Here is a 56534-nt window from a genome sequence, read left to right on the forward strand (position 1 = left end):
ACAGTATCGTTGCCTGCATAGGCGTTCACCAGAAAATCGCCATCGCCCTCATAGAGGGCATCGTCACCGGTCGTTAGATTGATCGTGGGCATTCTGCCTACCTCTTAAAAAAGAAAAGGACTCTCTCTATGCCGCCAATCTCGGGATTTTCAATGAACAAAAAATTAAACGGGTATTTCGTAATTAATGTTCTATCTTAAAATCAGGTCTGATCGCCCTGAGGGAGAATATTTATTACAAGAAATCTATTTATGGATGAAAAATAGATAGGCTTTAACGCCTCCTGCAATCGTATGTATGCGTGAAAAGGCAGGCGGCAACTTAGTCTCAAATCCTGCCGCCTTCCCCCTTGCATCCGCAGTTCGAACCCGCTAAAAGGCGGCCACTTCACACGCGGGCGAGGGAGCCAGGCTCTCCTTGCCGGTGCCAATTTCATTGGTCACTGCCCGCGGCGGATCAACCGGACTAAGGATCTCTAGAATGAGCAATGTTCCGACCTTTACCATGCGTCAGCTTCTCGAAGCGGGCGTTCACTTCGGCCATAACACGCGCCGCTGGAACCCGAAGATGGCGCCGTACCTCTTCGGTGTGCGCAATGGCGTGCATGTGATCGATCTCGAACAGACCGTGCCGATGCTGTACCGCGCCCTGCAGGTGGTGCGCGATACGGTTGCCGCCGGGGGGCGCGTTCTTTTCGTCGGCACCAAGCGCCAAGCGGCGGAACGGGTTGCCGAAGCCGCCCGTCGTTGCGGTCAATATTATGTGAACCATCGTTGGCTCGGCGGTATGCTGACCAACTTCAAGACCATCTCGCTGTCGATTAAGCGGCTGCGCGAATTGGAAGAAATGTTCGCCTCGGGGGCCGTGCTCGGTTACACGAAGAAGGAACAGCTGACCCTGACGCGCGAACGCGAAAAGCTGGAACGCGCCCTGGGCGGGATTAAGGAAATGGGCGGCCTGCCGGACCTCATTTTCATCATCGATACCAATAAGGAAGCGATTGCTGTTCAGGAAGCCAACCGCCTGAACATTCCGGTCATCGCCATCCTCGATAGCAATTCCGACCCGGAAGGCATTGCCTACCCGGTTCCGGGCAACGACGATGCGCTGCGCGCCATCGACACCTACTGCGAACTTTTCTCGGCCTCGGTGCTGGCCGGTCTGACGCAGGAAGCCGTGTCGGCGGGCATCGATATCGGCGCGGCGGAAGATGTTGTCGAAGACGCGCTGCCGGAAGCCGAGGCTGCTTCGGCCTAACCCGCCGCGCGCCGAACACGGATACGGAAGGCGGCGCTCTGCGCCGCCTTTTCACTAGAATCATCGGCTGACGCCGATTTGTCATATAGAGGGGTCTCCCATGGTCGAAATCACTGCCACCCTGGTCAAGGAACTGCGCGAAAAGACCGGCGCAGGCATGATGGACTGCAAGAAGGCGCTGGGCGAAACGGCGGGCGACATCGAACAGGCCGTCGATTGGCTGCGCAAGAAGGGCCTTGCCGCCGCCGCCAAGAAGGCGGGCCGCGTTGCCGCCGAAGGTCTCGTTGGGTCGGCCTCCTCGGGCACCGTCGGCGCCCTGCTGGAAGTGAATGCCGAAACCGACTTCGTTGGCCGCAACGATAAGTTCCAGGCTTTCGTGACCGATGCCGCCGGTCTGGTGCTGACCAGCGGGGAAGATATGGACGCGCTGAAGGCCGCGACCTATCCGGGCAAGGGCCATGCGGTGCAGGAAGAGCTGACCCAGCTCATCGCCACCATCGGCGAAAACATGTCCATCCGTCGCGGCGCCCGCCTGTCGGTGACCGATGGCGTCGTTGCCACCTATATCCATTCGGCGACTGCGCCAGGCCTTGGGAAGATCGGCGTGCTCGTCGCGCTCGAATCGACCGGCGATAAGGCGGCCTTGGCCACCCTCGGCAAGCAGATCGCCATGCATATCGCCGCGACCAATCCGCTGTCGCTGTCGGTCGATAACCTCGACCAGAAAGCCGTTCAGCGCGAACGCGACGTGCTGACCGAACAGGCCCGCGCGTCGGGTAAGCCGGATGCCGTCATCGAAAAGATGATCGAAGGCCGCATTCGTAAGTTCTACGAAGAAGTGGTGCTGCTGGAACAGGTTTACGTCATCGATGGCGAAAGCCGCGTGAAGGACATCGTGGCGAAGGCCGCGAAGGATCTCGGCACGCCCGTCGCGCTGACCGGCTTCGTGCGTTACGCCCTGGGCGAAGGCATCGAAAAGCAGGAAACGGACTTCGCGGCGGAGGTTGCGGCGCAGGCGGGCGTCCGCTAAACCGTTTAAGACCCTTGCGTTAAAGGGCGGCCGGATCGTAAGGGTTCGGTCGCCTTTTCTTTAGGCTCGCCGTTCCAGAGGATAAAACGATGGCCATTCAAGATGTTATTGCGGATGTTAAGCGCCGGATGGCGGCTGCGGTTGACGCTCTGAAGAAGGATCTCAACGGTCTGCGGACGGGCCGCGCGTCGGTTAACTTGCTCGAACCGGTGATGGTCGAGTCGTATGGCCAGATGATGCCGCTCAATCAAGTCGGGACCGTTAGCAATCCTGAACCGCGTCTGCTGACCGTCAGCGTTTGGGATAAGGGCGCCGTGAAGGCCGTCGAAAAGGCGATCCGCGAGGCCGGTCTGGGGCTCAATCCGTCGTCCGATGGTCAGACCGTGCGTGTGCCGCTGCCGGAATTGAACCAAGAGCGTCGTCAGGAACTGGTCAAGGTTGCCGGGAAATACGCCGAACAGGCCCGCGTTGCCGTGCGCAACGTGCGCCGTGACGGGATGGAAGCGCTGAAGAAGGCCGAAAAGGCTAAGGAAATCAGCGAAGACGAACATGGCAAGCTCTCGGACGATATCCAGGGCCTGACCGATACGCATATAAAGCAGATCGATCAGACCCTTGCCGGTAAAGAAAAGGAAATCATGCAGGTCTGAGACTGCGCAGGATTGTGCGGATCATGACGGGAATCCCGTCCGAGGTGGCCGAACCGGCTGTCGAAAGGTTGCGGGCGGCGGGATTGGATCCTGCCGCCTTACCCCGTCATCTGGCCGTCATCATGGACGGCAATGGCCGCTGGGCGCGCGCGCGCGGGCTACCGCGGATCGCCGGGCACCGCAAAGGCGCCGACGCGGTCCGCGATCTCGTGACCCATTGCGCCGAGTTTGGCCTGCAATATCTGACACTCTATAGTTTTTCGTCGGAAAACTGGAAGCGCCCGCTGGCCGAGGTCGAGGGCTTGATGGGCCTGCTGCGGCGCTATCTTCAGTCGGAAATCGATACGCTCGACCGCCAGAATATCCGCTTCCGCGTCATCGGCGCGCGCGGGCGGCTGTCGGCGGATATCCAAACTCTCATCGCGAAAGCCGAAGCGCAGACGGCGCGCAACAGCGGGCTGACGCTCGTGCTCGCCCTTAGCTATGGCGCGCGGGAGGAGATCACGCTGGCCGTGCAAACCCTCGCGACGGCGGTGCGGGACGGGCGGCTTGCGGTCGATCAGATCGACGAGGCCGCGATTGCCGCCGCCCTGTCTACCCCCGATATTCCCGACCCGGATGTCGTGCTGCGCACCAGCGGCGAACAGCGCCTAAGTAACTTCATGCTGTGGCAGGCGGCGTATGCCGAGTTTATTTTTACCGATACGCTCTGGCCGGATTTCGATAAGGCGGCGTTGATCGCGGCGCTCCGCACCTATGCCCAGCGCGACCGGCGCTTCGGGGGGGTCGATGGCTGATAGCGGCAGCGCTTCCCCCCGCCTGCGTCTGCGCTTGCGGCGCCCGACCAAGGCGCTGATGCTGCGCCTGATGTCGGCGGCGGTGCTCTTACCGCCCATGATTTTTGCCATTTGGGCCGGGTCACCATGGTTTGATCTGGTGCTCATCATTGCTGCAGGCGCGATGGGCTGGGAATGGGCGCGGATGACGTTGGGCGCCGAAGCGCGACCGCTTGGCACCTGGGCGCTGGCAGGGGCCTGTGCTGGCCTGGTAGCCGCCGTGGCGCTTGACGCGGATTTTCGAACCCTCTGCCTGCTGCTGATTGCCGGAAGTCTGACGGCGCCGCTGGTGAGCGGGTTTAGCCGGGGTAAAATGCCTTGGCTCTATACGCTGGGCTTCCCGGCGATTGCCGTCAGTTGCGCCTGCTGGCTCTGGCTTCGGGTCATGCCGGAGGGGCGGGAGACGGTACTCTGGCTCATGGGCGTCGTTTGGGCGACCGATACCGGGGCTTATTTCGCCGGCCGGGCCATCGGTGGGCCGCGGTTGGCGCCCAAGATTTCGCCGAATAAGACCTGGGCCGGGTTGATCGGCGGGATGCTGTCGGCGGCCGGGATTGCGGCGCTGATCGCCGCTTTCGTCCACGGCCCCAGTCTGGCACTGGCGCTGCTGGGGGCCACGCTGGCGGTAGTGGCGCAAACAGGCGATTTGGCCGAATCGGCGTTGAAGCGCCATGCCGGGGTAAAGGATTCGGGGCGGTTGATCCCGGGGCATGGCGGAATTCTCGACCGGGTGGATGGGTTGATGCCCGTCGCGGCGGTCTTGGTGCTGCTAACGGTGGTATTCGGGTGGAGTTTGACGCCATGAGCGGCGGGGTAAAGCGGGTTACGGTTCAAGGCTGCACCGGGTCGGTCGGCCAGAGCACGCTGGACGTGATCCGCCACCATCGGGGCCGGTTTGCCGTCGAAGCGTTGGTGGCGGGGCAGAAAGTCGACGCCTTGATCCGCGATGCGCTGGAGTTCCGCCCGCGCCTTGCCGTGATCGCCGATCCTGCAGGCTATGGCGCGTTGCAGGAGGGGCTGGCAGGCACCGGGATCGAGGTTGCCGCAGGACCGCAGGCGGTTATCGAGGCGGCATTGCGCCCGGTCGATGTGCTGATGGCGGCGATTGTCGGCGCGGCGGGCTTGCCGCCGACCCTGGCGGCGCTGGAGCAGGGTACGACGGTGGCTTTTGCCAATAAGGAAGTGCTGGTCTCGGCAGGCGATCTTGTGATGGCTACGGCGGCGCGCACGGGGGCGCGGCTGCTGCCGGTGGACAGCGAGCATAATGCCATTTTCCAGGTCTTTGAGACGGAGGCACGCGGGGCCATCGACAAGATCCTGCTGACCGCGTCCGGCGGCCCCTTCCGCACCTGGAGCGCGGCGGCAATGGCGGCGGCGACCCCGGCGCAGGCCGTCGCCCACCCTAATTGGTCGATGGGGGCAAAAATCTCCGTCGATAGCGCGACGATGATGAATAAGGGGCTGGAACTCATCGAGGCTCATTATCTTTTCGAGATGTCGGAAAACCGCATCGAGGTGCTCATCCATCCGCAATCGGTGATCCATAGCGCTGTCGTCTATTGCGACGGATCGGTGCTGGCGCAACTGGGATCGCCCGATATGCGCACCCCCATTGCTTATGCTCTGGGCTGGCCGCAGCGGTTAGCGGTGCCGGTCCCGACGCTCGATCTGATCGCGTTAGCGAAATTAACCTTCGAAGCGCCGGACGATAGTCGGTTTCCGGCCCTGCGGTTGGCCCGGCAGGTCTTGCGCGACGGGCAGGGCGCGCCAACCTTGTTGAATGCGGCGAACGAAGTGGCGGTCGCGGCGTTTTTGGCGCATCGTCTTCCCTTCGATGGGATTGCCGAAACCGTCGTGCGGGTTTTGGAGCGGGTACCCGGGCGGGCGCCCGATAGTCTCGAAACCGTTCTGGCGCTCGATGCCGCCGCGCGGGCCGCTGCCGCTGAGATTACCGCCGCTTTGGCTTGCTAAGCGGCCTCTTGTTTGGTGAGACGATGCAACTGCTGACCGACTATCTTCTACCGTTTTTGGTCATTCTGACCGTGCTGGTTTTTGTGCACGAATGGGGCCATTACTGGATCGCCAAGCGGGCCGGGGTGAAGGTGGAGGTTTTTTCCATCGGGTTCGGGCCGGAACTCTTTGGCTGGACGGCGAAGGATGGCACGCGCTGGAAATTCTGCGCGCTGCCACTCGGCGGTTATGTGAAAATGTTCGGTGATATGAACCCGGCCAGCGTTGGGGTTGATGACCGGCCAATGACGCCGGAAGAACGCAAAGGGGCCTTTCAATATAAGTCGCTGCCGTGGCGGGCGGCGATTGTTGCGGGTGGCCCGGCGGCCAACTTCCTGTTCGCGATCCTTATCTTGACGGGGCTGTTTACCTTCGTCGGTCAGCCGGTAACCCCGGCGGTGATCGGGGCGGTCATCGACGGCGCCCCGGCGGCGAGCGCGGGGCTGACGGTCGGCGATAAAGTTCTGTCGGTCGATGGCGAACGGGTGGAGCGGTTCGAGGATATTCAGCGCATCGTCCAGACCCAGCCCGGCGTGACCCTGCCGATGACGGTGGAGCGCGGTGGTCAGCAGGTATCCCTATCGGTCACGACCGGTGTGCGCACGGTCGAAGACCGGTTTGGCGGCACCCAGCGCCTGGGGTATCTTGGCATTGGGGCCGGGCAGGGGCAGATGGTGAAGCATGATCCGCTCACAGCGGGGGTGCAGGCCGTCAAGGAAACCTGGACCGTCACGACCGGCACGTTGCACGCCATCGGCCAAATGATCCGGGGCGAGCGCGACACGAAAGAAGTCGGCGGCGTACTGCGCATTGCGCAAATGTCGGGGGAAGTGGCACGGACCAGCGTGGTAAGCGTCATTTGGTTTCTGGCGCTGTTATCGATTAATCTCGGATTGATCAATTTGATGCCGGTTCCCGTGCTCGATGGCGGGCATCTGATGTATTACGGTGCCGAGGCGGTATTGCGCCGTCCTTTAGGCAAGCGCGTCCAGGAAGTTGGTGCGGCAATTGGCTTGACCGCCATTCTGGGGTTGATGATTTTTGCGACCTGGAACGATCTTGTGCAGTTGCGAATCTTTGCGTGGGTGGCTTCCTTGGTGTAGGAGTCGGACTTCACTAGGATTTGGGGCGCAGACGGAGTAAGAAGACGATGACGGCTCGACGCCCCACCGACCGGTGCCCTTCGCAAGAGGGCGCTTATGCTAATCGCGCGCAACGGCAGATGATGACACGGACTAAGAATCGAACCGCCCTGCTTCTCGCCGGGGTTGCTTGCACCGCCAGCCTGCTTGCGCCGGCCGCCGCTTTTGCCCAAACCCAAGGTCCGGCAGCACCGACCGGCCAGACCCAGGCTCGCCCGGCGCCTAGCGCCGCGCCGCAGGTGGTGATCCAATCGATCCGCGTTGAAGGCACGCAGCGTATCGAACCCGATACCGTGCGCAACTATCTCAACATCCGTCTCGGCGAGCCGGTGACGGCGGATGTGGTCGATAAATCGCTGAAAACTTTGTTCGCGACGGGCCTCTTCGCTGATGTGTCGGTCGGGATTGATCGCGGCGATATCCTGGTTGTGCGCGTCGTTGAAAACCCCATCGTCAACCGTATCGCGTTCGAAGGGCTGGATAAGCTCGAAGAAAAAGATTTGTTGGCGGAAATGCAGTTGCGCCCGCGCGTTGTCTACACGCGCAGCAAGCTCCAGGCCGACGTGCAGCGGTTGCTGGATGTGTACCGCCGCAACAGCCGTTTTGCCGCGTCTATCGAACCTAAGATCATTCAGCTCGATCAAAACCGCGTCGATGTCGTCTTCGAAGTGAAAGAAGGCGATCCGACAACGGTCAGTAAAATCACCTTCGTTGGCAATAAGCAGTATAGCGACTCGACGCTGCGCTCCGAACTCATGTCGTCGGAATACCGGTGGTACCGTTTTTGGGCCAGCGATGATTCCTATGATCCTGACCGCGTGGCCTTTGATCGCGAAAAACTGCGCCGCTTTTATTTAAAGAATGGCTATGCCGATTTCCGCATCCAGTCGGCGGTCGCCGAATTGGCGCCGGACCGCAAGAGCTTCTATCTGACCTTCACGGTCGAAGAAGGTCAGCGCTATAAGTTCGGCAAGATCAATATTTCCTCGCAACTCAAGAACCTCGATCCGTCCAAACTGGGCGAGGGGATTACGACCGTAAGCGGCGAGTGGTATAATAACGAGCAGATCGAAGCGACCATCGAAAAACTGACCCAGCGCGTCGGTGATCTTGGCTATGCCTTTGTCGATGTGCAGCCGGTGACCAATCGCGATCCGCAGGGCAAGGTTATCGACGTTAGCTTCGAGGTCCGCGAAGGCCCGAAGGCCTATGTCGAGCGGATCGATATTTCCGGTAATGTTCGTACCCAGGATCGGGTGCTGCGCCGTGAATTCCGCTTGGTCGAAGGCGACGCCTTTAACGCCTCGCGCCTGCGCCGGTCCGAGCAGCGGATTAAGGATCTCGGCTTCTTCAAGTCGGTGGAAGTGACGCGCGAACAGGGCAGCCAGCCCGATCAGATCGTGCTGAAAGCAAAGGTTGAAGAACAATCGACGGGCGATCTGACGGTCGGTGGCGGTTTCTCGACGTCCGATGGTCCCTTGGGGGAAATCGGTATCCGCGAGCGCAATCTTTTGGGGCGCGGGCAAGATCTGAAGGTCACGACCCTTCTGGCATCGAAGCGCTCGAAGGTCGATATCAGTTTCGTCGAACCCTATTTTCTGGATCGCCAGCTTGCTTTGACCGTCGATGCGTTCCACACGACGCGCGATTTGCAGAAGTATAGCTCTTACGACTGGCGCTCCACGGGGGGCGCGGTTGGCTTCGGTTGGCAGTTGAATGAAGACTGGAGCGAAAGCCTTAAGTATACGCTGCGTTCCGACAGTATTAGCGATATCGAAGATGATGCCTCGCGGTATGTCAAAGAAAGTGCCGGGACAACGCTGTCATCCTTTATCACCCATACGATTGCTTACGATAAGCGCGATAGCCGCCGGAATCCGACGGATGGCTATGTGATCTCGCTCGAGAATGATATTGCCGGCCTTGGTGGGGATACTCGTTATCTCCGCACGACCTTGCGCGGTGAATATTACTACCCCGTTATGCCGGAAGTGGTCGCATCGCTTCGCGCGAATATCGGCAATATTGTCGGTTTCGGCGAAGATGTCCGCATTAATGACCGCTTCTATCTGGGCGGTGAAGAGTTTCGCGGCTTCCGTACTGGCGGGGTCGGGACACGCGATAAAGGGTCAGGGGATGCGTTGGGGGCGCAGAATTACTACGTGCTGACGCAGGAAGTCTCCTTCCCGCTGGGGCTGCCGAAGGAATTGGGCTTAACTGCTCGTCTATTCCACGACATCGGGTCGGCTTGGGGCGCGGATGTTTCGGGAAGCGGCGTAAACGATAGCACGTCGATCCGTGCCTCGGTCGGTATCGGCTTTACCTGGGTATCGCCCTTTGGTCCGATCCGGGTTGATTTCGGGATTCCTTATCTGAAACAGAAATATGACCGCACGCAAAACTTCACTTTCGGTTTTGCGACGCGCTACTAATGCCGGACGCCCGGTAACACTGCCGAACACGATAGAAGCGAAAGATCGGTAACGATGCTGACCAAGTTCATGAGCCTTCGGGATACTGCTGCTGCGACGGTATTGGCGTTGACGGTCGCCGCCGCGCCAGGCCTGGTTCTGGCGCAGGCGCCTTCGGGAACGCTCCCGGCCCCGGCGCCGCGCCCCAGTGGTACGGCTCCCGCTCAGGCTCCGGCATCCACCCCGGCTGCGCCTGCCCAGCAAGTCATTCCAACGGCGCCCACCGCCACCCCGACCCCGGCGGCACGTCCGGCGGCGCCCCAGGCAGCGGGCAGCCGTCTGCCGGCGTCGGTGATCGGGGTGATCGACATGGCGATCATTCTGCGCGATGGGGCGCCTTATAAGTCGTTGCGCGCCCAGATCGATAGCCAGACCAAGGCTTGGGACGCTGAGCTGAAGAAAAAGGGCGATGATCTGCGCAAGCTGGAAGATGATTTCCGCAAGCAAGCGGCGTCCTTGACGCAGGATCAGGTTGCCGAAAAGCGCAAGCAGTTCGAAACCCAGATGGCGGATTTCCAGCGCCAGCTTAACGGCCGCCGTCGCCAGCTTGCCGAAGGCGAAGCCCAGAGCATCCAGCCGATTGAGCAAGCCCTGTCGGAAATTTTGCAGCAGATCGCGATTGAGCGCGGCATCAATGTCGTCATGTATCGCACGGCGACGGTTCTCTTCGCCAGCGAGCTTGATATTACCGCCGATGCTTTGCAGCGGTTGAATGCCAAACTGCCGCGCGTAACGCTCAAGCTGCCGCCCCTGCAAGCCGCAGCCCCGGCGGCGGCAGCCCCGGCTGGCGGAACCCCGCCGAAGAGTAACTAAGACCGCGATGCCCGACGCGCGTTTTTATACCGCCGCAGGCCCCTTAACCCTGGCGGCGGTTGCTGAACGGGCCGGGGCGCGCCTCCATGATCCAGCGCGCGGTGACGAGTGCATTGCCACGGTTGCCCCGCTTGATCAGCCAGACGCGGGCGCGCTGAGTTTTTGCGATCATCGCCGTCATCTCAACGCTTTGGCCCACTGGCCGAAGGCGTCTGCGGTGATCGTGTCGGCTGAGGTCGCGGAGCAGGCGGAGACTGCGGCGGCGCTGATCGTCGCGCCGATGCCGACCGTCTCCTTCGCCCGCATCGCCCGCCAGCTTTTCCCCGAACCCGGCCCGGCTGCGGGCATTGCGGTCAGCGCAGCGGTCGATCCATCGGCGGATATTGATCCAACAGCGGTCATTGGGGTGCAGGTGAGCATCGGTGCCGGGGCGAAGATCGGCGCGGGTACGGTGATCCGGCCCGGTGCTGTGATCGGCGATGGCGTTGTCATCGGTGCAAACTGCGATATCGGCGCCAATGCCAGCATTCAATGCGCCCTTCTGGGCCAGCGGGTGCGTATTCTTGCCGGGGCGCGGATTGGCGAGCCGGGTTTTGGTTTCGTGCCGACCCCGGCGGGCGTTGTGAAAGTGCCGCAGCTTGGCATTGTCGAGATTGGCGATGATGTCGAAATCGGCGCCAATAGCTGCATCGACCGAGCAACCCTGACCCGTACCGTGATTGGCGCGGGTACGATGATCGATAACCTCGTTCACATCGCGCATAATGTGCAGATCGGCAAGGGCTGCATTATCGTCGCTCAGGTAGGGATTTCCGGCAGTACTGTGCTGGAAGATTATGTCGTGCTGGGTGGACAGGTCGGGATTGCCGATCATATCCATATCGGCAAAGGGGCGCGGGTGGCGTCGCGCGCGGCCCTGTTCCGCGATGCGCCTGCTGGGGCCGTGTTGGGCGGTTTTCCCGCAGTGCCCGTCCGCGAATGGCACCGTCAATCGGCTTTTCTGCTGAAAGTCGGACAGAAAAAAGGATCGAGTGAATGACCGACACCGTGACCGTGGAAGGAACCGAAGCAACCGGCCGCACGCCGGTGGCCGATATCGACGTTAACCGGATCATGCAAATGATCCCGCATCGTTATCCGATGCTAATGATCGACCGGGTGATTGATATTCTGCCCGACGAAAGCTGCACGGGCGTAAAGAACGTCACGATCAACGAGCCGTTCTTTACCGGGCATTTCCCGTCGCGTCCCGTCATGCCGGGGGTGTTGATCGTCGAAGCGATGGCGCAGACGGCGGCGGTGCTGGTGGTCCAGACCCTCGGGCCGGACGCCGAAGGCAAGCTGGTTTACTTCATGAGCATCGACGAAGCCCGCTTCCGCAAACCGGTAACGCCGGGCGATCAGCTTCACATTCACGTGAAGAAGGTCGCGCAGCGTAAGTCGGTGTGGAAATTTTCGGCGGAAGCCAAGGTCAACGGCGTGCTGTGCGCCGAAGCCACTTACGCCGCCATGATCTTGGACGAAAAATGACCCTGAGCATCCACCCCACCGCGATCATCGAAGAGGGCGCGCGCCTGGGCGCCGATATTGCCATCGGCCCCTATTGCCACATCGGCCCGAACGTCGTTTTGGGCGATGGGGTGGAGTTGAAGAGCCATGTGGTGATCGGCGGCCATACCAGCATCGGGGCGGGCACGGTCTTGTTCCCCTTCGCCACGATCGGCATGCCGCCCCAGCACGCGCGCTATAAGGGTGAAGAAGTTCATCTCCATATCGGCGCCAATTGCGTCATCCGCGAGCATGTGACCATGCACCCCGGCACGCCCTTCGGCAGTGGCGAAACCCGCGTGGGCGATAATGGGTTGTTTATGGTCGGTGTGCATATCGCCCACGATTGCCGGGTTGGCAATAATGTGGTGATGGCCAATCAGGCTACTCTCGGCGGTCATGTCGAAATCGGCGATTTCGTGAATATCGGCGGCATGAGCGCGGTGCATCAGTTCGTGCGCATCGGCAAACACGCGATGGTCGGCGGCATGTCGGGCGTTGAGGGCGACGTTATCCCCTATGGGATGGTGATGGGCGACCGGGCGCGGCTGTCGGGCCTCAATATCGTTGGTCTGAAGCGCCGGGGCTTCGAGCGCGAGGAAGTGCATGCCCTGCGCGCCGCCTATCGCCTGCTGTTCGCCGCCGAAGGGACGATGGCGGAGCGGCTGGAGGATGTTTCCGGTATTATGAAGGATAATGCGGCGATCACGGATATCGTCGAATTCATCCGCGCCGACAGTACCCGCGCGATCTGCCATCCGCGCTAATCCGATGACCGGTTCGGCGCGCCTAGGGATTATAGCCGGGGGCGGTGCCCTGCCGCGCGAGATTATTGCCGCCTGCCGCACCCGCGGTCAGGCGGTTTATCTTTTGGCGCTCGACGGTCAGACCGACCCAGAAACCACCACTCTCGCGCCCCATTCCTGGCACCGGCTGGGGGGCGCGGGCGAGATTTTTGATCGGTTGCGGGCTGAAGGCGTGCGCGAGGTGGTGTTTGCCGGAAAGGTCAAACGCCCGTCGCTGCTGTCCCTAACCCCCGACGCGCGCGGCGCGGCCTTTTTGGCGCGCATCGGCTTTCGGGCTTTGGGCGACGATGGCTTGCTGCGCGCCGTGGCAGAAGAGTTTGAGCGCGAAGGGTTTGTGCTACGGGCCGTGCCGGAAGTGCTGGCGGCGCCGGGCATTCCCCTCGGGCCGCTCGGCATCCATAGACCCGATACGACGGCGGAGGCGGATATTGCGCGGGGTATCGCCGTTCTGCGGGCGCTCGATCCGGTCGATGTCGGCCAGGCGGTTGTCGTTCAGCAGGGGATGGTGCTGGCGGTCGAAGCGATCGAAGGGACCGACGCAATGATTGCGCGCGCCGGGCAGCTTAAACGCCCGGGCGGCGGCGGGGTGTTGGTCAAATTGGCAAAAACCGGGCAGGACAAGCGCCTTGATCTGCCGGGCCTTGGCCCCGAGACGGTTGCGGCGGTTGCCGCAGCGGGGCTAGTCGGGCTGGCCTTCGACGCCCAGCACACGACGCTGATCGACCGGGCCGAAACCGTCGCCCGCGCCGATGCCGCGGGTCTGTTCTTGGTCGGGATGCCGACGCCATGACGACGCCGCTGATTTATCTGCTGGCCGGGGAAGTCTCCGGCGATTTGCTCGGGGGGCGGCTGATGGCGGCCTTGCGGGAGCAGACGGGCGATAACATCCGCTTTGCTGGGGTTGGTGGGACGCTGATGCAGGCCCAAGGGCTGCATAGCCTATTTCCGATGGAAGAATTATCGCTGATGGGGATCGCCGAAGTGCTGCCCCATTTACCGAACCTGTTGCGCCGCCTGAAGGAAACCGAAGCCGATCTGCGGGCGCAGGCCCCGGCGGCGCTGGTCACCATCGACGCGCCCAGCTTCACCCTGCGCATCAGCCAGCGGGTTGCCGACCTCGGGATGCCGCGTCTCCATTACGTCGCGCCGCAGGTTTGGGCGTGGCGGGAGGGGCGGGCGCGCACGCTGGCGCGTAAGACCGACCGGCTGTTGACCCTGCTGCCTTTCGAACCGCCCTATTTTACCCGCTACGGTCTGCCCGCCGATTACGTCGGCCATCCGGTTATCGAGGGCGGGGCGGGGCAGGGGGATGGGGCGGGGTTTCGCGCACGGCACGGGATTGCTGCCGATGCCCCCGTGCTGATCGTTCTGCCGGGCAGCCGCCGCGGGGAAGTCGGGCGCCTCGCGGCGGTATTTGGGGCGACCGTTGCGGCGCTGGTACGTCGCTTCCCAAGCTTGCGGATTGTCGTGCCGACGGTTGCCCCAGTGGCAAGCCTCGTGCAGCAAGCGGTTGGTGTTTGGCCCGGTCAACCGATCTTGGTGACAGGGGGGGCGGAGAAATTTGATGCTTTTGCCGCAGGCACGGCGGCGCTAGCGGCCTCGGGCACGGTGGCGCTCGAACTCGCGCTCGCCGATCTGCCGATGGTGATCGCCTATCGCTTGAACGGTCTCACCTGGCAGCTCGCCCGCCGTCTAGTGAAAGTACCGTATGCGTCGCTGGTGAATTTGATTTTGGACCGGCCTTGTGTGCCGGAACTGTTGCAGGAAGCCTGCACCCCTGACCGCCTTGCCCAAACGCTGGGCGGGCTCCTAATGCCGAGCAGCGAGGCGGCGGCAGAGCAGCGCGACGGGTTTATACAGTTGCGCGAAAAACTGGGCGTTGGGCGGGAATTACCCTCCGCACGGGCAGCGCAGATCATCCTTGAGACGATCCGCTAATCCCGAGTGTTACCAAAGCTTTGGTAGCCCGACGACCCACGAAGCAATCGCCCCCGCGACGAGCACAAACAGACCGATCTGCGCCACACGCCGCGCCCAAGGGGCAGGGTTATCGTTGGCTGCGGATTGCCGTGGGACGGACAAAAGAATAACCGGGACGCGGGAGAGGCGCGGTTGCGCCCCTCCCTTATCCGTGCCGGGACGGCCCCGGAGATGATGAATATCAGCCACGCTTCGCCAGCGGGACGAACGGACGTTCGACCGGACCGGTGTAGAGCTGACGCGGGCGACCGATCTTCTGCGCGGGATCTTCGATCATTTCCTTCCACTGGCTGATCCAGCCAACGGTGCGGGCAACGGCGAAGAGCACGGTGAACATCGAGGTCGGGAAGCCCATCGCGCGCAGGATGATGCCCGAATAGAAATCGACGTTCGGGTACAGCTTGCGATCGACGAAATATTCGTCTTCCAACGCAATGCGTTCGAGTTCCATCGCCAGATCGAGCAGCGGATCTTTGATGCCGAGCGTGCCAAGAACTTCGCGGCAGGTATCCTGCATCACTTTGGCGCGCGGATCATAGTTCTTATAGACCCGGTGGCCGAAGCCCATCAGGCGGAAGCTGTCGTTCTTGTCCTTCGCGCGCTTCACGAATTCGGGAATATTATTCTTATGCCCGATCTGCTGCAGCATGGTCAGCACGGCTTCGTTGGCACCGCCGTGGGCTGGCCCCCACAGCGAGGCGATCCCGGCGGCGATACAGGCGAACGGATTGGCGCCCGACGAACCCGACAGACGAACCGTGGAGGTCGAGGCATTCTGTTCGTGGTCGGCGTGCAGGATCAGAATACGATCCATCGCGCGGCTCAGAACGGGATTATCTTTCCACGTTTCGCACGGTACGGCGAACAGCATGCGCAGGAAGTTTTGCGCGTAGGACAGGTCGTTGCTCGGATAAACGGTCGGCTGGCCGACCGAATATTTATAAGCCATCGCCGCCAGCGTCGGCATCTTCGCGATCAGGCGATGGGCCGCGATCATCCGCTGCTGCGGGTCGTGAATATCGGTCGAATCGTGATAGAAGGCCGACATAGCGCCGACAAGGCCGCACATGACCGCCATCGGGTGGGCATCCCGGCGGAAACCGCGCAGGAAGAACTGCATCTGCTCATGCACCATCGTGTGATAGGTGATGGCGTGATCGAATTCCTGCTTTTGACCAGCGTTGGGCAGCTCGCCGTTCAGCAGCAGATAGCAAACTTCCAGGAAGTCGCTCTGTTCGGCGAGATCAGCGATCTTATAGCCGCGATGCAGCAGCACGCCTTCGTCGCCGTCGATATAAGTGATCGAGCTTTCGCACGAGCCGGTAGCCATAAAGCCCGGGTCAAACGTGAAATAGCCGAGTTGGGGGTGGAGAGCACGGATATCAATAACTTCCGGCCCAATCGAGCCAGCGAGAACCGGGAATTCGGCAGATTTGCCGGTAGCATTATCGGTAATGGTCACCGTTTTCTTAGGTGTATTACTCATCTCTCTCTTCCCCTTATTTATATTGGACCTTTTCTACCGTAAACGATCGAAGCGGTACCCTTTCGTCGGTGACCCTCCCCCAGGGTCATGGGTATTAGCCGTTGCTGGCTGCGGGCGCAGCCAAGGCATCGGCGATACGGCCGCAGGCTTCCGACTGTCCCAGCAGTTCCAGAACATCGAAGATCGGCGGCGAAACACTGGTCCCGGACAGGGCGGCCCGCAACGGTTGGGCAAGATCGCCCAATTTCGCCGACGCCTGCTCGGCAAGCGCCCGGATTGTGGCTTCCAACGCCGGGGCCGTCCAGTCGGATTGTGCCTGAAGGGCGGTCAGCGCCTGCGACACGAGGTCTCTATGCTTCTCCATCAACCCAGTGGCCTTGGCGTCGAGCGCCAACGGGCGGGTCTTGAAGTAAAACAGGGCACCCTCGGCCAACTCCACCAGGGTTTTTGCGCGCGGTTGCAGTCCTGGGAGCGCTTTGAGCAGCAGGGCTTCCTCCGCCGCAATCAAGGCCCGGCCCAGCTTATCGGCGAGGATGGGCACCACGGCGGGCAGCAGCCGCTCCGGCGTCGCTTCCTTCAAATAATGGCCATTGACGTTGGCGAGTTTGACGAAATCGAAGCGCGACGGGGCGCGGCCCACATCGGCAATATCAAACAGGCTGATCGCCCGCGCGGTATCGATGATTTCCTCATCGCCATGCCCCCAGCCCAGGCGCAGCAGATAGTTGCGCATGGCTTCCGGCAGATAACCCATCGCCTCATAGGCTTCGACGCCCAAAGCGCCGTGGCGCTTCGACAATTTCGCGCCATCCGGCCCGTGGATCAGCGGAATATGGGCGAAGGTCGGTACATCCCAGCCCATTGCTTTATAAAGCTGAACCTGGCGGAAAGTGTTGGTCAGATGATCGTCGCCCCGGATCACATGGGTAATATCCATATCGTGATCATCGACGACGACCGACAGCATATAAGTCGGCGTGCCATCGGCGCGCAGCATGACCATATCGTCAAGCTGGGCATTGGCGACGGTCACCGACCCTTGAACCTGATCGACGACTGTGGTTTCGCCTTCCTGCGGCGCCTTCAGGCGCACGACGAAGGGGGCGCCCGCCGGGGCCTCGCTCGGGTCGCGGTCACGCCAGCGGCCATCGTAGCGCACCGGCTGACCGGCGGCGCGCTGGGCTTCGCGCATCGCGTCCAACTCTTCCGGGGTGGCATAGCAGCGATAGGCGCGGCCCTGGGCCAGCAGCTCATTCGCGACCTCGGCATGGCGGGCGGCGCGGGCGAATTGATAGACCACCTCGCCATCCCAATCGAGGCCGAGCCACTTTAGGCCTTTCAGGATCGCGTCCACAGCTTCCGGGGTAGACCGCTGGCGGTCGGTATCTTCGATGCGCAGCAAAAATTTACCGCCCAAATGCCGGGCATACAGCCAATTGAACAACGCCGTGCGACCGCCGCCGATATGCAGAAAACCCGTGGGCGAGGGCGCAAAGCGCGTGACGATGCTCATGCAGAATCCATAACCAGAAGGAATAATTGGCAACGGTCTAGCATGTTGCGCGGCACAACGAAACCTGAATATGCCGCCAGAAACGGCTGGACAGGATTGCTGAAAACGGTGCTTTCCCGCAAAATGCGTCAGGATCTTGAAATATTTCGTCTTTATGGCAGCACCGCTGATCGGAGGCCGGACATACCATGCGGAGCGCGTCCCTCCAGATCGTCTGGGGCCAATGGCTGGCCCGCTGGATTGGGATTCGCGCCGCCCTCGCCGCGACGTGGGAACAACAGGCGGATCGGGTCGGATTGTGGAGCCCTGTGCTAGTGGCAGCGGGGATCGGTCTGTTCTTTTGGCTTCCCCGCGACCCGCCAAGCTGGATGCTGTCGATGCCCGTCGCTGTCGCTGGGGTGGCATTCTTGGTGCGTCGCCAGGGGTTAGGTCTGGTTCTAATGGGCCGGGCGGGATTGTTGCTAACGATCGGCTTTGCCGCAGCGCAGGCGCATAGCCTCCTGACCGCCCCAGTCGCTCTGCGCTTTCCACTCCCCGCCGCTTGGTACGCGGCGCAGGTGGCAGCGGTTGGACGGACCGAGGCGGGCTATCGGTTGACGCTGAGCCACCTTCAGCGCGATGGCGTGCCGGTCGCTGAGGTTGGCGGCGGGAAGGTGCGCTTAAGCCTCAGGTCGGGCCCCGTACCCCCGGTCGGCAGCCGCGTTACCGTTCGGGCGGTTTTGACGCCTGTGCCGCCGCCCTTGGTCGTCGGGGGTTTCGATACGCGGCTGGCGCAGTTCTTCCAGGGCATTACCGCCCACGGGGCCGTCTATGACCTGCGCGTGATCGACCCAGGGGAGGCGCCGCCCTGGACCCGGTGGCGGGATGGGCTCGCCGCGACGGTTCGCAGCACGGTCGCGGGTCCGGCGGGGGATATTGCCGTAGCGCTGGCAGTCGGAGATCAGACCGGGATCGCCGAACCGGTCCGCCAAGCGATGCGCGACAGCGGCCTCACGCACATTCTGTCAATCAGCGGCCTGCACATCGGTCTGGTCGCTGCGCTGGTGATGCTGACCGTGCGCCGGGGCCTGGCCGTTGTCCCGGCGCTCGCCCTCCGATTAGACACAAAGAAGCTTGCCGTCTGGCCGACGGCGGCGCTTGTGCTGCTCTATGGAATTTTGGCGGGATGGGATGTCCCCGTGCAGCGCTCGGTTCTCATGACCGGGGTCGTGTTGCTGGCCATCCTGATCGACCGCACGCCCCTGACACTGCGGACGGTTGCCGTTGCCGCTTTCCTTGTGCTGTTGGGTAGCCCGGAAGCACTGCTGAACCCGGGATTTCAAATGTCGTTTGCGGCAGTGATAGCGCTGATCGCCGCCTATGAACGGATTGGCCCGTGGGTTTCCGGGCTGCGTGCGGCCTATGGCGGGATTTTAACCCCGTTGATCGTGCTCGCGTCCTCGGTCCTGACCTCGCTGGTGGCCACATTGGCGACGGCCCCCTTCACGGCCTATCATTTCCATAGCATCGCTCTCTATGGAATTGTGGCCAATCTGCTGGCTATTCCCCTAACCGGCTTCATTATTATGCCGGGAATTGTATTGGGATTTTTGCTCCTGCCATTCGGCCTCGACGCTTGGGGGTGGCAGATCGCCGGGTGGGGGATTAACGGGCTGATTGCCCTGGCGGCAGCGGTTGCGGCTTTTCCCGGCGCATCGATCCCGGTTGCACAGTTTTCCGGCTTTGCGCTGCTTCTGATCGTGCTGGCGGGGCTATGGGCCTGCCTTTGGCACGGAAACCTGCGCTGGTTTGCTCTCATACCCTTGGCTGGGGCTATGGGGGTGATTATTTCAACGCCGCCGCCGCTGTTTCTAACCGGCGGCAGTGACGCGGCTATTGCGGTGCCGCGCGCCGATGGGATTGTCGAAATCTTTGGGGCAACCCCGACCAGCTTGCCGGCCCGCGCGCTTGGTGCTGCCCTTGCCGCACGGGAGATTATCCCGATGGGGGCGCCAGACAGCCATGCCGCCTGCGATCCCTGGGGGTGCCGGTTCCCGACGCTCCACGGCCCCCTCGCCCTGCAACGCCACCCTGGGGCGATGTCCGATGACTGCCGTGACGCCTGGGGAATCGTTACAGCAATCCCATTGCGATTACCGTGCCCGGCGCCCGCCTGGACGCTCTCGACCCAACATATGCGCCGAACCGGTCCGGTGCGCGCGACGATCCAAGATCGCGGCGTCAGTCTCGAGACAACCCGCCAAAGCGGGCGGCGCTGGCAGCCGCCGGAGCGGCCCCGCGCTCAGTAGCGCCGCAGCAGCCCGACGAGCTTGCCCTGAATGCGCACCCGATCCGGGCCAAAGATGCGGGTTTCATAGGCTTTATTGGCGGGTTCGAGGGCGATGGAGGCCCCCTTACGGCGTAGGCGCTTTAGCGTCACTTCCTGATCATCGACCAAGGCAACGATGATCGCGCCATTTTCCGCCGTATCGCAGCGTTTGATGATGGTAATATCGCCGTCTAAAATCCCGGCTTCGATCATCGAATCGCCCGCAACTTCCAGCGCGTAATGATCGCCTTTGCTCTCGACCAGATGGGTCGGAATATCAATCGTCGCCGTATCGCGCGTCGCCTCAATCGGCAACCCCGCCGCGATGCGACCATAGAGCGGCAAGCTGACTTGATTGGCGGGCTGGCGCGCCATGAAGGCGGTTGCCACCGGGCTGCGCATCAACGGTACCGGGGTGGCCGCGCCAAGATCGGCCGCCGGGGCCGGGGCGATGACCTGCGGTGTCGCGGCGGCTTCGGGCAAGCGGAGGATTTCCAAGGCGCGCGCCCGGTGCGGCAGGCGGCGGATGAAGCCGCGTTCCTCCAGCCCCGTAATCAAGCGGTGAATACCGGATTTCGAGCGGAGATCGAGCGCTTCCCGCATTTCATCGAAGGAGGGGGAGACCCCGGTTTCCGCCAGACGGCGCTGCACATACAGCAAAAGTTCGTGCTGCTTGGGAGTGAGCATCGCCCGTTCCTCCTTTACGATTGAATCCTGTTCCGTTCTATGTTCATTCGCGCGGCTTCGTCAAGCGGGAAGAGAACCCTGAGGGAACAAAATAACCGGCATTTTTTCGCCGACCCGGCGCGCCGGGTCAAAAGGTGGGCGAACCAGCAGCCCATCGGCGTCGGCGAGGGCACTCATCATCGCGCTATCCTGCACGGGCAGGGGGGCTACCCCCCCCTCGACGCGGCGGGCGCGGACGTAATCCTGCCGGTCGTCATTCTCTTTGAGATCGACGGCGAGTGGCATAAGAACCGGCACCAAATCCTGACGCGGTAGGCCGAGCAACCGTTCGATGACCGGTTTCACAAAAAGCAGCGCGCCGACGACGCTCGACACCGGATTGCCCGGTAGGCCGAGGAAGGGCACATCGCGGAACCGCCCGAAAATCAACGGTTTACCGGGGCGCATCGCGATTTTCCAGAAATCGACCTCAAGCCCCGCCGCACCCAGGCCTTCCCGCACAAGATCGTGATCGCCGACGGAGGCGCCGCCGGTGGTCAGTAGAAGATCGCAGCCGCGCGCCTTTTCGGCGGCGTCGGCGATGCCCGCCAACGTATCGGGCGCAATCGGCAGCACGATGGGATCGCCACCGAAACTGCGGATCAGGGCCGCTAGCGCGTAGGAATTGGAGCTAACGATCTGTCCCGGCGCCAAGGGATCGCCGGGGCGGCGCACTTCATCGCCGGTCGCGAGGATGGCGACGCGCGGGCGACGGCGAACCGTCACCCACGGATGGCCCGCTGCCGCAATCACGCCGATACGTCGCCCGGTTAGCCGCGCATCGGCCTGGGCGACGGTATCGCCCGCGCGGAAATCCAGCCCCGCCGCCCGCACATTTTTACCCGGCGGCGGCAGACTAAGCAGACGGACAGTCTCGCCATCCCGGTCGGCATTTTCTTGAATGACGACTGTATCCGCCCCCGTTGGCAGTGGCGCGCCCGTGAAGATGCGGGCAGCCTCCCCGGCCTTCAGCGTTCCGTCCCACGGGTGCCCGGCGGCGATTTCGGCAACAATCTGCAGCGATAGGGGCGTTGCCCCGAAATCCTGCGACCTTACCGCCCAGCCATCCATTGCCGAAACCGCCTGCGGCGGCTGCGTATATCGGGCGACGATGGGGGCGGCGAGCACGCGCCCCGCCGCTTCTAACAGCGAAATATCCTCGGTGCCAACCGGGCCGAAACCATCGAGCGCGGCGTGCAACCGATCCAGCGCGGTTTCAACGGGAAGCAGGGCAGGGCGGGTCATGCTTGGGTAAACTCCCCCGATTTGCCGCCGCTTTTATGGATTAGGCGCAAATCGGTGATCTGCATGGTTTTATCGAGCGCCTTGCACATATCGTAAACCGTCAGCGCCGCGACTGAGGCGGCGGTCAGCGCTTCCATCTCCACGCCGGTTTTACCGCTGAGCTTGCAGGTGGCGGCAATCTCCACGCAGCTTTCGGCGCCGTTGAGGGTCAGATCGACCTTGACCGAGGTCAGGGCGAGCGGGTGACAGAGCGGGATCAGGTCCGGCGTGCGTTTCGCCGCCATAATCCCCGCGAGGCGGGCCACGGCCAGAACATCGCCCTTGCCGATTTGGCCCTCGGCAATCGCCGCCAAGGTTTCCGGCTGCATCCGCACCCGCGCGGCTGCCGTTGCCTGCCGTTCGGTTACCGCTTTATCGGTGACATCGACCATCACCGCGCGGCCATCGCTATCGAAATGTGTGAAATTGCTCATGCAACGGGTTATAGCAGGGGCGGTGTTACGTGACGAGGCCCCGGGACGCGCCGAGATGATGATGGATGAGGACGAGCCGCTGTTCGCGGAGCCGGTGAAGGAGCCGTTTTTAAGCCGCTGGCAGCGCGGTTGGCGCGGGCAGGGGCTGACGGTTGCGGCACTGCTGCTGGGGGGGATCGGCGGTGGGTTGGTGATCGGCTCGCTCACCCGCCCGAGACCAACCCCGGCACCCGTGGTGGCGGTGCTGCCCGCTGCGCCGGTCGAGACACCCGCCGGGGAAGGCGGTCCCTTAGGGCCGGATGCGCTGCCGGGCGCCGCGCCGGTTTCCCCCGCCGATCCTGCCCTGCATCACGGCACCGAGATGCCGGAGCCGGAGGATGCCCCTACCGCCGCTCTGCCGCCGCCGCCCGTTAAACCCGCCACACTCCCGCCGCCCTACACCGGCCATCAGCCGCCGTGGCGCCGCAATGCCGTCGCCGCACCGCCGACCGAGGGAAAGGCGCGGGTGGTCGTGGTGATTGACGATATGGGCGTTGATCGGGGCCGGTCGGCCCAAACGGTTGCGCTGCCGGGGCCGTTGACGCTTTCCTACTTACCCTATGGCCATAATCTGCCGCAGCAAACAGCAGAAGCCCATCAGCGTGGGCACGAGTTGATGGTGCATATGCCGATGCAGCCCAGCGTCGAGATGGACCCTGGCCCCGATGCGCTCACCGTGTCGCTGACGCCGGAGGAAATCCAGCGCCGGGTGCGCAGCAACCTCGGTAAGTTCGACGGTTATGTCGGGATCAATAACCACATGGGCAGCCGCTTCACGACGTGGGAGACGGGCATGCAACCGGTCATCGCCGAACTTAGGGCGCGGGGGCTGCTGTGGCTCGACAGCCGAACCTCGGCCAAATCGGTCGGTTCCGGCATCGCGCAAAAAATGGCGATTCCCTACGTCGACCGCGATGTGTTTCTGGACGACGACCCGTCGCTAGAGGGGGTGCGCAAGCAGTTGAAGCAGCTTGAGGCCGTTGCCCATCGCACAGGGAAGGCGGTTGCCATCGGTCACCCGAAGGATAATACCATCGCCGCGCTGAAAGAATGGCTGCCGACGCTGGCCGGGAAGGGGCTCGTGCTGGTGCCGATCACCAATGTCGTCAAGGTTCCGGCAGGCCAGAGCGCCAGTTTGCCGTAGGGGAAGCGAGGGAGTGTCCCTCGCTCCGATCTGCCGTCACGCCTTCGCCGGAAAATAGGTCTGGCGCAGAATATTCTTCTGCACCTTGCCCATCGCATTGCGCGGCAGGTCTGGGGTGAAGAAGACGGCTTTCGGCACCTTGAAATTGGCGAGGTTGGACTTGACGTGCTCGACCACCGCTTCTTCCGACAGGCTGGCCTGCGGCTTCAGCACGATCACGGCGGCCACCGCCTCGCCAAAATCAGGATGCGGCATGGCGATGACGGCGCTTTCCTCCACCTCCGGCATCGCATCCAACAATTCTTCAATCTCTTTCGGATAGACGTTCAGGCCGCCGCAGATGATCAGGTCTTTCGCCCGCCCCACGATGCTGATGTAGCCGTTCTCGTCGCGCTTGCCCATGTCGCCGGTTTTGAACCAGCCATCGTCGGTAAAATCTTCCTTGGTCTTTTCCGGCATCTGCCAATAGCCCCGAAAGATATTCGGGCCTTTCAGCAGAATGGCGCCGGTCTCGCCGACCGGGCTTTCGGTCCCGGCCTCATCAACGATGCGGACGCTGACGCCAGGCAAGGGCACGCCAACGGTACCGCCGATGCGCGGCCCATCGAAGGGATTGGAGATGGCCATCTGCACCTCCGTCATGCCGTAGCGCTCAAGAATGGTATGGCCGGTGCGGGCGGTGAATTCGGTAAAGGTTTCGATCAGCAACGGCGCGGAGCCGGAGATGAACAAGCGCATAGTCGCAACCGCGTCTTTGCCGAAATTCGGCAGGGACAGCAGGCGGGTATAGAAGGTCGGTACGCCCATCAGCACGGTGGCACGGGCAAGATCCTTCAGCACCGCAGCGGCGTCGAACTTTGCGTGCCACAGCATCGGGCTGGCGTTGTAGAGGGCGTTGTTGCAGGCGACGAACAGCCCGTGGACGTGGAAGATCGGCAGGGCGTGCAGCAGCACATCCCCCGGCACCCAGCCCCAGAAGTGATTGGTCACGGCGACATTGGTCGAAAGATTGCCGTGGGTCAGCATCGCGCCCTTCGCCCGCCCGGTAGTGCCGGAGGTATAGAGGATCGCGGCCATATCGTCCGCAGCGCTCTCGACCGTTGCGAAGCCATCGGGCTGATCTTGCGCGGCATCTATCAGCGAGCCGCTGCCGTCGGCCTCCAGGGTCAGCACGGTTGCGCCATTTGCGATGGCGGTAATGCCCTCCTTGGCTTTGGCAGGGCACACGACGAGTTTTGGCGCGGCATTCTCGAGGAAATAGGCGACTTCGGCGGTCTGATAGGCGCTGTTCAGCGGCAGGAACGCAAAGCCCGCCCGTTGGGCGCCGAGGCAGAGGAAGAGCGCTTCCGGCGATTTATCGACCTGGGCAGCAACCCGGTCTTCCTTTTGCAGGCCAAGGCTGGTTAGCAGATTGGCAATCCGCGCCGTCGCGGCATCGAACTCGCGGAAGGTAATCACCCGCCCGTCGGTGGTTTCGATGCAGGTCGCATCAAGCTTATGCTGGAAGCGCGCGAACAGCGTGGCGTAAATATTCGAACTCACCGTGTCTCCCCCCAAAATCTTAGGCTTTTAAGTGCGGCGCCAGCCCGACCGACAGGGCGTGGCTCCAAAGTTCCGCCCAGCGCTGGGCTGTCGCCGGGTCGTGCAAACAGGCATTGTCGTATGTTTTCAGACGGGCGATGCGCTCCAGCAACTGAATATCTGCCTCATGCTCGCGGGCGACGTGCGGGTCTTCAAAGAAGAGGATCGTCGATCCCGGCTCGCGCAGCACCCGGTCGGCGATCTGGGCGTCGCCGCCTTTCGGGCCGGACAGATAGGGCACGGTCCACGGCCCCTGCCGTCCTACCAGCCGCGCCTTTTGCGCGTCGATCAACCCGCGCATCTCTGGCGAAACCTCCCCCAGCCGGGCCGGGGCGTCGCCGTTCAGCAGCCCGCCGGTGGTGCCGGTCGACAGCCGCAGGCGGAAACGGTCGAGCAGCGGGAACCAGCGGTCCACAAAGGCCAGCATTGCCGTTTTGCGCGTATCATGCGCCACGAGACCAAGGGTGGTGGCCCCCGGCAGCGATGCGGCGGCGGTGGGATCGTCGAGCGTGCACAGGTAGGCGGCCGCGCCCGCCGGGTCGCGCTCGATCCAATGTAGTAGGCACCATTCGGCAGCCGCGCGCACGGTGGCGAGATAGGGGCGGCCGTGCACGACGCATTGCCGCTTGAGCGCGATGGATTCGGGGAACAGCGAGATCAGGTCGCCCGGGTCGGCGAGATAGATCACCCAATCAATCTCCCCCGCCACCAGGCGCGCGGCCACCGTCGCAACGGCGCCTTCCTCCCACGGCGGCAGCACGTCCCACTGGGGATAATCGGTCAGAAACCCCGCCGCTTGCGCCGCCTCGTAGGTCGGGCGCATGGCAACGAGTTTCGCCGGAAAGGCATGGGTGAGGAAGGGCACCAGCACGCGCAGTAGGGCAGCGAGCGGGCTATTTTCCTCGCGCCGGAAACCGGGGCTGGCGAGCAGGGCGATGGTCGGGGGCGGTGTCATGGCGGGCAGGCTAGCAAGTCGCCCGCCCGCCGACAACCGGGCTTATGCCGACACGCGCTGCGAGACCAGCACGACATCGACGCCAAAAATCTGGCGCATTCCGCGCCCGATCATGGCCGCATCGGTTTGGGTCAGGCCATCGATCTGGATATCGACGCTTAAATCCTCGCCATGTTGGCGGGCATAGACGGCGCTCGGGACCAGACCGCGCTTGGCGAACGGTTCCAGCAGCCGGTGCAGCATGCCTGGATCGGCCAAGGCTGAGACGGCAAAACAGGCGGTTTCGGGCAGGGGAAGGTCAGCAAACGCCGCATCGGCGGCCTGCGCAACAGACAACATCGGTCAGTCCTCGGGAAAATCAGCAAACAGCAAATACGATGGCCCGGCCCTTAACGAAGGACCGGGTTCATAATTCGCAGGCTGAAACCAAGGAGATGCGTCATGGGGAAAAGCCTAGACCAGAGGCGTGCCGGAAGGCAAGCCCCCGGGTGCGGCTATTCCAGATCGGCGCGGTTCGGAGTGAATTCCACCGTAATGGCTTCGCCCGCGACGCCCTTGCGGTCAACGGTCCACCCGGCTTCCTGATAGCGCTGCATGATCGAATGCAGAATGCGGTCCGTCACCATTTTGGTCGGCAGCGGCACCGTGACCGTCAGGCCCGGGAAGTAGTTTTCTTCCAGGAACTCGTCGATCTTCTTTTCGATCACCCGTAAAACTTCATATTCGCTTTTCGACAGGCGAAAGGCCTGGAACGGCGTAATCGGCATGGCGTTCCCACTTCTTGAGACCGTAGGCAGAGCCGCGAGAGGCGACCCCAGACCCTGTGCCAGTCGAAGAAAAACCTAAGCATTCTTCAGCAAGCGCTTGAATATGCCGGAAAACCCCCAGGCTTTGCAAGCCTGCGTTAGCGCAGGCGCGACTTACACGCGCTGGACCCTCGCGCTAAAGGCCGATTCGCCAAAAACCGACCTAAAGGCGCCGTTTGCGCATCGCCCACCACAGATGCACTGGCAGCAGGCCATCCGGGCGGGCGCGCAGCTCGGCCGCGGCCTGGAATGGATCGCCTTTGGCCGCGCGCAGCCGGGCGCCCAACCGCCGCGCCAGGGTTGCAGGCAATAGGGCGGCGCGGCCCTGCTTAGGCACGGGGCCGAGAGCCTCAAGATCGCCCTCGGCCGCCGCTGCAAGATCGAGTACTAGGCGCGACAGCGCTTCCGACGGCACCCCGTCGCGGATCGCCCGCGCCGTCAGTCCGGCGGCGCCCAGCCGGTCGAGGGGGAGATCGACCCGCCCGAGTTGCGCCCGGCGCGGCAAACCAATCAGCAGGCCAAGGGTTGCATAGGCGCGGGCGGCGCGGGCGGCGTGATCGGGATCGGCGCCGCAGATCAGCCCCGCCAAGCGCCCAAGCTGCCCGCCGGTCGCTTCAACATAGGCGGCGAAGGCGGCTTCAGTTGCCGGGGGCGGAACCTCAAGGTCGGTCTCCCGCCCGTCAATCACGGCCAGGAAAGCATCTTGCGGCAGGGTATGTTTGCGAATAACGGCGGCGAGCGGGGTCACCACCTCGTGCTTGCGCGGTGTTGCGCCCGCATAAATCGCCTCCAGCGTCTCCCGCCACCATTGCAGCCGAATTTGGCCGAGCATGGGTTCGGAGACGGTCTCCTTGGTCTTCGCGACCTCCAGATTGAAGGCATAGAGCGTGAGGAGATCGTCCTGTACCGCTTCCGGTGCAAACAGGGCCGTTAGAAAACGCGCTTTATCGCCCTGTTGGACCAGGGTGCCACAGGCGGACAAAGAAGGGGCCGATCTGGGTGCCACGGAAAGAGCCTCGTGAGTGATGTGTCCGACGGGTCTGCCGACCGGCTTGGGAGTAGCCCAAGAGCGTTTTTTAGAACAACCCTAATCTGCCAAGGGTTCCCTTCGGCGCTGAACACCCTTATCTAAGGGAACGGTTTCTCTCACCACCATTTTTAGAGGACATCATGGCTTTCGAACTTCCCGCCCTGCCTTACGCCCCGGACGCGCTCGAGCCGCATATGTCTGCTCAGACTTTCAGCTTCCATCATGCCAAGCACCATCAGGCGTATGTGACGAACCTGAATAACCTGATCAAAGATACCCCGCTGGCCGATAAGTCGCTCGAAGAAATTATCCTCGACGCCGCTAAGGATCCCGCCAAGGCCGGTATTTTCAATAATGCTGCCCAGGTGTGGAACCACACGTTCTTCTGGAACAGCATGAAGCCGAATGGCGGCGGTAAGCCGACCGGCGACCTGCTGGCGAAGATCGAAGCGGCTTTCGGCTCCTTCGATGCCTTCAAGGATCAGTTCAAGGCCGCCGCAGTCGGTCAGTTCGGCTCGGGCTGGGCGTGGCTGGTCGTTGACAACGGCACCCTGAAGATCACCAAGACCCCGAACGCCGACCTGCCGCTGGCCCACGGCCAGACCGCGCTGCTGACGGTGGACGTGTGGGAACACGCCTATTACCTCGATTTCCAGAACCGTCGCCCGGATTTCGTGCAGTCGTTCCTGGATAATCTGGTGAACTGGGACTTCGTCGCGGCGAACCTCGCCAAGGCGTAAGCGCGTTCCCGGAAGCGGGTACAAAAAACCCCCGAAGCGGCTGCTTCGGGGGTTTCTTTTACGCGATGCGTGACCGCTTACATATTCAGCGTGCGGCCATTGGCGGCCAACCCGGCTTCCTTCACCACTTCTGCCACGGTCGGATGCGCGTGGCAGGTACGGGCGATATCTTCGGCGGAGGCGCCAAATTCCATTGCCAGCGCGGCTTCCGCGATCAGATTTCCCGCTTCGGCGTGGATAATGTGGCAGCCCAGAACCTTATCGGTGCGGGCATCGGTCAGCAGCTTCACGAAGCCTTCGATATCGGCATTGGCACGGGCGCGGGCGTTGACGCTGAACGGCACCTTGCCGACCTTATAGTCAACCCCAGCGGCCTTTAGCTCATCTTCGGTCTTGCCGACGCTGGCGACTTCCGGCGAAGTATAGATGACCGACGGGATGACGTCATAATTGACGTGACCGGCCTGGCCCGCCAGCAGTTCGGCAATGGCGACGCCTTCTTCTTCCGCCTTATGGGCCAGCATGGGGCCGGTGATCACGTCGCCAATCGCGAAGATCGACGGTACGGTGGAGCGGAAGTGGTGATCGACGACCACGCGGCCCTTCGGATCGAGCTGCACGCCGACTGTTTCAATACCTAGGTTATCGGTGTAGGGGCGGCGACCGATGGCGACCAGCACCACATCGGCTTCCAGGGTTTCGGCAGGGCCACCGGCTGCGGGTTCGAGGGTCAGGGTGACGCCCGTTGCGCCCTTTTCACCCTTGGTCACCTTGGTGCCGAGTTTGAAGTCCATCCCCTGCTTGCCCAGCACGCGCTGGACGTTCTTAGCCACTTCGCCATCCATGCCCGGGATCAGGCGATCCAGGAACTCGACGACGGTCACCTTCGCGCCGAGACGCTGCCAGACCGAACCGAGTTCTAGCCCGATGACGCCGCCGCCGATGACGACGAGGTGCTTCGGCACGGCGCCGAGCGTCAGCGCGCCCGTCGACGACACGATGCTGGTTTCATCGATGGTCAGGCCGGGCAGGCCAACGATGTCCGACCCGGTGGCGATGATGATGTTCTTCGCGGTGATGGTTTCTTCGCCGCCGTCGTTCAGGGCGATTTTGAGGCTGTTCGGGCCGGTTAAGGTGGCGGCGCCCTTGTACGGCGTTACCTTGTTCTTCTTGAACAGAAACTCGATACCCTTGGTGGTATCGCCGACGACCTTATCCTTACGCGCCATCATCTTCGGCAGGTCGAGCGTAACGGTACCGAGCGAAAACCCGTGATCGCTCAGGCCGTGCTGGGCGAGGTGATAATATTCCGACGATTTCAGCAGCGCTTTCGACGGAATGCAGCCGACGTTAAGGCAGGTGCCGCCGAAGGTGCCGCGCTTGTCGATGCAGGCCGTCTTCAGGCCAAGCTGGGCTGCGCGGATCGCGCCGATGTAGCCGCCCGGGCCGCCGCCAACGAAAACAACATCGAATTGGGTGTCGGCCATCGTCTCACTCTCCTCGCCAAAAAGGCTCTTCTGAAGGGCGGGCAAGGGGTTTGGCGGCCCTGACCCGGATGCCGTGACGGTGTAGCGGATGCAGAATGGAAAGAAAAGCCGCAGGCTGTCGCAACCTTCGAACCTCTGCCCCGCGCCCGACACAAGGCGACCGCTTATCAATATGGAAATTGAATTGTTAGGGTGCAATCTATGCGGTTGCGAAAATATACACAGCCCCCTATGGTGAAACTTAACACTATTCATAGCGGGGGAGGGACCGCCCATGCGCGGCCAAGCGCTGATCGTTCTGCTGTCCGGCATTTTTATGCTGATCATCGCGATGGGTACCCGCCAATCCTTCGGGATTTTCGTGCCGTCGATGTCGATGGATCTCGACGTGGGTCGGCAGGTTCTCGGGCTGGCACTCGCGTTACAACAACTGCTGTGGGGCGTTTGCCAGCCGGTCATCGGCCTGTTCGCCGACCGCTGGGGATCGGTCCGTATCGGGATTGCGGGCGGGATCATCTACGCCCTTGGCTTGTTCCTGACCTATGTTTGGGCCGATCCGGTGACGGTGCAATTCTCGCTCGGCATTATGATCGGTATCGCTTTGTCCGGCACGACCTATGGCACCGTCTTGGGCGCCGTCGGGCGCATGGTGCCGCCAGAAAAACGCACCCAGGCTTTTGGCATCTGCACCGCTGCCGGATCGTTCGGGATGTTCGCCGTTGTGCCCGGCGCGCAATATCTGCTGGATACGATGGGCTGGAGCGGCGCTTTTCTCGTCTTTAGCGTCTTGGCCGCCCTGATGATCCCGCTGTCCTTCGGGCTTAAGACGCCGCTGCCGCCGCAAGGCCAAGGCTTCGGCGCCGACCTGGGGCCAACCATCCGCACCGCTTTGACCAATCGGTCCTATTGGCTATTGAATGCTGGGTTCTTCGTCTGCGGCTTTCATGTCGCCTTCGTTGCCGTGCATCTGCCGTCTTATCTGCGCGACAATAATATGGCGGGCAGCGTGACCGCTTGGGCGCTGGCGATGATTGGGCTGTTCAACATCATCGGCTCGTACCTCTTCGGCCAGTTGGGGGCGCGCTTTTCGCAGAAATATCTGCTGAGCATGGTTTATGGCGCGCGCGGGATCGTGATCATCCTGTTCCTCGCCCTGCCGCTTAGCCCGGTTACGGCGATTGCTTTCGGTGGGGCGATGGGCTTTCTGTGGCTGAGCACCGTGCCGCTAACCTCGGGCCTTGTCGCGCGGATGTTCGGGGTGCGCTATATGGCGATGCTGTACGGCTTTGTGTTCATGTTCCACCAGATCGGCGCCTTTTTGGGGGCCTATGGCGGCGGCTGGGCCTATGACCACCTCGGTTCCTACGACATGATCTGGTATTTCTCCATCGCGCTCGCCGTGTTAGCTGCCGTCGTTCACCTACCCATCGCTGAAAAAGCAGTGCCGTTGCGCGGCGCGGTGGGGCAGGCCGCATGAGCACGCGGATTCTCGCCTGGACGGGGGCCAGTCTTGCTATTTTGGGCGGGCTGGCGCTGTGGGTGAAGATGGGGCTGGCCGTCGCGCTGTCGGACGGCGCGTGGTTCTGCGCGCCGCCGTTAGGCTAACAGCGCCCGGCAGCGCGCGATCACCGCATCGAACATCGCTTCCGTCAACCGCCCGGTATTCGTGTTGTAGCGGGAGCAATGGTAGCTATCGATCAGTACGCGCCCGTCCGCCAGTCGGTGTTCCGCCCCGTGGGCGAATTTGAAGCGCGCGACGGGAATGCCCAGCGACCGCAAGAGGCTCTGATGGGCAATTGTGCCGAGGGCCAGGATCACCCCGGTCTTCGGCTGCGCCTCAAGCTCACCGATCAGGAATGGGCGGCAGCGGTTGATCTCATCCGGGGTCGGTTTGTTTTCCGGCGGCACGCAGCGCACGGCATTGGCGATGCGGCAGCCGGTTAGCACCATGCCGTCATCGGGGGACCGCCCATAGGTGCCGTGGGCGAAGCCATGCCGGAGGAGGGCGCCATAGAGGGTATCGCCCGCATAATCGCCGGTAAAGGGGCGGCCAGTTTGGTTCGCGCCCTTCAACCCAGGCGCCAAGCCAATGATAAGCAACCCAGCGCCAATGTCGCCCCAACTGGGAACCGGACTATTGAAGAAGCTGGGATAGGCGGCGGCATTCGCTGCCCGGAAAGCCGCAAGGCGCGGGCAGACCGGGCAATCATGCGCAGGCGTCGGCAACGACACGCGGCGGCTTTCGGCTTAGTTCTGTTCGCCTTCGGCGGTATCCGGCTGATCCGACTGGGCGGGACGGCGGATGAACTGCGGCAGTTCATCGCGCGGATTGCCCTGGGGGGCATAGTTATTGTCGCGTGGCTCGCGCGGGCCGGAATAGGCGCGGGCGATATAGGGCGCGAGGTCTTGCAGTTCGCAGAAAATATCGCACTGACGGCGCAATTCATCAGCAACCATCGGCGGGGTCGAGCGGATCGTCGAGACGATGGTCACGCGCTTGCCCTTGCTTTGCACGGCTTCCACCAAGCGGCGGAAGTCGCCATCGCCCGAAAAGATGACGATATGATCAAGGTGGTTGACCATTTCCATCACGTCGATGGCCAGCTCGATATCCATATTGCCTTTGACCTTCCGGCGGCCAAACGCATCGGTATATTCTTTGGTCGGCTTCGTGATCATCGCGTAGCCGTTATAGTCGAGCCAATCGACCAGCGGACGGATCGGCGAATATTCCTGATCTTCCATCAGCGCCGTGTAGTAGAAGGCCCGGATCATATGGGCTTTGGTCTGAAAGAGTTGCAGCAGTTTGCGGTAGTCGATATCGAACCCCAGCGCTCGGGCGGCGGCATAAAGGTTCGCCCCATCAATGAACAGCGCAATACGCTCTTGCGGATAAAAATGCATGGGTCACTCCATCAAAAATTATTCAAATCATCCTGGAAATCTTAACGAATCCAGCGCTCACAGAAATGGGGTTGCCAAAAGCGGAAGCAAGCCCGTAACGATGGCTTCCTTTATGACAGGCGCGCCATGACCGCAACAGAGAAATCAATTCTGATCGCACTCGGATCGAATTTGTCTCATCCTGATTGGGGCGCCCCGCCGTTAATCCTGGCTGCTGCGATTAACTTTTTAGAGAAAGCGGAAATTTATACACGCGCCCGCTCCTCGATCTGGAGTTCGGCGGCTTGGCCGGACCCGCGCGATCCGCGCTATGCCAACGCCGTGATTGCGGTCGAAACCCCCCTACCGTCCGACCAATTGTTAGACCGGTTACACGCGATTGAGGCGGCGTTTGGGCGCGACCGCAGCGCCGTCAATGCGCCCCGGACCCTCGATCTCGATTTGCTGGCCTATGGCCGCGAAGTCCGCGCCGGGCCGCGGGCGCCGATTTTGCCGCACCCACGCCTGCAAGAACGTGGGTTCGTGCTGCGTCCGCTCGCGGAAATCTGCCCGTCCTGGCGTCATCCGGTCAGCGGGCAGGGGGTGGCGGCGCTTCTGGCGGCGCTCGATCCTGCCGATGATTGTCGGCTTTGGTCGGCGGCATGATTCTACCCCGCGCAGAAAAGCTAATCCTTGCCTTTGTCAAGAGGGGTTTTTATAGTGCGCGCCTGACATCGCCGCGCCCTGGCTGCGCGGCCCGATTTCACGCGAAGGATGATCATGGCCCGCGTTACCGTTGAAGATTGCGTTCAAAAGGTTCCCAACCGCTTCGAACTCGTGATGCTGGCGGCGCAGCGCGCCCGGGATATTGCCAGCGGCATGCCGATTTCGGTGGATCGCGACAACGATAAGAACCCGGTCATCGCCCTGCGCGAAATCGCCGAAGAAAAGCTGGATAACGAAGTGCTGCGCAACTCGCTGGTGCGCGGCCATCAGAAGACGTTTGAAGCTGACGAGCCGGAAGAAGAGATCGTCGATTTCATCCAGTCGGAACAGGAACTCGCCCGCAATATGGCCGTCAACGACGTGCTGGGCGGTGATGATGCCGATGAAGACGCGGCGGAAGGCGATGAAGCCATCGTCGCGGATGACGAAGGCGACGCCTAAGCCCCTCAAAGGCTTGAATTTTTAACGGCAGTCCTGCGGGGCTGCCGTTTTTTATTGGTCACGGGCCGAATGGCAGTTGCCGCCCGCAGCAGGCGTGTCAACATAGATCACGAGTGTTTTGGGGGAGTGTCCGGCGCCGATGATTCGTCAGTACGAGCTGGTCGATTTGGTCCGCGCCTATGACCCGGACGTGGACGAAGATATTCTAAACCGCGCCTATGTGTTCGCTCTGAAGGCGCATGGGGCGCAGAAGCGCGCCAATGGCGATCCGTATTTCTCCCACCCGCTGGAAGTGGCGGGCATTCTGACCGGTCTTCGACTCGATACTGCCTCCATCGTCACCGCGCTGCTGCATGATGTGATTGAGGATACCGAGGTTAAACTCCCGGATATCGAAAAAGCCTTCGGCAAGGAAATTGGGCGGCTGGTCAATGGCGTGACCAAGCTGACGCGCATCGAACTTCAGTCCGATCAGACCAAACAGGCGGAAAACTTCCGTAAATTCGTGCTGGCGATGTCGGAAGACATCCGCGTGCTGCTGGTGAAGCTGGCCGACCGGCTGCACAATATGCGCACGCTGAATTTCATTCCGAAGCCGGAAAAGCGTTCGCGTATCGCCGCGGAAACCCTGGAAATCTACGCACCGCTTGCCGACCGCATCGGCATGCAGAAAATCAAGGACGAGCTGGAGGATTTGGCCTTCGCGCAGCTTAATACCGAAGCGCGCGACTCCATCGTCAAGCGGCTTGAATATCTGCGCGGCGGTGGGCAAGATCTTATTCAGAAGATCATTGCGGAATTACAGGCTAAACTGACAGAGTCGGGCATTCAGGCCAAGGTGAAGGGGCGGGAAAAAGCGCCTTATTCCATCTGGCGTAAGATGCAGCATAAGAATATCGCCTTCGAGCAATTGTCGGATATCATCGCCTTCCGCGTCGTCGTGCCATCGGCGGAAAAATGTTACGAGGCGCTGGGCGTGCTGCACGCGCTTTATCCCAGCGTGCCGGGGCGGTTTAAGGATTATATCTCCACCCCCAAGCCGAACGGGTATCGCTCGATCCATACCGGCGTGATCGGGCCGCAGCGCCAGCGCATCGAAGTGCAAATCCGCACCGATGCGATGGACGAGGTGGCCGAATACGGCGTGGCCGCCCATTGGCACTATAAGCGCCAAGGCGGGTCCGATCAGGTCTTGGAAGGGGCCGATCAGGGCGCGGGCAGCATTATCCCAGCCCCGACCCTCGGTAGTGGTAAGAAATCGGAAGGCGCGCAATACCGCTGGCTGCGCGAGTTATTGGATATTCTCGAACACGCCTCCGGCCCGGAAGAGTTTCTGGAACATACCAAGCTCGAAATGTTCCAAGATCAGGTGTTCTGCTTCACGCCGAAAGGGGAATTGTTCCAACTGCCGCGCGGCGCCACGCCGGTCGATTTCGCCTATGCCGTCCATAGCCAGATCGGCGATACCTGCGTGGGCGCCAAGATCAACGGGCGCATCGTGCAGTTGCGCTCCGTCCTGCAAAACGGCGATCAGGTCGAAATCATCACGTCGAAGGGTCAAACCCCCTCGGCGGACTGGGAAGATTTCGTCGTCACCGGCAAGGCCAAGGCGCGCATCCGCCGCTATGTCCGCATCCAGCGCCGCGCGCAGTATATGACGCTCGGGCGCACGGTCATCGAAAAAGAATTCCGCCACGAAGGCTATGCCTTTACCGAAAAGGCGCTGGACGGGGTTCTGAAGACCCTGCAAGCCCCGACCATCGACGATCTCTATGCGATGGTCGGCGAGGGGCTGGTCACGGGGCGCGAGGTTATCCACACCGTCTTCCCCGGCACCAAACCGAGCGTGAAGAACCCCGCCTCGCCCATCGTCAAGCCGAAGCGGAAGGAGGGGGGCGGCGTTCCCCTGCGTGGGCTGATCCCCGGCATGGCCGTTCACTACGCCCGCTGCTGCCACCCGTTGCCGGGCGACCGCATCGTCGGCATCGTCACCACCGGCAAGGGCGTGACCGTCCATACCATCGACTGCGTGAACCTCGAAAGCTTTGCAGATACGCCTGAGCGCTGGATCGACGTGGCGTGGGAAACCGATGCCGCCCTGCCGGAGCATCATATCGGGCGCCTGCATATGATCGCGACGAACGAGCCGGGAACCATCGGCACGCTGGGCACTGTCATTGGCAAGAATCAGGGCAATATCACGAATCTAAAATTCGTAACGCGCTCCACCGATTTCTTCGAACTGCTGGTCGATGTGGAGGTGACGGACGTGCGCCACCTGACCAACATTATCGCGGCGCTGCGGGCAACGCCGTCGATTAACTCGGTCGATCGGGCGCGGGGGTAGTGCCTACCCCTTCACCGTCTCGCACCAAAACTTCGCCTTTTCCTGCACGAAGCGCGTAAGGCCGAGGGTCGGCGCGCAGGAGCCGCATTCGGCGATCATGCGGGCGGCAACGGCGGCGATGTCGGCGGGCAGGGCGTCTGGCAGTTCGCGGACGGGGCGGAAGCTGGCGCTGGCGTGATCGAAGGCCGAAAGCTCGCCGGTCGTTAGATCGAAATACCAGCCGTGCAGGCGCAAGGTGCCCGCCGCCACCGGCTCGCGCACCCAGGGAAAGCTGAGCAGGTTGGAAAGCGAGACCAGCACAGCCGCCTGTTCCAGCGTGCGGCGGGCTTCTTCGGGCGGTAGGGTTTCCAGCAGCGGTTCGACGGCTTCAAACGCGGGGCGGGCGATTTGCACCCAGTCCGACAGAAACTCGAACCCGCTGCCTTCCTGGGGCTGGCCGGTCTCCGTCGCGGCTTTGGCGCCCTGCGCCCGATCGCGCAGATGGCGCAAACCGCCGCAGAGCGCATGCCCCAGCACGACGATGTGACCGACACCGAGGCCCTTAACGCCGAATTCCAGCGCCGCAGACGTGCCGTGGTAATGCCGGTCAGCCTCGCGCGGCGGCACGATAGCAGCGACATTGCGGATCACGAAAAGATCGCCCGGTTCCGTCCGCGTCACGATGGCGGGATCGACCCGGGCATCGGAACAGGCGACGATCATCACTTCCGGCGACTGGCCCTTATGGCTTAGGCCCTCATACAGCACGCGGTCGCGCTCAAAGTAATCGCGGCGGAATTCGGTGAAGCCCCTCACCAAGCGCGGAAGCGCCTGATCGGCGGCGGTTTTGTGCACTGCGTCATCCATGGGGGAACAACCTCCCCCGTTTCCAACCTGGGGTCAAGGGGGCGCGCTATTTTGCGCTGGACAGGGCCGGGCGCACTCGTTACGGTCCGCGCCCTTTTGGCAGTCCCTGGGAAAGGCGGGTGGATGATGGCGGCAGGCGGCCTCGACTTCGGAACCTCCAATTCGGCTTTGGCCATCGTGCGCAACGGCACCGCCAGCCTGCTGCCGCTGGAGCCTGGGGCGCGGACCATCCCCAGCGCCTTGTTCTTCCAATCGGAAGATAAGAGCATCGAGATCGGCTCCGCCGCGACGCAAGCCTATCTGGAGGGCGAGCCGGGACGGTTGATGCGCTCGCTGAAGTCGGCGCTCGGCACCAGCTTGATCCAGGAAGAGACGCTGGCCAATGGGCGGCGCTGGCGCTTTACCGAGATTATCGGCCTTTACCTGCGCACGGTGAAAGCGCGGGCGGAAGCGGCGTTGGAGGAGGAGATTGATCAACTCGTCCACGGTCGCCCGGTGCATTTCGTCAATGGCGATGCCGCCGCCGATGCCGAGGCGCAGCGAGTGCTGGAAAGCATCGCCCACAGCGTCGGTTTCAAGGATGTGGTGTTTCAATATGAACCTATCGCCGCCGCCCTGGCCTTCGAACGGCAGATTGCGCGCGAAACCCTGATCTTGATCGCCGATATCGGCGGCGGCACGTCGGATTTCTCCATCGTCCGCGCCCGCCCCGAACGCTCCTCCACCGCCGATCAGGCGGGGGATATTCTGGCGAATGGCGGTCTCAGGCTCGGTGGGACGGATTTGGACCGGCTGCTGTCGTTGGCGGAGGTCATGCCGTCGCTCGGCTATCATCAGCCGCTGCTGCGCAATGGGCTCACCCCGCCGAACTGGATCTATTCAAAGCTCGCCACTTGGGCGGAAATCGGTTTTCTCTACGATCCCGCTCTTACCCGCGATGTCGTGCGGATGGTCGGGGAGGCTAGCGACGCCGCCCCGCTCAACCGCCTGCATCGGGTGCTGGACCAGCGCGACGGCCATCGGCTGGCAGCCTCGGTCGAAGGTGCAAAAATCGGGCTGTCTAGTGCGCCGACCTATGATCTGGCGCTCGACTTCCTTGAGGCTGGCTTCCATCTGCCGCTGACGGTCGAAGCGCTGGAAGCGGCGCTGGCCGATGCCGAAGCTGCCCTAACCGCCGAAGTGCGCCGCTGTATCGATCTTGCGGGGGTAAAAGGGCAGGATATTGAAGCGGTCATCCTAACCGGCGGCTCCTCTCTCATGCCGCTGGTCCAGCGCGCCATCGCCGCTGGGGTGCCGGAAGCCAAACTGACGCCCTTCGATGCCTTCGGCGGCGTTGCGGCGGGGTTGGCCTGGCAGGCGAAGCTGTTGTTCGACGCTTAAGGGGTAAAAAGGGCTTCACAAACACATAAGGATATATTTATATCTCCTTATGACCGATTTGGAACCCCTCGACCTGCTTCTGGAGCGCCTGCGTGCGGCGGCGGAAGAGACCCGTTTGCGCCTGCTGGTGCTCTGCGCCGATTCAGAACTGACGGTCAGCGACCTTACGGCGATCCTCGGGCAAAGCCAGCCCCGCGTCTCGCGCCATTTAAAAGTGCTCTGCGATGCCGGGCTGTTGGAGCGGTTTCGCGAAGGCTCCTGGGCGTTCTTCCGCCTCAGCCAGCGCGGTTTAGGCGCGACACTCGCCCGCTCGTTGGTTGAACGCCTGTCTTTGCAGGACGATCAAATCGCGCTCGATCTTGAGCGGCTGCATGCGGTCAAGCAAGCGCGGGCGGAAAGTGCGGCGCGCTACTTCGATGATAATGCCGCCGATTGGGACCGTATCCGTGTTCTGCATGTTGCGGAAAACGAGGTGGAAGCGGCGGTGCTCGGGCGTTTGGGGCCGGGACCGTTCGGCGATATTCTCGACATCGGCACCGGCACCGGGCGGCTGCTGGAGCTGATGGCGCCGCGCGCCGAGCGGGCTATCGGCCTTGATCTCTCGCGCGAAATGCTGGCTTTGGCCCGCGCTAACCTCGATAGGGCCGGGCTAAAGAATTGTTCGGTGCGCCAGGGCGATCTTTACGCGTTGCCGTTTCCGGCGGGCAGTTTCGATGCCGTTACCCTGCATCAGGTGCTGCATTTCCTTGAAGACCCGGCGGCGGCAGTTGCCGAGGCGGCGCGCGTGCTGCGCCCGGGCGGCAAGCTGATCGTCGTTGATTTCGCGCCCCACGATCTTGAGGAACTGCGCGACCGCCACGCGCACCGCCGCCTAGGGTTTCCGCAAGCCGATGTGGACGCCTGGACCGCAGCAGCGGGTCTGGATGTCGAAGAATCCCAGGTTCTGCCCGGCAAACCGCTTACCGTCATTCTATGGTCAGCCCAGTCCAAGTGTGCGACCCCGACCCGTTCTCCCGTGAAAGAGGCCCTGTCATGAGCGACGATCTCGCCATTTCCTTCGAGTTTTTCCCGCCGAAAACGCCGGAGATGGAAGTCTCGCTGTGGAACGCGGTGGAAAAGCTGGCCCCGCTGGCGCCGAGCTTCGTTTCCGTCACCTATGGCGCAGGCGGGTCGACGCGGGAACGGACCCACGCCACTGTGCGCCGCATTCGCCAGGAAACCAAGCTGGAGCCGGCGGCCCATCTCACCTGCGTTGCCGCGACGCGGGCGGAGATTGACGCGATTGCCCGCGACTATTGGGCGTCCGGCGTGCGCCATATCGTTGCCCTGCGCGGCGATACCCCCACTGGCGGGCCCTATGAAGCAACGCCGGGCGGGTACGCCTATGCCGCCGATCTGGTCGAAGGTCTAAAGCGCATCGCCCCCTTCGAAATCTCCGTCGCCGCCTATCCCGAAGGCCACCCGGAAGCCCGGTCCCTCGATGCCGATCTTGACGTGCTGAAGCGCAAAGTGGACGCCGGGGCGACGCGGGCCATCACGCAATATTTCTTCGATGTCGATGTATTTACCCGCTTTCTGGAGCGCGCGCGCGCGGCAGGAATCAGCATTCCTATCGTGCCGGGCATTCTGCCGGTCACCAATGTCGCGCAGGTGCTGAAGTTTTCGAAAGCCTGCGGCACATCGGTCCCGCAGTGGCTGGCCGATACGTTCGAAGGGTTGGATGCCGACCCCGAGACGCGCAAGCTGGTCGCGGCCTCCGTCGCGGCGGAACAGGTGCTGAAGCTGCGCGCCGAGGGGATTTCGGAGTTTCATTTCTACACGCTGAACCGGGCGGAACTTACGCTCGCGCTTTGCCGCCGCCTGGGTGTTCGCGCCCCCGCCGCTGTATAAAGGATCCAGGACATGGCCGATTTTCTGACCGCGCTCAAGCAACGGGTTTTGCTCTGCGATGGCGGCACCGGGGCGCTGGTGCAGGCGATGGACCTCGATCTGGAGCGGGATTTCCTGGGGCAGGAGAACTGCACCGAGGTTCTGAACAAGTCGCGCCCGGATATCGTCCGCGAGATTCACGGCAATTACTATGGTGCCGGGTCGGACGTGGTGCAAACCAACAGCTTCGGCGGGTCGCCGCTGACCCTGGCAGAATTCGGTCTGCAAGACGAAGCTTTCGAGATCAACCGCCTCGCTGCTAGCCACGCTAACGATACGCGCGACCAATTTAAGGCCGATGGGCGCCAACGCTTCATCCTCGGCTCTATCGGGCCTGGCACGCGGCTGCCCAGCCTCGGGCATATCGATTATCAGAGCCTTGAGGATAGTTTCCACATTCAAGCCGCCGGGCTGATTGCCGGTGGTGTGGATGGCGTGTTGATCGAGACCTGCCAAGACCCGTTGCAGATCAAGGCGGCGGTCAATGGCACCAAACGCGCCCGCAAAGAGGCGGCGCGCGCCGTACCGCTGCTGGTGCAGGTGACGGTCGAAACCACGGGCACGCTGCTGGTCGGCGCCGATATTGCGGCGGCGGCAACGGTCATTCATTCACTCGATGTGGATGTTATGGGGCTTAACTGCGCCACCGGCCCGCAGGAAATGGCCGAGCATGTGAAATGGCTGGGCGAAAACTGGCCGGGCCTGATTTCCGTCCAGCCCAACGCGGGCCTGCCGGAGCTGGTGGACGGCAAGACCCATTACCCGCTGTCCCCGCAGGAACTCGCGACGTGGCTCGAACGCTTCATCCGCGAGGACGGCATTAATATGGTCGGCGGCTGCTGCGGCACGCGCCCCGACCATATCCGCGCGCTCGATGGCATGCTGCGGCGGCTCGATCCGCAAACGGGTAACTCCATCGGTCGCCCGGTGCCGAAAGCGCGGGTGCCGCAGTGGGTGCCGTCGGTCGCCTCGCTTTATTCAGCCGTGCCGCTGCGCCAGGAAAACGCCTATCTGTCCATCGGCGAACGCTGCAATGCCAATGGTTCCAAGAAGTTCCGCGAGCTTCAGGAAGCGGGCGATTGGGATGGTTGCGTCGCGATGGCGCGCGAACAGGTAAAGGAAGGCTCCCACACCCTCGACCTTTGCACCGCCTTTGTTGGGCGGAACGAGGTGGAGGATATGACCCAGGCCGTCAGCCGCATGCGCGGGTCGGTGAATGCGCCGTTGGTGATCGATTCGACCGAACTGCCGGTGCTGGAAGCGGCGCTGAAGCTCTATGGTGGCAAGGCGATCCTCAACTCCATCAACTTCGAAGACGGCGAGGGTCCGGCGGAAAAACGCATGGAACTGGCCAAGCGCTTCGGAGCTGCCGTAGTGGCGCTGACGATCGACGAAGAGGGCATGGCGAAGGATGTAGAGCGGAAGCTCGAGATCGCCCGCCGCCTCTATGATTTCGCCGTCAACCGCTATGGGTTACCCGCGTCGGACCTGATGTTCGACCCGTTGACCTTCACCATCTGCACGGGGAACGAGGACGACCGTAAGCTAGGCCTCTGGACGCTGGACGCCATTGAGCGGATCGCGACGGAAATGCCCGAGTGCCAGATCGTCCTAGGGCTGTCCAATATCTCCTTCGGGCTTAATCCCGCTGCGCGGCACGTATTGAACTCGGTCTTTCTTGACCATGCCGTGCGGCGTGGGATGACGGGGGCGATTGTGCATCTTTCTAAGATCACGCCGCTGCATAAGATCCCCGAAGAAGAGGTGAGGGTCGCCGAAGACCTGATCTTCGACCGCCGCCGCGAGGGCTATGACCCGCTGCAGGCCTTTATTGCCCTTTTTGAAGGGCGGCAATCGGCGGCCAAAGTGGCGAAGAAGCGCGCTGAAACGGTGGAAGAGCGCCTGAAAGACCGGATCATCGACGGCGACCGCCTGGGGCTGGAAGAGGATCTGGCCGAGGCGATGAAGGCGCATCCACCGCTCGATATTATCAACATCTTCCTGCTCGACGGCATGAAGGTGGTCGGCGAGTTGTTCGGCGCGGGCAAGATGCAGCTTCCCTTCGTGCTGCAATCGGCTGAAACCATGAAAACCGCCGTCGCCTACCTCGAACCCTTTATGGAAAAGATCGAAGGGCAGGAAAAGGGCACCATCGTCCTGGCAACCGTGAAGGGCGATGTGCACGACATCGGCAAGAATCTCGTCGATATCATTCTGACCAACAATGGCTATCGGGTGGTCAACCTCGGGATTAAGCAGCCCATCGCGACCATCATTCAGGCGACCAAGGAGCATAAGGCCGACGCGATTGGCATGTCGGGCCTGTTGGTGAAATCCACGGTCATCATGAAGGATAATCTCGAAGAATTGCGCCGCGAGGGGTTGGAGACGCCGGTGCTGCTCGGCGGGGCCGCGCTCACGCGGAAATTCGTCGAGGAAGATTGCGTCACCGCTTACGGCGGCAAGGGCGTCGCCTATGCCCGCGACGCCTTCGATGGGCTGGCGCTGATGGATAAGGTGGTTGGCGGTAGTTTTGAAAGCCACGTCGCGGAAACTCAGGAAAAGCGTGCCAACCGCCCGACGAATACCAAGCGCATTCTGGGCCAGGCCGCCAATGCCGAACGCCGCCCGGTGGATGCCGAGGAAATCCGCCTGCGCCGCCAAGAATTAAACCGCGATGTAACGCCGCCCGTGCCGCCGTTCTGGGGGCCGCGCGTGCTGGCGCGGGTGCCGGCGGCAACCCTGGTGCCTTACCTGAACGAAACCATGCTGTTCCAGTTCCAATGGGGCTTCCGCAAGATGGGGAAGAGCTTGGACGAGTTCAAAGCCTGGGCGGCGCAGGAAGTGAAACCAATCTTAAAGCGCATGCTGGATCTTTGCGCGGCCGAGGAGATTCTTCAGCCCCAGGCTGTTTACGGCTATTGGAAATGCGCGGGCGACGGCAATGACGTCGTGCTGTTCGAGGAAGACGGGGTGACCGAAGCCGGGCGCTTTACGCTGCCGCGCCAGGCGGGCGACCAGGGCCTCTGCATCGCCGATTTCTTCCGCGACATTCACGATCCGCAGCGCGACGTGATCGGACTGCAAGTGGTGACGATGGGGCAGAAGGTGGCGGATACGGCCCGGGCGTGGTTTGCCGAGAACCGTTATCAGGATTACCTCTACCTCCACGGCCTTGGTGTGGAGATGGCCGAAGCGATGGCCGAATATGTCCATAAGCGCATCCGGGGCGAGCTTGGCTTTGCAGCGGAAGATGACCGCGATATGGAAAAAATGTTGAAACAAGGGTATCGCGGCAGCCGCTATTCCTTTGGCTATCCGGCCTGTCCTAATCTTGCCGATCAGCATCTTCTGATGAAACTTCTGAACGGTCAGCAGATCGGCGTCGATCTGTCGGACGAAGATCAGCTTCATCCCGAACAGTCAACCTCCGCCATTGTCGTGCTACACCCGCAAGCGAAGTATTTCTCGGTGTAGCGAAGCTTCTTGCTTCAAGCCCTGTGACGCGGTTATAACGCGCACGCTATTGACGACCGGAAAGGGCGGGCCGCAGGTCGCGGACCGCCCTTATCCGTCACACACCAAGCGGAGTTAAGCCGACATGGCGCTCGAACGTACCCTCTCGATCCTGAAGCCCGATGCTACCCGTCGCAACCTGACCGGCAAGATCAACGCCCGCTTCGAAGAAGCCGGTCTGCGCATCGTCGCCCAGAAGCGCGCGTGGCTGTCGCAGGCCCAGGCCGAAAAGTTCTACGAAGTGCATAAGGCCCGCCCGTTCTTCGGCGAACTCGTGTCCTTCATGATCTCCGGCCCGGTCGTGCTGCAGGTTCTGGAGGGCGAAAACGCCGTGACCCGCAACCGCGAAATCATGGGCGCGACCGATCCGTCGAAGGCCGAACCGGGCACCATCCGTCGCGAATTCGCCGAATCGATCGAAGCTAACTCGGTTCACGGCTCGGATTCGCCGGAAAATGCTGCGATCGAAATCGCCTATTTCTTCGCCGGTACCGAAATCGTCGGCTAAGCCTCAGGCATACGGCGTCTTTGGCGCTGGGGAAATGGCGCGGACAAATCCGCGCCATTTTTTATTCCAGGGTAGCAGAAACGGTCAGAGCGTCTGCACCGCTCAACAGCACCGTGAAGATTGGATCAAGTGGCTGAACCACCCCCAATGTGGTGGGGTTCTGGTGGATTGTCAGAACCATTTCATGGATATTTGTGGTTGTTCCCCCTGTGTCGGGAATGGCGCAGGTTATTGTAAGATTCGTTTGAAAAATATCATCGACAGTCAGCGGTATGACTTCACTGCCACCTGCGGCTAGCGTCACTTGTTGAGTGACCGGCGCATCGTTCAGATTATCGATGACGCTAGCGGAATAGGTCCAAATCTGGTCGCTTTGATTGAGATTATTCGGGTCTACCGGGGTGGCGTTTCGCAGCGTTAAGGCGATATTCATTGCAGGATACTCTCCAAAAAGGTGGCGCCTGCTATCAGAAACGCCCGTTTTCAGAGAATCGTCAATCATATTAAAATATGATGATTGATTTAAAAAAAGCCCCGGACGGTGCCGGGGCTTTCTGGGTCAGAAGCGGATGGCTTAGTGGTGACGGATCAGCGTCAGGGCCATCACGGCAACCAGGGCGATGACCGCAGCGCCGCCCCAAGTCATCGCCTTCATGACCGAGTTGAAAAACGCCTGATGCCGCTTTTCCATGTCGCTGAAATTAGCCATTCGGTTTCCTCCTAAGGGTTATCGATCTCGTAAATACCGAAAAAACGTGCCTCAGGCAACCGGGCGCCCGCGTGCGGCTTCCAAGATGGCGAACCAATCCTGGCGGTCCAATCCATTCAGGGCGGCGCGATAGTTGGCAAGGCGGCTGCCCTGACCGGTGCCGACCACGGCGACCGGACGCGACGGCTGGGTGAGCGCCCAGGCCAGCGCCGTCGTGCCGATATCGGCATGGTCATAGTCTTTGCCCACGCGTGCCAACACCTGCCGCAGCACCTCGTGCGCGGGATTGCTGAAGAGATCACCGCCCCCGAGCGGCGACCAGAGCATCGGTGCGCGCCGCAGTTCTTGCATCTGATCGAAGGTGCCATCGTCCAGCGCGTCGGTCCGCAGCACGGAATATTCGACCTGATTGGTCGCAAGGGGCACCAGCAGGCGCGATTGCAGTAGGGCGACTTGGCGCGGGGAGTGGTTCGACACGCCGACATGGCGCACCCAGCCCTTGGCCATCACTTCCTGCAACGCTTCGGCGGTTTCATCGGCATCCATCAGCGGGTCCGGCCGATGGATCAGCAGTAGGTCGAGATACTCGGTATGCAGCGCCCGCAGGCTGTTGGTCACGGAGCGCAGAATATGATCGCGCGTCGTGTCGTAATGCTTCACGTAGTTATCGGGCCGCGCGGGTGTAACCGGGCGGATGCCACATTTGGAGACAAGCTGGATCGCCGACCGGTCCCCTGCCCAGGCCTGCAAGCCGCGCCCAAACGCTTCCTCCACCCCAAAACCGCCGTACAGGTCGGCAAGATCAAAGGAGGTGATGCCTAGATGCAAGCAGAGGTCGATATGCGCGGCGAGGGCCTTCGGCTCCCTGATTTCCGGCTGATCAAGCAACCGCCACGTGCCCCAGACGAGGCGCGAGAGGCTGGGACCGGCAGCAGTCAGCGGGATTTTTTCCATCGGTCTCTTCCGTCAGCGGATCGGCGGGTTGAAGTGGATGGTTTCATCGGTCGGGGCATCGATGCGGCAGCGCAGCCCCTCGACCGTCACCTTGCCCGAGGCGAGCAGCCGCACCGCTTCTGGGTAGGCCTTATGCTCGGCGGTCAGGATGCGGGCGGCGAGGCTGTCTTCCGTATCGCCGTCAAGGATCGGCACAGCGGCCTGTACCAGGATCGGGCCTTCGTCCATCGCCGGGCGGACGATATGGACCGTGCAACCCGCAAACCGCGCACCGCTGTCAATCGCCCGCTGATGCGTATCCAGCCCCTTGAACGCGGGCAGTAGGGAGGGGTGGATGTTGAGGATCTTATCCCCCCAGCTCGTCACAAACTCCGGCGTCAGCAGGCGCATGAACCCCGCGAGGCAAACGATCTCCACCCCCGCCGCGCGCAGGGTTTGGTCTAGGGCGGCATCGAAGGCCGGGCGGCCATCGAAATCCTTATGGCTGATCACCTGGGTCGGGATGCCCGCCTTTACGGCGCGCTCCAGCCCCATCACCCCGGGCTTGTTGGACAGAACCAGGGCGATTTCTGCCGGAAAGGTCGGATCGGCGCAGGCGTCGATCAAGGCTTGCAGGTTAGAGCCGCGCCCCGAGATTAGGCAGCCGAGCTTTACGCGCGCCATGCGGCCTCAAGCGATTGAACGTGAACCCGTTCCGCGCCCGTGGCGGCTTCGACGCGACCAACGCGGAAAGCCGTCTCTCCGGCGGCAGTCAAAGCGGCGAGGGCAGCCTCCGCATCCGTCTCCGCCACGACCACAACCATACCGAGGCCGCAGTTGAACACGCGCGCCATTTCGGCCACGGCCACGCCCCGGCTGAACAGCCAGCCCATAACGGCGGGGGATTTCCAGGCGTTCCCGTCCAGCGAAACGCCGAGACCGTCCGGCAGGACGCGGGGAATGTTCTCCGTCAACCCACCGCCGGTGATATGGGCCATCGCTTTGACTGTTACCGCCTGCATCGCCGCCAGCAGCGACTTCACATAAATGCGCGTCGGCGTCAGCAGCGCTTTCCCAACACTGGTGCCGGGGGCGAAGGGCGCGTCGGCGTCCAGCGCCACGCCGTCTTCGGCCAGAATGCGGCGGACCAGCGAGAAGCCGTTCGAATGTACGCCGCTCGATTGCAGGCCCAGCACCACATCGCCCGCCGCAACCTCGCGCCCGGTGATCACCTTACTGCGCTCGACCGCGCCGACCGAAAACCCGGCCAGATCGTAATCGCCATCGGAATATAGGCCCGGCATTTCCGCCGTCTCGCCGCCAATCAATGCACAGCCCGCTTGGCGGCACCCTTCGGCGATCCCGGCAACGATGGCGCGCCCGGCGGCTACATCGAGCTTGCCGGTGGCATAATAATCGAGGAACAGCAGCGGTTCGGCGCCCTGGACGACCAGATCGTTGACGCACATGGCGACGAGATCGATGCCGACCGTTTCGTGATAGTTGGTGTCGATCGCCAGCTTCAGCTTGGTCCCAACACCATCGGTGGTGGCGACCAGTAGCGGATCGGTAAACCCGGCGGCCTTGAGGTCGAACAAAGCGCCGAAACCGCCCAGGGAGGCATCGGCGCCGCGCCGGGCGGTTGCCTTTGCCAACGGCTTAATCGCTTCCACCAGGGCATTGCCCGCATCGATATCAACACCGGCGTGCCGGTAGGTCCGTTCGTTAGAAATAGCGCACCTCTATCGCCCGAAAGACGAGGGTTTCCCGCCCCACGGCAGGTACCCGACCAATTGGCTCGGACAATAGCGGATCGGGCGGCGAATGCAATGTGGGGCGGGCGCATCTCAGCGGGTGACTTCCGGTCCTGCCCTGGGCTAAAAGGAAGCGCTATAGGGCGGATTTCGCCAGGATATGAGGAACTTCACGGATGCGCGCTCGCCGTTTCGCTTCGGGTCTTCTGGTTTCGGCGCTGTTGGTCGGCGCGGGGGCGGCTTTTGCTGTCGATGAAAGCTACAGCGTGTCGGGCATCGTCATCGACAAAACGGCGGCGAATGCCACCCAGGCGCGCGATAGTGGGATCGCCGAAGGGCAGGTGCGGGCTTGGCGCAAACTGATCGAACGCATTGCCGTTGGCGGCGATACCGCACGGCTGCTCAGCCTGACCGATAAAGATATCGCCCCGCTGCTGGAAGGCTTCGAGGTTGAACGGGAAACCAGCTCCCCCGTGCGCTACCTCGGCACGCTCACTTACCGCTTTCGCCCGGCTTCGGTCCGCAATCTGATGAAGCAGGCGGGGATTGAGGAAGTGCGCGGCGCCCCGAAGCCGATGGTGTTGCTGCCGCTGTTCCGCGAAGGCGATAAGGCGATGCTGTGGGAACCAGCGAACCCCTGGCGGCAAGCGCTGTCGGGCCGTCCGCTGAAAACCGGTCTGGTGCCGCTCGTCCTGCCGCGCGGTGACGAAGCCGATGCCGCCGTGGTGGATCCGACCAACGCCTATGACGCAACGCCGCTGAAGCTCGACCCACTGCTGCGGCGTTACGATAGTTTCGACGGGCTGGTTGCGGAATTCGTTGTGGCGGCAGACGGCGGCAGCTTAACGCTGCGCCGGTCCGGCCAAGCAATCTTCAACGAGCGTTTCGTGCAAAATGTCGGCGAAAACCGCGAGGCCTATTTCGACCGCATCATTACCCGTATGACCGGGGAGCTTGAGGCGCAGTGGCGTAAGGATAAGGCGGCGCAGGCGGCGGCGAGTGTAGCATCGGGCGATACTGGGACGGTATCTGAAACCCTTGCCGTGAAGGTGCCCGTGCGCAGCCTGACCGATTGGATCGAGGTCAAGAAGCGCCTCGAAGCCGTTCCGGGCGTCCGGGCGGCGCAGTTGAAGGCGCTTTCCCCGACAGAGGCGATGATCGACCTGCCGCTGACCGTGGCCGCCGATCAAGCGACCAAGAATCTGGCGCAGCGCGAGTTGAAACTGTCGCAAGATGCCGATGGTTACGTGCTGCGCTTTACCGGCGGGGCCGCCGCGCCAACGCCCGCGAAGGCACCCTAACCGGAGCAGGCGATGCCGCCACTGCGGCGCTGGCTTCGGCCTGTCCCGAACCTTATCTCCTGCGCCCGCATTCTGCTGGTGCCGGTGACGGTGCTTGCCTTGGTACGCGGCGACTATGATCTTAGCCTCTGGCTATTCATCGTCGCTGGCGTGTCCGATGCGCTTGACGGCGCCATCGCCCGGCTCGCGCGGGTGCAATCGGTGCTGGGCACTTATCTTGATCCCCTGGCGGATAAGCTGTTGCTGGTCAGCGTCTATTGGGCCCTATCGGCGCAAGGCTTGCTGATTTGGGCGGTAACGCTGGCGGTTTTGCTGCGCGATGGGATGATTTTGGGGGGCTATCTTTGGTGCCGGTGGCGGCGCTGGCCCTTCGATATTCAACCGATTTTGATTTCAAAGGTGAATACCTTCTTGCAAGTCTTTGTCGTTGCGTGGATTTTATCGCTAGAAGCGGGATGGTTGGCACGCATGGTTTCCGCCGCCGCAGCCGACCGTTTGACGCTGTTGCTGGAGGTTGCGATGATCGCAACCACGGTGCTCAGCGGGTTTTTCTATGCCGGGCGCTGGCACCGGCTCATTCAAGGCGCGAAAGGACGGCTATGAGCGTGCGCGATTGGCGCTGGATCATCGGTTTCGCCGTTCTGGCGGGACTCATCGTCTGGCAAATTACCGCCGTGCTATTACCGTTCGTCGCGGGGGCGGGGATCGCCTATTTCCTCGATCCGGTGGTGGATTGGCTGGAGCGGCGGCGGGTTGGCCGGGCGGTCGGTAGCCTATTGACCATCATTGCCTTTTTTCTGCTGTGCTTTTTGGTGCTGCTGCTGTTCGTGCCGATCATCCAGGTGCAGGCCGTGGAGCTTGCGCAGCGCTTACCGACCCTCCTGGCCACCGTGCAAGAACGGGCCAATCATTTTCTGGTCGATGCCCAGCGGGAGTTTGGCGTATCGGACGCCGATTTGCTCGATCTGCGCGCCGCCGCCGGGGCCGATGCGGGCAAAGCCCTGTCCTATGTCGCCCAGTTCGTTGGCAATCTGCTGGTCGGCGGTTTGGCGGTGGTGAATATCCTATCGCTGGTTTTCGTGACGCCGGTGGTCGCCTTCTACCTGCTGCGCGACTGGGATAAAATCGTTGCCCGCGTCGATTCCTGGCTACCGCTCGCGGCGGCGGATACGATCCGGGGACAGGCACGGGAGATTGACGCCATTCTGTCCGGCTTTGCGCGCGGGCAGGCCTTGCTGTGTCTCTCCTTGGGCATGTTCTATGCCATCGGCCTGCGCGGGGCGGGGTTGGACTTTGGCATTATCGTCGGCCTGCTGGCGGGGCTTTTGTCCTTCATCCCCTTTGTCGGCGTTTTCGTCGGGGGGGTAACCTCGCTGGGGCTTGCCTTGCTGCAATTCGACAGTTGGGTGCCGATCCTGATCGTCGCCGGGGTGTTTGGTGTCGGGCAAATTTTGGAAGGCTATGTCTTGCAGCCGTGGTTGGTCGGCGACCGGGTGCGTCTGCATCCGGTGTGGATCATTTTTGCGTTACTGGCGGGGGGCAGCCTATTCGGTTTCCTCGGCGTGCTGCTGGCCGTGCCGGTGATGGCGGTAATCGGGGTCTTGGCGCGCTTCGGCGTTGGACGTTACCTCGCCTCCAGTCTTTATGATCCGAACCGCTTGGGGCGTTCATGAAGCAATTGCCGCTGGCGCTTCAGTTCCGCCCGGCGGTTTCGGCGGAAGATTTTCTGGTGGCGCCCTGCAATGAATTAGCGGTCGCCTGGATCGACCGCTGGCCCGACTGGCCCGCCCCGGCGCTGTCGCTCTCGGGGCCAGAGGGGGCGGGGAAGTCCCACTTGGCCGCCGTTTGGGCGGGGCGCAGCGGTGCCACTCCCGCGCGGCCTGGGTTGCTGGTCGATAGCGATGCCCTCGTGCCCCCAGGGGCGCGACTGCTGGTCGATTTGGGAAACGATCCCCTACCGGACGCGGCGGCGGAAGAAGCCTGGTTCCATTTTCTCAACCTGCTGCGCGAACGGCGCGGACAGGCGCTGATTGTTTCGCGACTGCCCACCGCCCGTTGGCCCGTGCGTCTGCCGGATTTAGCATCGCGGTTGGCGGCCCTGCCCCATGTGGACATTGGCCCGCCCGATGATGCGCTGCTATCAGCGCTGCTGGTAAAGCACCTAGCCGATCAGGGTGCCGCCGTCGATCCTGGGGTTATCGCCTACCTGCTGCCGCGCGTCGGGCGGAGCTTTGCCGCCGTTGCCGCCCTGGCCCGCGACCTGAACGCAGCCGCCCTGGCCGTCCAAAAACCGATTACTATCGCTCTCGCGCGCCGGGTGCTGAACGATCCCGATGGTTCGGATGGCTTGCTTTAGCGGCATTGCTTGGGCCGACCGTCATCACTCTGTCATGCTCTGAATGCCATGAGTGTGCTATAGCGCCAATAAAGCCCTGCGACGACAAGAGGATTGCCATGACCACGGCCCTTCCCGAAACCGCCCCGACGCCGACCGAGATTCTGCCGACCATTGGCAAAGCGTCGCCGCAGCGGTTTATCAACCGTGAACTGTCGTGGCTGGCGTTCAATCGGCGGGTGCTGGAGGAGGCGGCGAATGTCCGTCAGCCGCTGCTGGAACGGTTGCGCTTTCTGTCGATTTCCGAAGCGAACCTCGACGAATTCTTCATGGTCCGCGTTGCCGGGCTGGAGGGGCAGGTCGCGGCAGGGGTTTCCGGCGTTAGCCAGGATGGGCTGACCCCCGCCCAGCAGCTTGCCGATCTTCGCGAAGCCGTGCGCGCCTTGACCGATACGCAGGAAGCCACGTGGCAGACCTTGCGCGACGAAATGGCGGCCGCTGGGATCACCCTGGCCGACCCGGATGCGCTAACCGCCGAAGAACGGGCTTGGGCTTCGGCTTATTTCGACGAGCAGATTTTCGCCGTCATGACGCCGATGGCGATTGATCCGGCGCACCCGTTCCCGTTCATCCCGAATCGCGGTTCGGCGATGGTCATTCAGATGGTCCGCCCAACCGATGGCAAGGTGATGCGCGCGCTGCTGCCACAACCGGCGCAGATTCGTCGCTTCATTCAAATGCCGACCAGCGGCGGGATTCGGTTCCTGGCGGTCGAAGATTTGATCGGCCTGTTCCTCGACCGGCTGTTCCCCGGCTTCGAGATTCTGGCGAAGGGCCTGTTCCGCATCAACCGCGACAGCGAAATGGAAATCGACGAGGAGGCGGAAGATCTCGTTCGCCTGTTCGAATCGGCCCTGAAGCGCCGCCGTCGCGGCTCGGTGATCCGGCTGGTCGTCAATGCGGGAATGCCGGAAGATTTGCGCGCTTTCGTCATCGAACAGCTCGCCGTCGCCCATGCAGATGTTTTCGATACCTCTGCCATCGTCGGGCTGGCCGATGTGAAGCAGATGATTGTCGATGAACGGCCCGATCTGCTGTTCCCGCCGTATCACGCCCGCTTCCCGGAGCGCATCCGCGATTTCGGCGGCGACTGTTTTGCCGCGATCCGCCAAAAGGATATCGTTGTCCATCATCCGTATGAGAGTTTTGACGTGGTGGTGCAGTTCTTGCTGCAAGCGGCGCGCGATCCGGCGGTGATTGCGATTAAACAGACGCTCTATCGCACGTCGGACAATAGCCCCATCGTCCGCGCCCTGGTGGAAGCGGCGGAAGCGGGCAAGTCCGTCACGGCGCTGGTGGAACTGAAGGCCCGCTTCGACGAAGAAGCCAATATCCGCTGGGCACGCGATCTGGAGCGTGCGGGCGCGCAGGTGGTCTATGGGTTCATCGACCTCAAAACCCACGCCAAAGTATCGTTGGTCGTGCGCCGCGAAGGCGGCGAGTTGCGCTCCTACGTGCATTTTGGCACGGGCAACTATCACCCGATCACGGCGAAGGTTTACACAGACCTCTCGTTCTTTACCTGCGATCCGGTGCTCTGCCGCGATGCGACGCGCGTTTTCAATTTCATGACCGGCTATGCCAATCCCGACCGGCTGGAAAAGATCGCCATCGCGCCGCTGACCATTCGCCCGGCGCTATTGAAGTATATTCAGCACGAAATCGATTGCGCCCATGCAGGCCGCCCAGCCGCGATTTGGGCGAAGATGAATGCCCTGGTCGATCCCGAGATCATTGATGCGCTGTACCGCGCCAGCGATGCCGGGGTGAAGGTGGAGTTGGTGATCCGGGGTATCTGCTGCCTACGCCCTGGCGTGCCGGGCCTGTCGGAGAATATCCGCGTTCGCTCTATCGTCGGGCGGTTCTTGGAGCATAGCCGCGTTGTTTGCTTTGGCAATGGGCACGAGCTGCCGTCGCGCTACGCCAAAGTCTTCATCTCGTCGGCGGATTGGATGCCGCGTAATCTCGATTGGCGGGTTGAAACCCTGGTGCCGATCGAAACGCCGACCGTGCATCAGCAAATCCTCGATCAGATCATGGCGGCCAATCTGAAAGATCAAGCCCAAACCTGGTTCTTGCAGCCGGATGGCAGCTATGTCCGTCCGCCGGAATCTTTGGATGGATTCTCGGCCCATACCTTCTTTATGACCAATCCTAGCCTATCCGGGCGCGGATCGGGCCAACGCCGGGCGACGCAACCGCGCGCCCGCCAGAAGCCGAAGGACTGAGTGTCGCGCTAGATGCCTACCTCAAAACGCATCGCCATTATCGATATCGGGTCAAACTCCTGCCGTTTGGTCGTTTACCGCGATAGCTCGCGGGCGCCGCTGACGTTGTTTAACGAGAAGGTGATGTGTGGCCTGGGGCGGGGCATTACCGCCACCGGGCGGCTGAACCCGGAAGGCCGCCGCAGCGCCATTGCCAACCTCGGGCGCTTCAAGGCGCTGACCCAGGCGATGAACGTCTGCGAGACGCTGATTTACGCGACGGCGGCAACCCGCGATGCGGAGGATGGCCCGAGTTTCGTTGCGGAGGCGGAGCGGGTGATGGGCCTGCCGGTGACGGTAATCCCAGGGGATGAAGAGGCGCGCCTATCGGCCCTTGGCGTCCTGTCGGCGATCCCAGAGGCCGAGGGCGTCGTTGGCGATCTCGGCGGCGGCAGCCTTGAGCTGATCGATGTGTCGCGCGGCACGCTGGGGGATCGTATCTCCCTTCCCATCGGCCCTTTGCGCATGATGGATGCGGCGGAAAATTCCGTGCGGCGTGGGGCGGGGCTGATCAAGAAAGCTCTGCAGGGCGTCGAGTGGCTGCCCCGCTTGGAGGGGCGCGATTTCTATGCCGTGGGTGGTGCTTGGCGCACGCTGGCGCGGATGATGATGGAGCAGCGGCATTATCCGCTGCATATCATCCACCATTACAGCGTTCCGGCGGCAACGGCGGCTAGTTTTTTCCAGCGCATTCACCGGATGGACCGCGATACGATCCGCCGCCGTCCCGATGTATCGCGCCGCCGGGCCGATACGCTGCCCTGGGCCGCGCTGATCTACGAACAATTATTCGCGCTGGCAAAACCGGCCAATATCATTTTTTCGGCGGCGGGGCTGCGCGAAGGCGCGCTCTATGACCGGCTGCATCCTGCAGTGCGCGGCACCGACCCGCTGATGGCAAGCTGCGAAACTCTGGTCGGTGATAGCCGCTTTGCCCTAGCCCATACCGAACTGCTGCGTTTTGTCGCCCCGCTGCTGCCGAAGGACGATGCCCGGCTGCTGCGCCTGACCGAAGCGGCCTGCCGCCTGTCAGATATCGCTTGGACGGAACATCCCGATTACCGCGTTGCCCTTGCCTATCGCCGGGTGTTGCAGGCGCAATTGACCGGCATCGACCACGCGGGCCGGGCTTTTCTGGCAGCCGCAATTGCCCTGCGCTACGGCGCCAGCCGCGATGCCCTGCCGGATACGATTCCGGCGCAACTGCTTACGCCGCAGGAACTGCGGGTCGCCAGCGCGGTCGGTGTTGCGCTACGGCTTGGGTATCTTCTGTCTGGCGGGGCGCCGGGGGTGTTGGACCACGTTTCCCTAAGCGTCGATGCCGATCTCCTGACGCTCTCGCTGCCGACCGACGGTTCGGTGGTGCTGGGCGACGCAGTGCATCGGCGGATCGAGGCGCTGGGGAAGATTTTGGAGGCGGCAACCCGCATCGTCCCGGAAACCGGCGTCGTTCCGGCGAAATAATCAACTTTCGCCCAGATAGGCAGTCAACCCTGGCAGATCGGTACGGGCGAGCAGACTCTCCGTTGCCTCGAACGCCCGAATCTGCCCGGCTTCCAGATAGGCGGAGAGGCGGGCCGCTTGTCGGGCCTCATCGGGGTGATGGCTGACCAGCAGCACCGTCAGCCCGTGCGCCCGGCGTAGCCCGTCGATCAAGCCGAGCATCTCCCGCCGTTGGGCGGGGCCGAGGGCAGCGAAAGGTTCGTCCAGCAAAAGGATCGGGCAGGTTGGGGCGCGGACCAGCGCCCGGGCCAGGGCGACGCGCTGGCGCTGCCCGCCCGACAGGTCGCGGGCCGGGCGTTTGTCGAACCCCGCCAACCCGACTTGCCCGAGGGCGGTTGCTGCAACCGCTTCGGCCGCGGTCCCGCTGGTTTTGCCGGGCAGCAAGCCCAGGCGGACGTTGGTGCCGCAGTCGAGATGGTCAAAGAGGTTATTCTCTTGGAAGACGCTGGTAACGGGCCTCCGGGCCGGGGGCAGCCCATTGACCGGCGTGCCGAGCAGGCGGATGCTCCCGCTCTCCGGCGTTTCAAACCCGGCGATCAGGTTCAGCAAGGTCGATTTCCCAGCGCCACTGGGGCCGATCAGGGCGACAAAATCCCCCGCGTCGATCCGCAGATCGAAGCGCATTTTCATGGTTTCGTAGGTGAAGCGCAGGTCTTGCACCTCAAGCGCGGCGGTCACGGCCCAATCCTTTTTCAATGCCCCAAAAGACAACAAAACCGAGCAGTAGCAAGAACAGCGCAATCACAGCGGCTTCGTCAAACCGATAACTGCCCATCCGGCTGAACAGCAGCAGCGGCAGGGCGGCGGTATCGCTCGCCCCGAACAGGGCCACGGCGCCAAAATCCCCCAAAGATAGGGCTGCGGCCAAGGCCAGCGCAGTCACCAAGGCCCGGCGCAAAACGGGAAAATCGACTAGGCGAAAGCGCTGCCAGCCGCGTAAGCCCAGCGCGGCGCAGAGCCGGTCGTGGCGGGCGGCGGCCTCTGCCACGGCGGGCGTTAGGGCGCGTAGCGTATAGGGGA

Annotated in this window: 54 protein-coding genes (1 of these 54 running past the window's edge); 33 read left to right on the forward strand and 21 right to left on the reverse strand. The window is 62.4% G+C overall.

All coding sequences use genetic code 11. The features are described 5' to 3' along the window. Positions 1 to 480: 480 nt before the first annotated feature. From rpsB to lpxB, 14 genes are all read left to right on the forward strand, one after another. Positions 481 to 1257 (forward strand): 30S ribosomal protein S2, encoded by a 777-nt coding sequence (gene rpsB / locus CHR90_RS09035; RefSeq protein ID WP_229671465.1) that lies wholly within the window; start codon positions 481 to 483, stop codon positions 1255 to 1257. Between the two features lie 100 nt (positions 1258 to 1357). Continuing rightward, positions 1358 to 2287: a translation elongation factor Ts gene (gene tsf, locus CHR90_RS09040; protein ID WP_094408687.1), complete on the forward strand. Its 930-nt coding sequence runs from the start codon at positions 1358 to 1360 to the stop codon at positions 2285 to 2287. 89 nt (positions 2288 to 2376) lie between these two features. Beyond that, positions 2377 to 2937: a ribosome recycling factor gene (frr, locus tag CHR90_RS09045; protein ID WP_094408688.1), complete on the forward strand. Its 561-nt coding sequence runs from the start codon at positions 2377 to 2379 to the stop codon at positions 2935 to 2937. 23 nt (positions 2938 to 2960) lie between these two features. After that, the gene (locus CHR90_RS09050; protein ID WP_094408689.1) at positions 2961 to 3734 is read left to right on the forward strand and encodes an isoprenyl transferase; all 774 of its coding nucleotides are present in this window, start codon (positions 2961 to 2963) and stop codon (positions 3732 to 3734) included. Then, a complete protein-coding gene (locus tag CHR90_RS09055; RefSeq protein ID WP_229671464.1) occupies positions 3727 to 4578 on the forward strand; it encodes a phosphatidate cytidylyltransferase in 852 nt (283 codons plus the stop codon). Before CHR90_RS09050 ends, CHR90_RS09055 begins: the two co-directional genes overlap by 8 nt. Beyond that, the gene (gene dxr, locus CHR90_RS09060; RefSeq protein WP_094408690.1) at positions 4575 to 5744 is read left to right on the forward strand and encodes a 1-deoxy-D-xylulose-5-phosphate reductoisomerase; all 1170 of its coding nucleotides are present in this window, start codon (positions 4575 to 4577) and stop codon (positions 5742 to 5744) included. The genes CHR90_RS09055 and dxr overlap by 4 nt, the downstream gene beginning before the upstream one ends. A gap of 23 nt (positions 5745 to 5767) precedes the next feature. Continuing rightward, positions 5768 to 6886, forward strand: coding sequence for an RIP metalloprotease RseP (rseP, locus tag CHR90_RS09065; protein ID WP_094408691.1), 1119 nt, complete (start codon positions 5768 to 5770; stop codon positions 6884 to 6886). Positions 6887 to 7005: 119 nt separating this feature from the next. Further along, complete coding sequence (bamA, locus tag CHR90_RS09070; protein ID WP_094408692.1) at positions 7006 to 9357, forward strand: outer membrane protein assembly factor BamA; 2352 nt, start codon at positions 7006 to 7008, stop codon at positions 9355 to 9357. A 54-nt stretch (positions 9358 to 9411) separates the two neighbouring features. Next, a complete protein-coding gene (locus CHR90_RS09075) occupies positions 9412 to 10209 on the forward strand; it encodes an OmpH/Skp family outer membrane protein (RefSeq protein WP_094408693.1) in 798 nt (265 codons plus the stop codon). Positions 10210 to 10216: 7 nt separating this feature from the next. Further along, positions 10217 to 11248, forward strand: coding sequence for a UDP-3-O-(3-hydroxymyristoyl)glucosamine N-acyltransferase (gene lpxD / locus CHR90_RS09080; RefSeq protein ID WP_094408694.1), 1032 nt, complete (start codon positions 10217 to 10219; stop codon positions 11246 to 11248). Beyond that, positions 11245 to 11739, forward strand: a complete 495-nt coding sequence (gene fabZ, locus CHR90_RS09085) for a 3-hydroxyacyl-ACP dehydratase FabZ (protein ID WP_094408695.1) — start codon at positions 11245 to 11247, stop codon at positions 11737 to 11739. Before lpxD ends, fabZ begins: the two co-directional genes overlap by 4 nt. Next, the gene (gene lpxA, locus CHR90_RS09090; RefSeq protein ID WP_094408696.1) at positions 11736 to 12524 is read left to right on the forward strand and encodes an acyl-ACP--UDP-N-acetylglucosamine O-acyltransferase; all 789 of its coding nucleotides are present in this window, start codon (positions 11736 to 11738) and stop codon (positions 12522 to 12524) included. Before fabZ ends, lpxA begins: the two co-directional genes overlap by 4 nt. A 4-nt stretch (positions 12525 to 12528) precedes the next feature. Continuing rightward, the gene (locus CHR90_RS09095; protein ID WP_094408697.1) at positions 12529 to 13353 is read left to right on the forward strand and encodes an LpxI family protein; all 825 of its coding nucleotides are present in this window, start codon (positions 12529 to 12531) and stop codon (positions 13351 to 13353) included. Continuing rightward, positions 13350 to 14501, forward strand: coding sequence for a lipid-A-disaccharide synthase (gene lpxB / locus CHR90_RS09100; RefSeq protein ID WP_094408698.1), 1152 nt, complete (start codon positions 13350 to 13352; stop codon positions 14499 to 14501). The genes CHR90_RS09095 and lpxB overlap by 4 nt, the downstream gene beginning before the upstream one ends. Before the next feature lie 223 nt (positions 14502 to 14724). On the opposite strand, the gene gltA is transcribed toward lpxB, so the two are convergent. Further along, positions 14725 to 16029, reverse strand: a complete 1305-nt coding sequence (gene gltA, locus CHR90_RS09105; protein WP_094408699.1) for a citrate synthase — start codon at positions 16027 to 16029, stop codon at positions 14725 to 14727. Positions 16030 to 16123: 94 nt separating this feature from the next. Next, complete coding sequence (gltX, locus tag CHR90_RS09110) at positions 16124 to 17542, reverse strand: glutamate--tRNA ligase (protein ID WP_094408700.1); 1419 nt, start codon at positions 17540 to 17542, stop codon at positions 16124 to 16126. 188 nt (positions 17543 to 17730) lie between these two features. Here gltX and CHR90_RS09115 point away from each other — a divergent pair, with 188 nt between their 5' ends. Further along, complete coding sequence (locus tag CHR90_RS09115) at positions 17731 to 19830, forward strand: ComEC/Rec2 family competence protein (protein ID WP_094408701.1); 2100 nt, start codon at positions 17731 to 17733, stop codon at positions 19828 to 19830. Here CHR90_RS09115 and lexA read toward each other — a convergent pair. From lexA to moaC, 3 genes are read right to left on the reverse strand one after another with little or no spacing between them, the layout of a single operon-like run. Beyond that, entirely contained in the window at positions 19824 to 20537 is a 714-nt protein-coding gene (gene lexA, locus CHR90_RS09120; protein WP_094408702.1) for a transcriptional repressor LexA, read from the reverse strand. The two genes, CHR90_RS09115 and lexA, sit on opposite strands and share 7 nt — an antisense overlap. A 60-nt stretch (positions 20538 to 20597) precedes the next feature. Further along, on the reverse strand, positions 20598 to 21821 hold the full coding sequence (locus CHR90_RS09125; protein ID WP_229671463.1) for a molybdopterin molybdotransferase MoeA: 1224 nt from the start codon (positions 21819 to 21821) through the stop codon (positions 20598 to 20600). Then, positions 21818 to 22294 (reverse strand): cyclic pyranopterin monophosphate synthase MoaC, encoded by a 477-nt coding sequence (moaC, locus tag CHR90_RS09130; protein WP_094408703.1) that lies wholly within the window; start codon positions 22292 to 22294, stop codon positions 21818 to 21820. The genes CHR90_RS09125 and moaC overlap by 4 nt, the downstream gene beginning before the upstream one ends. Positions 22295 to 22349: 55 nt before the next feature. Here moaC and CHR90_RS09135 point away from each other — a divergent pair, with 55 nt between their 5' ends. Continuing rightward, positions 22350 to 23477 (forward strand): divergent polysaccharide deacetylase family protein, encoded by a 1128-nt coding sequence (locus CHR90_RS09135; protein ID WP_170941358.1) that lies wholly within the window; start codon positions 22350 to 22352, stop codon positions 23475 to 23477. A 36-nt stretch (positions 23478 to 23513) separates the two neighbouring features. Here the strand turns inward: CHR90_RS09135 and CHR90_RS09140 are convergent, their stop codons facing one another. The 5 genes from CHR90_RS09140 to CHR90_RS09160 form a co-directional block, all read right to left on the reverse strand. Beyond that, positions 23514 to 25019, reverse strand: a complete 1506-nt coding sequence (locus CHR90_RS09140; protein ID WP_094408705.1) for a malonate--CoA ligase — start codon at positions 25017 to 25019, stop codon at positions 23514 to 23516. A 19-nt stretch (positions 25020 to 25038) separates the two neighbouring features. Further along, positions 25039 to 26013 carry a hypothetical protein gene (locus tag CHR90_RS09145; protein ID WP_094408706.1) on the reverse strand — a complete coding sequence of 325 codons (975 nt, stop codon included), beginning with the start codon at positions 26011 to 26013 and terminating at the stop codon, positions 25039 to 25041. Between the two features lie 42 nt (positions 26014 to 26055). Then, positions 26056 to 26352: an ACT domain-containing protein gene (locus CHR90_RS09150; RefSeq protein ID WP_094408707.1), complete on the reverse strand. Its 297-nt coding sequence runs from the start codon at positions 26350 to 26352 to the stop codon at positions 26056 to 26058. Positions 26353 to 26507: 155 nt separating this feature from the next. After that, positions 26508 to 26780 carry a hypothetical protein gene (locus tag CHR90_RS09155; protein ID WP_094408708.1) on the reverse strand — a complete coding sequence of 91 codons (273 nt, stop codon included), beginning with the start codon at positions 26778 to 26780 and terminating at the stop codon, positions 26508 to 26510. A gap of 202 nt (positions 26781 to 26982) precedes the next feature. Beyond that, entirely contained in the window at positions 26983 to 27825 is an 843-nt protein-coding gene (locus CHR90_RS09160) for a phytoene/squalene synthase family protein (RefSeq protein WP_170941359.1), read from the reverse strand. Positions 27826 to 27989: 164 nt separating this feature from the next. Here CHR90_RS09160 and CHR90_RS09165 point away from each other — a divergent pair, with 164 nt between their 5' ends. After that, positions 27990 to 28589, forward strand: a complete 600-nt coding sequence (locus CHR90_RS09165) for a superoxide dismutase (RefSeq protein ID WP_094408710.1) — start codon at positions 27990 to 27992, stop codon at positions 28587 to 28589. 77 nt (positions 28590 to 28666) lie between these two features. Here the strand turns inward: CHR90_RS09165 and lpdA are convergent, their stop codons facing one another. Then, entirely contained in the window at positions 28667 to 30076 is a 1410-nt protein-coding gene (lpdA, locus tag CHR90_RS09170; protein ID WP_094408711.1) for a dihydrolipoyl dehydrogenase, read from the reverse strand. 274 nt (positions 30077 to 30350) lie between these two features. Here lpdA and CHR90_RS09175 point away from each other — a divergent pair, with 274 nt between their 5' ends. Both CHR90_RS09175 and CHR90_RS19755 read left to right on the forward strand, forming a co-directional pair. Beyond that, positions 30351 to 31553 carry an MFS transporter gene (locus CHR90_RS09175; RefSeq protein WP_094408712.1) on the forward strand — a complete coding sequence of 401 codons (1203 nt, stop codon included), beginning with the start codon at positions 30351 to 30353 and terminating at the stop codon, positions 31551 to 31553. Continuing rightward, a complete protein-coding gene (locus tag CHR90_RS19755; protein ID WP_267890164.1) occupies positions 31550 to 31681 on the forward strand; it encodes a hypothetical protein in 132 nt (43 codons plus the stop codon). Before CHR90_RS09175 ends, CHR90_RS19755 begins: the two co-directional genes overlap by 4 nt. Here CHR90_RS19755 and CHR90_RS09180 read toward each other — a convergent pair. Further along, entirely contained in the window at positions 31673 to 32308 is a 636-nt protein-coding gene (locus tag CHR90_RS09180; protein ID WP_094408713.1) for a uracil-DNA glycosylase, read from the reverse strand. The two genes, CHR90_RS19755 and CHR90_RS09180, sit on opposite strands and share 9 nt — an antisense overlap. 15 nt (positions 32309 to 32323) lie before the next feature. Then, the gene (locus CHR90_RS09185) at positions 32324 to 32980 is read right to left on the reverse strand and encodes a LabA-like NYN domain-containing protein (protein ID WP_094408714.1); all 657 of its coding nucleotides are present in this window, start codon (positions 32978 to 32980) and stop codon (positions 32324 to 32326) included. A 126-nt stretch (positions 32981 to 33106) separates the two neighbouring features. Between CHR90_RS09185 and folK the strand changes: the two genes are divergently transcribed. The 3 genes from folK to CHR90_RS09200 all read left to right on the forward strand — a co-directional run bounded on the left by folK (position 33107) and on the right by CHR90_RS09200 (position 36473). Further along, positions 33107 to 33625 carry a 2-amino-4-hydroxy-6-hydroxymethyldihydropteridine diphosphokinase gene (gene folK, locus CHR90_RS09190; protein WP_094408715.1) on the forward strand — a complete coding sequence of 173 codons (519 nt, stop codon included), beginning with the start codon at positions 33107 to 33109 and terminating at the stop codon, positions 33623 to 33625. 114 nt (positions 33626 to 33739) lie between these two features. Beyond that, positions 33740 to 34126 (forward strand): DNA-directed RNA polymerase subunit omega, encoded by a 387-nt coding sequence (gene rpoZ, locus CHR90_RS09195; protein WP_094409239.1) that lies wholly within the window; start codon positions 33740 to 33742, stop codon positions 34124 to 34126. Between the two features lie 139 nt (positions 34127 to 34265). Next, positions 34266 to 36473 carry a RelA/SpoT family protein gene (locus CHR90_RS09200; RefSeq protein WP_094408716.1) on the forward strand — a complete coding sequence of 736 codons (2208 nt, stop codon included), beginning with the start codon at positions 34266 to 34268 and terminating at the stop codon, positions 36471 to 36473. A 3-nt stretch (positions 36474 to 36476) separates the two neighbouring features. Here the strand turns inward: CHR90_RS09200 and CHR90_RS09205 are convergent, their stop codons facing one another. Continuing rightward, the gene (locus CHR90_RS09205) at positions 36477 to 37319 is read right to left on the reverse strand and encodes a carbonic anhydrase (protein WP_094408717.1); all 843 of its coding nucleotides are present in this window, start codon (positions 37317 to 37319) and stop codon (positions 36477 to 36479) included. Positions 37320 to 37442: 123 nt separating this feature from the next. On the opposite strand from CHR90_RS09205, the gene CHR90_RS09210 reads away from it, so the two are divergent. The 5 genes from CHR90_RS09210 to ndk all read left to right on the forward strand — a co-directional run bounded on the left by CHR90_RS09210 (position 37443) and on the right by ndk (position 44652). After that, a complete protein-coding gene (locus CHR90_RS09210; protein WP_094408718.1) occupies positions 37443 to 38699 on the forward strand; it encodes an Hsp70 family protein in 1257 nt (418 codons plus the stop codon). Positions 38700 to 38748: 49 nt separating this feature from the next. After that, complete coding sequence (locus tag CHR90_RS09215; protein WP_094408719.1) at positions 38749 to 39735, forward strand: ArsR/SmtB family transcription factor; 987 nt, start codon at positions 38749 to 38751, stop codon at positions 39733 to 39735. Next, entirely contained in the window at positions 39732 to 40589 is an 858-nt protein-coding gene (gene metF / locus CHR90_RS09220) for a methylenetetrahydrofolate reductase [NAD(P)H] (RefSeq protein ID WP_094408720.1), read from the forward strand. Before CHR90_RS09215 ends, metF begins: the two co-directional genes overlap by 4 nt. A gap of 12 nt (positions 40590 to 40601) precedes the next feature. Next, on the forward strand, positions 40602 to 44105 hold the full coding sequence (gene metH, locus CHR90_RS09225) for a methionine synthase (protein ID WP_094408721.1): 3504 nt from the start codon (positions 40602 to 40604) through the stop codon (positions 44103 to 44105). Between the two features lie 124 nt (positions 44106 to 44229). After that, on the forward strand, positions 44230 to 44652 hold the full coding sequence (gene ndk / locus CHR90_RS09230) for a nucleoside-diphosphate kinase (protein ID WP_094408722.1): 423 nt from the start codon (positions 44230 to 44232) through the stop codon (positions 44650 to 44652). Positions 44653 to 44713: 61 nt separating this feature from the next. Here ndk and CHR90_RS09235 read toward each other — a convergent pair whose 3' ends face one another. The 5 genes from CHR90_RS09235 to purM all read right to left on the reverse strand — a co-directional run bounded on the left by CHR90_RS09235 (position 44714) and on the right by purM (position 48027). Beyond that, positions 44714 to 45085, reverse strand: coding sequence for a hypothetical protein (locus CHR90_RS09235; RefSeq protein ID WP_094408723.1), 372 nt, complete (start codon positions 45083 to 45085; stop codon positions 44714 to 44716). 141 nt (positions 45086 to 45226) lie between these two features. After that, on the reverse strand, positions 45227 to 45361 hold the full coding sequence (locus tag CHR90_RS09240; RefSeq protein WP_094408724.1) for an aa3-type cytochrome c oxidase subunit IV: 135 nt from the start codon (positions 45359 to 45361) through the stop codon (positions 45227 to 45229). 51 nt (positions 45362 to 45412) lie between these two features. Further along, positions 45413 to 46315 carry an aldo/keto reductase gene (locus CHR90_RS09245; protein ID WP_094408725.1) on the reverse strand — a complete coding sequence of 301 codons (903 nt, stop codon included), beginning with the start codon at positions 46313 to 46315 and terminating at the stop codon, positions 45413 to 45415. A gap of 12 nt (positions 46316 to 46327) precedes the next feature. After that, entirely contained in the window at positions 46328 to 46978 is a 651-nt protein-coding gene (purN, locus tag CHR90_RS09250) for a phosphoribosylglycinamide formyltransferase (RefSeq protein ID WP_094408726.1), read from the reverse strand. Continuing rightward, complete coding sequence (purM, locus tag CHR90_RS09255) at positions 46966 to 48027, reverse strand: phosphoribosylformylglycinamidine cyclo-ligase (protein ID WP_094408727.1); 1062 nt, start codon at positions 48025 to 48027, stop codon at positions 46966 to 46968. Before purM ends, purN begins: the two co-directional genes overlap by 13 nt. Positions 48028 to 48224: 197 nt before the next feature. On the opposite strand from purM, the gene CHR90_RS09260 reads away from it, so the two are divergent. The 6 genes from CHR90_RS09260 to CHR90_RS09285 all read left to right on the forward strand — a co-directional run bounded on the left by CHR90_RS09260 (position 48225) and on the right by CHR90_RS09285 (position 55475). Beyond that, the gene (locus tag CHR90_RS09260; RefSeq protein ID WP_094408728.1) at positions 48225 to 49349 is read left to right on the forward strand and encodes a DUF2066 domain-containing protein; all 1125 of its coding nucleotides are present in this window, start codon (positions 48225 to 48227) and stop codon (positions 49347 to 49349) included. A gap of 12 nt (positions 49350 to 49361) precedes the next feature. Continuing rightward, on the forward strand, positions 49362 to 49952 hold the full coding sequence (locus tag CHR90_RS09265) for a CDP-alcohol phosphatidyltransferase family protein (RefSeq protein ID WP_094408729.1): 591 nt from the start codon (positions 49362 to 49364) through the stop codon (positions 49950 to 49952). Further along, complete coding sequence (locus tag CHR90_RS09270; protein WP_094408730.1) at positions 49949 to 51022, forward strand: AI-2E family transporter; 1074 nt, start codon at positions 49949 to 49951, stop codon at positions 51020 to 51022. The genes CHR90_RS09265 and CHR90_RS09270 overlap by 4 nt, the downstream gene beginning before the upstream one ends. Then, the gene (locus CHR90_RS09275; RefSeq protein ID WP_094408731.1) at positions 51019 to 51705 is read left to right on the forward strand and encodes a P-loop NTPase family protein; all 687 of its coding nucleotides are present in this window, start codon (positions 51019 to 51021) and stop codon (positions 51703 to 51705) included. Before CHR90_RS09270 ends, CHR90_RS09275 begins: the two co-directional genes overlap by 4 nt. Before the next feature lie 98 nt (positions 51706 to 51803). Continuing rightward, positions 51804 to 53972 (forward strand): RNA degradosome polyphosphate kinase, encoded by a 2169-nt coding sequence (locus tag CHR90_RS09280; RefSeq protein WP_094408732.1) that lies wholly within the window; start codon positions 51804 to 51806, stop codon positions 53970 to 53972. Positions 53973 to 53984: 12 nt separating this feature from the next. Then, a complete protein-coding gene (locus CHR90_RS09285) occupies positions 53985 to 55475 on the forward strand; it encodes a Ppx/GppA family phosphatase (RefSeq protein ID WP_094408733.1) in 1491 nt (496 codons plus the stop codon). Here CHR90_RS09285 and CHR90_RS19760 read toward each other — a convergent pair whose 3' ends face one another. Both CHR90_RS19760 and thiP read right to left on the reverse strand, forming a co-directional pair. Continuing rightward, complete coding sequence (locus CHR90_RS19760; RefSeq protein WP_212668661.1) at positions 55476 to 56192, reverse strand: thiamine ABC transporter ATP-binding protein; 717 nt, start codon at positions 56190 to 56192, stop codon at positions 55476 to 55478. Next, on the reverse strand, positions 56176 to 56534 hold the final stretch of the coding sequence (gene thiP, locus CHR90_RS09295; protein WP_094408734.1) for a thiamine/thiamine pyrophosphate ABC transporter permease. It continues 1222 nt past the right edge of the window; 359 of the gene's 1581 nt are visible here — the last part of the coding sequence; its start codon lies beyond the right edge, outside the window; the stop codon is at positions 56176 to 56178. Before thiP ends, CHR90_RS19760 begins: the two co-directional genes overlap by 17 nt.

Source organism: Elstera cyanobacteriorum, assembly GCF_002251735.1.
Classification (GTDB): Bacteria; Pseudomonadota; Alphaproteobacteria; order Elsterales; family Elsteraceae; genus Elstera; species Elstera cyanobacteriorum.

Bases quoted from the DNA above. Each gene is read 5' to 3' on its own strand.
- lpxB (WP_094408698.1), top strand. From the start codon at position 13,350: ATGACGACGCCGCTGATTTATCTGCTGGCCGGGGAAGTCTCCGGCGAT.
- lpxD (WP_094408694.1), top strand. From the start codon at position 10,217: ATGCCCGACGCGCGTTTTTATACCGCCGCAGGCCCCTTAACCCTGGCG.
- CHR90_RS09095 (WP_094408697.1), top strand. From the start codon at position 12,529: ATGACCGGTTCGGCGCGCCTAGGGATTATAGCCGGGGGCGGTGCCCTG.
- bamA (WP_094408692.1), top strand. From the start codon at position 7,006: ATGATGACACGGACTAAGAATCGAACCGCCCTGCTTCTCGCCGGGGTT.
- moaC (WP_094408703.1), bottom strand. From the start codon at position 22,294: ATGAGCAATTTCACACATTTCGATAGCGATGGCCGCGCGGTGATGGTC.
- CHR90_RS09145 (WP_094408706.1), bottom strand. From the start codon at position 26,013: ATGACACCGCCCCCGACCATCGCCCTGCTCGCCAGCCCCGGTTTCCGG.
- CHR90_RS09245 (WP_094408725.1), bottom strand. From the start codon at position 46,315: ATGGAAAAAATCCCGCTGACTGCTGCCGGTCCCAGCCTCTCGCGCCTC.
- CHR90_RS09210 (WP_094408718.1), top strand. From the start codon at position 37,443: ATGATGGCGGCAGGCGGCCTCGACTTCGGAACCTCCAATTCGGCTTTG.
- CHR90_RS09050 (WP_094408689.1), top strand. From the start codon at position 2,961: ATGACGGGAATCCCGTCCGAGGTGGCCGAACCGGCTGTCGAAAGGTTG.
- CHR90_RS09165 (WP_094408710.1), top strand. From the start codon at position 27,990: ATGGCTTTCGAACTTCCCGCCCTGCCTTACGCCCCGGACGCGCTCGAG.
- CHR90_RS09055 (WP_229671464.1), top strand. From the start codon at position 3,727: ATGGCTGATAGCGGCAGCGCTTCCCCCCGCCTGCGTCTGCGCTTGCGG.
- CHR90_RS09205 (WP_094408717.1), bottom strand. From the start codon at position 37,319: ATGGATGACGCAGTGCACAAAACCGCCGCCGATCAGGCGCTTCCGCGC.
- CHR90_RS09260 (WP_094408728.1), top strand. From the start codon at position 48,225: ATGCGCGCTCGCCGTTTCGCTTCGGGTCTTCTGGTTTCGGCGCTGTTG.
- CHR90_RS19755 (WP_267890164.1), top strand. From the start codon at position 31,550: ATGAGCACGCGGATTCTCGCCTGGACGGGGGCCAGTCTTGCTATTTTG.
- CHR90_RS09175 (WP_094408712.1), top strand. From the start codon at position 30,351: ATGCGCGGCCAAGCGCTGATCGTTCTGCTGTCCGGCATTTTTATGCTG.
- CHR90_RS09235 (WP_094408723.1), bottom strand. From the start codon at position 45,085: ATGAATATCGCCTTAACGCTGCGAAACGCCACCCCGGTAGACCCGAAT.
- CHR90_RS09280 (WP_094408732.1), top strand. From the start codon at position 51,804: ATGACCACGGCCCTTCCCGAAACCGCCCCGACGCCGACCGAGATTCTG.
- CHR90_RS09240 (WP_094408724.1), bottom strand. From the start codon at position 45,361: ATGGCTAATTTCAGCGACATGGAAAAGCGGCATCAGGCGTTTTTCAAC.
- fabZ (WP_094408695.1), top strand. From the start codon at position 11,245: ATGACCGACACCGTGACCGTGGAAGGAACCGAAGCAACCGGCCGCACG.
- CHR90_RS09185 (WP_094408714.1), bottom strand. From the start codon at position 32,980: ATGCATTTTTATCCGCAAGAGCGTATTGCGCTGTTCATTGATGGGGCG.
- frr (WP_094408688.1), top strand. From the start codon at position 2,377: ATGGCCATTCAAGATGTTATTGCGGATGTTAAGCGCCGGATGGCGGCT.
- lpdA (WP_094408711.1), bottom strand. From the start codon at position 30,076: ATGGCCGACACCCAATTCGATGTTGTTTTCGTTGGCGGCGGCCCGGGC.
- rpsB (WP_229671465.1), top strand. From the start codon at position 481: ATGAGCAATGTTCCGACCTTTACCATGCGTCAGCTTCTCGAAGCGGGC.
- CHR90_RS09135 (WP_170941358.1), top strand. From the start codon at position 22,350: ATGATGATGGATGAGGACGAGCCGCTGTTCGCGGAGCCGGTGAAGGAG.
- metH (WP_094408721.1), top strand. From the start codon at position 40,602: ATGGCCGATTTTCTGACCGCGCTCAAGCAACGGGTTTTGCTCTGCGAT.
- ndk (WP_094408722.1), top strand. From the start codon at position 44,230: ATGGCGCTCGAACGTACCCTCTCGATCCTGAAGCCCGATGCTACCCGT.
- purN (WP_094408726.1), bottom strand. From the start codon at position 46,978: ATGGCGCGCGTAAAGCTCGGCTGCCTAATCTCGGGGCGCGGCTCTAAC.
- CHR90_RS09150 (WP_094408707.1), bottom strand. From the start codon at position 26,352: ATGTTGTCTGTTGCGCAGGCCGCCGATGCGGCGTTTGCTGACCTTCCC.
- CHR90_RS09125 (WP_229671463.1), bottom strand. From the start codon at position 21,821: ATGACCCGCCCTGCCCTGCTTCCCGTTGAAACCGCGCTGGATCGGTTG.
- tsf (WP_094408687.1), top strand. From the start codon at position 1,358: ATGGTCGAAATCACTGCCACCCTGGTCAAGGAACTGCGCGAAAAGACC.
- CHR90_RS09275 (WP_094408731.1), top strand. From the start codon at position 51,019: ATGAAGCAATTGCCGCTGGCGCTTCAGTTCCGCCCGGCGGTTTCGGCG.
- lpxA (WP_094408696.1), top strand. From the start codon at position 11,736: ATGACCCTGAGCATCCACCCCACCGCGATCATCGAAGAGGGCGCGCGC.
- dxr (WP_094408690.1), top strand. From the start codon at position 4,575: ATGAGCGGCGGGGTAAAGCGGGTTACGGTTCAAGGCTGCACCGGGTCG.
- lexA (WP_094408702.1), bottom strand. From the start codon at position 20,537: ATGCTCACTCCCAAGCAGCACGAACTTTTGCTGTATGTGCAGCGCCGT.
- CHR90_RS09155 (WP_094408708.1), bottom strand. From the start codon at position 26,780: ATGCCGATTACGCCGTTCCAGGCCTTTCGCCTGTCGAAAAGCGAATAT.
- CHR90_RS09265 (WP_094408729.1), top strand. From the start codon at position 49,362: ATGCCGCCACTGCGGCGCTGGCTTCGGCCTGTCCCGAACCTTATCTCC.
- metF (WP_094408720.1), top strand. From the start codon at position 39,732: ATGAGCGACGATCTCGCCATTTCCTTCGAGTTTTTCCCGCCGAAAACG.
- CHR90_RS09270 (WP_094408730.1), top strand. From the start codon at position 49,949: ATGAGCGTGCGCGATTGGCGCTGGATCATCGGTTTCGCCGTTCTGGCG.
- CHR90_RS09285 (WP_094408733.1), top strand. From the start codon at position 53,985: ATGCCTACCTCAAAACGCATCGCCATTATCGATATCGGGTCAAACTCC.
- CHR90_RS09115 (WP_094408701.1), top strand. From the start codon at position 17,731: ATGCGGAGCGCGTCCCTCCAGATCGTCTGGGGCCAATGGCTGGCCCGC.
- rseP (WP_094408691.1), top strand. From the start codon at position 5,768: ATGCAACTGCTGACCGACTATCTTCTACCGTTTTTGGTCATTCTGACC.
- rpoZ (WP_094409239.1), top strand. From the start codon at position 33,740: ATGGCCCGCGTTACCGTTGAAGATTGCGTTCAAAAGGTTCCCAACCGC.
- gltA (WP_094408699.1), bottom strand. From the start codon at position 16,029: ATGAGTAATACACCTAAGAAAACGGTGACCATTACCGATAATGCTACC.
- CHR90_RS09200 (WP_094408716.1), top strand. From the start codon at position 34,266: ATGATTCGTCAGTACGAGCTGGTCGATTTGGTCCGCGCCTATGACCCG.
- CHR90_RS09215 (WP_094408719.1), top strand. From the start codon at position 38,749: ATGACCGATTTGGAACCCCTCGACCTGCTTCTGGAGCGCCTGCGTGCG.
- folK (WP_094408715.1), top strand. From the start codon at position 33,107: ATGACCGCAACAGAGAAATCAATTCTGATCGCACTCGGATCGAATTTG.
- gltX (WP_094408700.1), bottom strand. From the start codon at position 17,542: ATGAGCATCGTCACGCGCTTTGCGCCCTCGCCCACGGGTTTTCTGCAT.
- CHR90_RS09075 (WP_094408693.1), top strand. From the start codon at position 9,412: ATGCTGACCAAGTTCATGAGCCTTCGGGATACTGCTGCTGCGACGGTA.